This is a genomic window from Streptomyces sp. NPDC127038 (genome assembly GCF_042725875.1).
In the GTDB taxonomy this organism is placed as follows: Bacteria; Actinomycetota; Actinomycetes; order Streptomycetales; family Streptomycetaceae; genus Streptomyces.
The window spans coordinates 54,715-97,024 of the sequence record NZ_JBHXDQ010000029.1 but is presented as its reverse complement, the minus strand read 5'-3'; the positions used below and the strand labels follow the sequence as shown (position 1 = coordinate 97,024).

The 42,310-nt window shown below is 72.0% G+C and carries 36 protein-coding genes (1 of these 36 cut by a window edge); 14 read left to right on the top strand and 22 right to left on the bottom strand.

The features are described from left to right. Window positions 1-32 precede the first annotated feature (32 nt). The 4 genes from ACFWI4_RS21270 to ACFWI4_RS21255 all read right to left on the bottom strand — a co-directional run bounded on the left by ACFWI4_RS21270 (window position 33) and on the right by ACFWI4_RS21255 (window position 3,032). The gene (locus tag ACFWI4_RS21270) at window positions 33-773 is read right to left on the bottom strand and encodes a hypothetical protein (protein WP_387198417.1); all 741 of its coding nucleotides are present in this window, start codon (window positions 771-773) and stop codon (window positions 33-35) included. 78 nt (window positions 774-851) lie between these two features. Beyond that, on the bottom strand, window positions 852-1,262 hold the full coding sequence (locus tag ACFWI4_RS21265; RefSeq protein WP_385407480.1) for a RidA family protein: 411 nt from the start codon (window positions 1,260-1,262) through the stop codon (window positions 852-854). Between the two features lie 7 nt (window positions 1,263-1,269). Then, window positions 1,270-2,037: an IclR family transcriptional regulator gene (locus ACFWI4_RS21260; protein ID WP_387198414.1), complete on the bottom strand. Its 768-nt coding sequence runs from the start codon at window positions 2,035-2,037 to the stop codon at window positions 1,270-1,272. After that, on the bottom strand, window positions 2,034-3,032 hold the full coding sequence (locus ACFWI4_RS21255) for a sugar kinase (RefSeq protein WP_387198423.1): 999 nt from the start codon (window positions 3,030-3,032) through the stop codon (window positions 2,034-2,036). The genes ACFWI4_RS21260 and ACFWI4_RS21255 overlap by 4 nt, the downstream gene beginning before the upstream one ends. A gap of 288 nt (window positions 3,033-3,320) precedes the next feature. Between ACFWI4_RS21255 and ACFWI4_RS21250 the strand changes: the two genes are divergently transcribed. Both ACFWI4_RS21250 and ACFWI4_RS21245 read left to right on the top strand, forming a co-directional pair. Then, the gene (locus ACFWI4_RS21250; protein ID WP_385407484.1) at window positions 3,321-4,598 is read left to right on the top strand and encodes an alanine racemase; all 1,278 of its coding nucleotides are present in this window, start codon (window positions 3,321-3,323) and stop codon (window positions 4,596-4,598) included. Window positions 4,599-4,654: 56 nt separating this feature from the next. After that, window positions 4,655-6,283, top strand: a complete 1,629-nt coding sequence (locus tag ACFWI4_RS21245) for an amidohydrolase family protein (RefSeq protein WP_387198411.1) — start codon at window positions 4,655-4,657, stop codon at window positions 6,281-6,283. Between the two features lie 20 nt (window positions 6,284-6,303). On the opposite strand, the gene ACFWI4_RS21240 is transcribed toward ACFWI4_RS21245, so the two are convergent. Together ACFWI4_RS21240 and ACFWI4_RS21235 are read right to left on the bottom strand one after the other, a co-directional pair. Continuing rightward, window positions 6,304-7,164 carry a serine protease gene (locus ACFWI4_RS21240; protein ID WP_387198408.1) on the bottom strand — a complete coding sequence of 287 codons (861 nt, stop codon included), beginning with the start codon at window positions 7,162-7,164 and terminating at the stop codon, window positions 6,304-6,306. A gap of 756 nt (window positions 7,165-7,920) precedes the next feature. Further along, window positions 7,921-8,622, bottom strand: coding sequence for a hypothetical protein (locus ACFWI4_RS21235; protein WP_387198405.1), 702 nt, complete (start codon window positions 8,620-8,622; stop codon window positions 7,921-7,923). 126 nt (window positions 8,623-8,748) lie between these two features. Between ACFWI4_RS21235 and ACFWI4_RS21230 the strand changes: the two genes are divergently transcribed. From ACFWI4_RS21230 to ACFWI4_RS21205, 6 genes are all read left to right on the top strand, one after another. Beyond that, window positions 8,749-9,960, top strand: a complete 1,212-nt coding sequence (locus tag ACFWI4_RS21230) for a pyridoxal phosphate-dependent aminotransferase (protein WP_385407493.1) — start codon at window positions 8,749-8,751, stop codon at window positions 9,958-9,960. 123 nt (window positions 9,961-10,083) lie between these two features. Further along, window positions 10,084-10,512 carry a hypothetical protein gene (locus ACFWI4_RS21225; RefSeq protein ID WP_387198402.1) on the top strand — a complete coding sequence of 143 codons (429 nt, stop codon included), beginning with the start codon at window positions 10,084-10,086 and terminating at the stop codon, window positions 10,510-10,512. A 288-nt stretch (window positions 10,513-10,800) separates the two neighbouring features. Continuing rightward, the gene (locus tag ACFWI4_RS21220) at window positions 10,801-11,889 is read left to right on the top strand and encodes a hypothetical protein (protein ID WP_385407499.1); all 1,089 of its coding nucleotides are present in this window, start codon (window positions 10,801-10,803) and stop codon (window positions 11,887-11,889) included. After that, a complete protein-coding gene (locus tag ACFWI4_RS21215; RefSeq protein ID WP_387198399.1) occupies window positions 11,886-13,058 on the top strand; it encodes a toxic anion resistance protein in 1,173 nt (390 codons plus the stop codon). The genes ACFWI4_RS21220 and ACFWI4_RS21215 overlap by 4 nt, the downstream gene beginning before the upstream one ends. Further along, window positions 13,055-14,599 (top strand): substrate-binding domain-containing protein, encoded by a 1,545-nt coding sequence (locus ACFWI4_RS21210; protein ID WP_387198396.1) that lies wholly within the window; start codon window positions 13,055-13,057, stop codon window positions 14,597-14,599. Before ACFWI4_RS21215 ends, ACFWI4_RS21210 begins: the two co-directional genes overlap by 4 nt. Then, window positions 14,586-15,194, top strand: coding sequence for a hypothetical protein (locus ACFWI4_RS21205; RefSeq protein ID WP_385407507.1), 609 nt, complete (start codon window positions 14,586-14,588; stop codon window positions 15,192-15,194). Before ACFWI4_RS21210 ends, ACFWI4_RS21205 begins: the two co-directional genes overlap by 14 nt. An 80-nt stretch (window positions 15,195-15,274) precedes the next feature. Here the strand turns inward: ACFWI4_RS21205 and ACFWI4_RS21200 are convergent, their stop codons facing one another. The 7 genes from ACFWI4_RS21200 to ACFWI4_RS21170 all read right to left on the bottom strand — a co-directional run bounded on the left by ACFWI4_RS21200 (window position 15,275) and on the right by ACFWI4_RS21170 (window position 22,896). After that, window positions 15,275-16,444 carry a hypothetical protein gene (locus ACFWI4_RS21200; RefSeq protein WP_387198393.1) on the bottom strand — a complete coding sequence of 390 codons (1,170 nt, stop codon included), beginning with the start codon at window positions 16,442-16,444 and terminating at the stop codon, window positions 15,275-15,277. Beyond that, on the bottom strand, window positions 16,441-17,247 hold the full coding sequence (locus ACFWI4_RS21195) for a PP2C family serine/threonine-protein phosphatase (RefSeq protein WP_385407512.1): 807 nt from the start codon (window positions 17,245-17,247) through the stop codon (window positions 16,441-16,443). Before ACFWI4_RS21195 ends, ACFWI4_RS21200 begins: the two co-directional genes overlap by 4 nt. Window positions 17,248-17,274: 27 nt before the next feature. Continuing rightward, on the bottom strand, window positions 17,275-18,036 hold the full coding sequence (locus tag ACFWI4_RS21190; protein WP_385407515.1) for a hypothetical protein: 762 nt from the start codon (window positions 18,034-18,036) through the stop codon (window positions 17,275-17,277). Window positions 18,037-18,053: 17 nt separating this feature from the next. Continuing rightward, window positions 18,054-19,280 carry a hypothetical protein gene (locus ACFWI4_RS21185; protein WP_387198389.1) on the bottom strand — a complete coding sequence of 409 codons (1,227 nt, stop codon included), beginning with the start codon at window positions 19,278-19,280 and terminating at the stop codon, window positions 18,054-18,056. Between the two features lie 120 nt (window positions 19,281-19,400). Further along, window positions 19,401-19,865 (bottom strand): hypothetical protein, encoded by a 465-nt coding sequence (locus ACFWI4_RS21180; protein WP_387198386.1) that lies wholly within the window; start codon window positions 19,863-19,865, stop codon window positions 19,401-19,403. Further along, window positions 19,852-20,814 (bottom strand): serine/threonine-protein kinase, encoded by a 963-nt coding sequence (locus ACFWI4_RS21175; RefSeq protein WP_387198383.1) that lies wholly within the window; start codon window positions 20,812-20,814, stop codon window positions 19,852-19,854. Before ACFWI4_RS21175 ends, ACFWI4_RS21180 begins: the two co-directional genes overlap by 14 nt. A 243-nt stretch (window positions 20,815-21,057) precedes the next feature. Then, window positions 21,058-22,896, bottom strand: coding sequence for a phosphoenolpyruvate carboxykinase (GTP) (locus ACFWI4_RS21170; protein WP_387198380.1), 1,839 nt, complete (start codon window positions 22,894-22,896; stop codon window positions 21,058-21,060). Between the two features lie 322 nt (window positions 22,897-23,218). Between ACFWI4_RS21170 and ACFWI4_RS21165 the strand changes: the two genes are divergently transcribed. From ACFWI4_RS21165 to ACFWI4_RS21155, 3 genes are all read left to right on the top strand, one after another. Next, window positions 23,219-23,932, top strand: coding sequence for a hemolysin III family protein (locus ACFWI4_RS21165; RefSeq protein WP_387198377.1), 714 nt, complete (start codon window positions 23,219-23,221; stop codon window positions 23,930-23,932). Window positions 23,933-24,120: 188 nt separating this feature from the next. Continuing rightward, the gene (locus ACFWI4_RS21160; protein ID WP_387198374.1) at window positions 24,121-24,759 is read left to right on the top strand and encodes a TetR/AcrR family transcriptional regulator; all 639 of its coding nucleotides are present in this window, start codon (window positions 24,121-24,123) and stop codon (window positions 24,757-24,759) included. Window positions 24,760-24,792: 33 nt separating this feature from the next. Next, a complete protein-coding gene (locus tag ACFWI4_RS21155; RefSeq protein ID WP_385407532.1) occupies window positions 24,793-25,518 on the top strand; it encodes a Mut7-C RNAse domain-containing protein in 726 nt (241 codons plus the stop codon). A gap of 5 nt (window positions 25,519-25,523) precedes the next feature. Here the strand turns inward: ACFWI4_RS21155 and ACFWI4_RS21150 are convergent, their stop codons facing one another. The 6 genes from ACFWI4_RS21150 to ACFWI4_RS21125 form a co-directional block, all read right to left on the bottom strand. After that, window positions 25,524-27,932: a galactose oxidase-like domain-containing protein gene (locus ACFWI4_RS21150; RefSeq protein ID WP_387198371.1), complete on the bottom strand. Its 2,409-nt coding sequence runs from the start codon at window positions 27,930-27,932 to the stop codon at window positions 25,524-25,526. Next, window positions 27,932-29,137: a glycosyltransferase gene (locus ACFWI4_RS21145; protein WP_385402258.1), complete on the bottom strand. Its 1,206-nt coding sequence runs from the start codon at window positions 29,135-29,137 to the stop codon at window positions 27,932-27,934. Before ACFWI4_RS21145 ends, ACFWI4_RS21150 begins: the two co-directional genes overlap by 1 nt. Continuing rightward, entirely contained in the window at window positions 29,134-30,864 is a 1,731-nt protein-coding gene (locus ACFWI4_RS21140) for an ArnT family glycosyltransferase (RefSeq protein ID WP_387198367.1), read from the bottom strand. Before ACFWI4_RS21140 ends, ACFWI4_RS21145 begins: the two co-directional genes overlap by 4 nt. Further along, entirely contained in the window at window positions 30,861-32,123 is a 1,263-nt protein-coding gene (locus ACFWI4_RS21135; RefSeq protein WP_387198364.1) for a glycosyltransferase, read from the bottom strand. Before ACFWI4_RS21135 ends, ACFWI4_RS21140 begins: the two co-directional genes overlap by 4 nt. A gap of 181 nt (window positions 32,124-32,304) precedes the next feature. Continuing rightward, the gene (locus tag ACFWI4_RS21130) at window positions 32,305-34,356 is read right to left on the bottom strand and encodes a thioredoxin domain-containing protein (protein WP_387198361.1); all 2,052 of its coding nucleotides are present in this window, start codon (window positions 34,354-34,356) and stop codon (window positions 32,305-32,307) included. A 63-nt stretch (window positions 34,357-34,419) separates the two neighbouring features. After that, the gene (locus ACFWI4_RS21125; protein ID WP_387198357.1) at window positions 34,420-36,051 is read right to left on the bottom strand and encodes a recombinase family protein; all 1,632 of its coding nucleotides are present in this window, start codon (window positions 36,049-36,051) and stop codon (window positions 34,420-34,422) included. A 201-nt stretch (window positions 36,052-36,252) separates the two neighbouring features. Between ACFWI4_RS21125 and ACFWI4_RS21120 the strand changes: the two genes are divergently transcribed. Next, complete coding sequence (locus tag ACFWI4_RS21120) at window positions 36,253-39,447, top strand: tetratricopeptide repeat protein (RefSeq protein WP_387198354.1); 3,195 nt, start codon at window positions 36,253-36,255, stop codon at window positions 39,445-39,447. A 17-nt stretch (window positions 39,448-39,464) separates the two neighbouring features. Here the strand turns inward: ACFWI4_RS21120 and ACFWI4_RS21115 are convergent, their stop codons facing one another. Then, on the bottom strand, window positions 39,465-39,725 hold the full coding sequence (locus ACFWI4_RS21115; protein ID WP_385402244.1) for a hypothetical protein: 261 nt from the start codon (window positions 39,723-39,725) through the stop codon (window positions 39,465-39,467). After that, window positions 39,718-40,578 (bottom strand): mycothiol conjugate amidase Mca, encoded by an 861-nt coding sequence (gene mca / locus ACFWI4_RS21110; protein WP_385402280.1) that lies wholly within the window; start codon window positions 40,576-40,578, stop codon window positions 39,718-39,720. The genes ACFWI4_RS21115 and mca overlap by 8 nt, the downstream gene beginning before the upstream one ends. 172 nt (window positions 40,579-40,750) lie before the next feature. Here mca and ACFWI4_RS21105 point away from each other — a divergent pair, with 172 nt between their 5' ends. Beyond that, a complete protein-coding gene (locus ACFWI4_RS21105; protein WP_385402241.1) occupies window positions 40,751-41,152 on the top strand; it encodes a DUF4307 domain-containing protein in 402 nt (133 codons plus the stop codon). A 212-nt stretch (window positions 41,153-41,364) separates the two neighbouring features. Then, entirely contained in the window at window positions 41,365-41,862 is a 498-nt protein-coding gene (gene greA, locus ACFWI4_RS21100) for a transcription elongation factor GreA (RefSeq protein ID WP_365877836.1), read from the top strand. A gap of 192 nt (window positions 41,863-42,054) precedes the next feature. On the opposite strand, the gene ACFWI4_RS21095 is transcribed toward greA, so the two are convergent. Further along, a protein-coding gene (locus ACFWI4_RS21095; RefSeq protein WP_385402235.1) for an ABC transporter permease crosses the window boundary here: on the bottom strand, window positions 42,055-42,310 show its final stretch. It continues 602 nt past the right edge of the window; only the last 256 of its 858 coding nucleotides appear in the window; its start codon lies beyond the right edge, outside the window; it ends in the stop codon at window positions 42,055-42,057.

Genomic DNA, 42,310 nt, shown 5'->3' with positions numbered 1-42,310 from the left:
CTCCTGACAGGGCGCGCGGATCCCCGTACCGCTTACGGCTTCTCGGCCGCCTCGACCGCGCCGGCCTCGGAATCCTCGGAGCTCTTGGAGTCCTCGGAATCCTTGGAGTCCTCGGCCTTGGAATCGTCGGCCTTGGAGTCCTCGGGCTCGGCGTCGGAGTCGGGGGTCGCCTCCGGCTCGGCCGTCACCGCGGAGTCCTCCGCGGCACCGGCCTCGTCGCCGTCCTCGAAGTAGGCGTCGAGGACGGCGTCGAGCTGCTCCTCCCACTCCTTGAAGCGTGCCCGGGCGTTCGCCTCGATCTCTATCGGATACCAGCGGCGCTCCGGCGTGTGCACCGTGATGGTGAACCGCTTGCCGAAGCGCGGCGACTCCGTCTCGACCGCGCCGATCTCGTCCCAGCGGAACTCCGCCTCCTGGTCGTCCAGGCGCAGCAGGACACCGCTGTGGTCGGCCCGGATCGAGGCCCGCCGGTCGGAGGCCTCGAAGACGGGCCCGTCGGGGACGGACACGGGCTCCGGGGCGTCCGCCGGGGCGGACTCCTCCTCGGGCACGGCCTTCTCCTCGGGCACGGACTCCTCCGAGGTCCCGGCGGCGGGCGCCTCGCCGGAGACGGTCTCCTCCGCGGTGACCTCCTCCTCGGCGGTGGTCTCCTCGGCGTCCACGACCGCGTCCTCCGGCTCCGCCGGCACGGGTGACGTAAGCCCGGGGATGTACGCCGGGTTCACCGCGGCTGCGTCCAGGGGCTGGCTCTTCGAACCTATGCGCTGCTCCACAGCGCGAAGTATGGTCGAAGATCCTGTGCGGGGCACAGCCAGCCCCGAATTGGCGCCGCCTCTGTTACACGAAAAGACTCATCCGAGGACGGCGAGGACGTCGATCTCGACGAGAAGTCCGGCCGGCAGGCCGACGTAGACCGTCGTGCGGGCGGCGGGGGGCGCGGTGAGGCCCTGCTCCTCGAAGTACCGGTTGTAGATCTCGTTCATCTCGGCGAAGTGCCCGGTGTCCGTGAGGTAGACGCGGATCATCATCGCGTCGTCCCAGCCGGAACCGCCCTCTTCGAGGATGGACTTGACGTTGGCGAGGGTCTGGAGGGTCTGCTCGCGCAGGGTCGGGCCCGCGGGCGTCGGGGGCTTTCCCTCCTCGGCGGGCAGGAAGCCGACCTGTCCGGCGACCTGGAGGATGTTCCCCTTCCGTACCCCGTGCGAGAACCGGGCGGGCGGGGTGGTGTGGGTCGCCGGGGTGAGGGCGGTCTTGTCGGTCATGCGGTGCTCATTCCTTCGGGTCGTGCGGGGTGGGGGCCTTGCCCGAGTACTCCCGGCCGATGGCGTCCGCGGTACGGCGGACCAGCGGCAGCAGGGCCAGGAGTTCCTCGGCGGTGACGACGACATTGGGCGCGGAGACCGACATGGCGGCGGCGACACGCCCGTCGGCGCCCCGGACGGGGGCGGCGACGCAGTTGATGGACTCCTCGTGGCCGCCGAGGTCGGTGGCCCAGCCCTGTTCGCGCACCGCCGCGAGTTCCTTCAGGAAGGCGGGGGCGTCCGGGGTCGAACGGGCCGTGTACATGGGGTAGTCGAGCCGTTCTGCGACGGCGCGGCGCTCGGTCTCGGGCAGGTCGGCGAGGAGCAGTTTGGCGACGGCGGCGACGGTGATGGCGACGGGCTTCCCGATCCGCGAGTACATCCGCACCGGGTAGCGGCTCTCCACCTTGTCGATGTAGAGCACCTCGTTCTCCTCGTACACGGCGAGGTGGACGGTGTGTCCGCACTGTTCGTTGAGGCGGACGAGGTGGGGGTGGGCGATCTCGCGGACGTCCAGGTTCTCGACGGCCTCCTGGGCGAGGGCGAAGAGCCGGGCGCCGAGCCGGTAGCGCTGGTCGGACTGCCGGTACACCAGGCCGTGTTCGTGCAGGGTGCGCAGCAGGCGCAGGGCCGTGGACTTGTGGACGCCGAGGCGGTCGGCGACCTGACCGAGGTCGGCGGGGCCCTCGGCGAGCAGCGGCAGGATGCTCAGCGCTCGGTCGACGGTCTGGCTCATGGCGTACGTACCTCCTCGGCGGCCCGTGCGTCGGCTTCGGTCCAGCCGGGGCCGAGACGAAGTGTCCCCCAGGCGCGGTCGTCGAGAGCGGCGAGCCGGTCGGCGTGCCTCCGGGCGGGCGGTTCGGCGAGGTCGCCCGGGACGGTGAGGGCCGCGGCGGCCGTCAGATGGCCGTGCCGCAGCCGGTCGCGGGCGGGAAGGCCGCGCAGGGTGGCGGAGAGGAATCCGGCGGCGAAGGCGTCCCCGGCGCCGACGGCCGCGACGACGTCGACCCGGGGGGCGGGTACGAAGACGGTGCGGTCCCCGGCGTCCGGGCTCCGCTCGAACACCACGGCTCCGGCCTCGCCGTCCTTGACGACCAGGACGGCCGGTTCGGGCAGCGCCTCGCGGATCGCGCGCGCCCCGCACAGGCCCCAGGCGGCGCGGGCCTCGTCGTCCCCGACGAAGACGAGGTCGGCGCCGCGCGCGAGGCCGAGCAGGACGCGGGGCCCGTCGGGGCGGCCGTGCCAGAGGGCGGGCCGGTGGTTGACGTCGAAGGAGACGAGGGGGCGGCCGGCCCGGGGGGCGGTCAGCTCGCGCATCAGGTCCAGACAGCCGTCGGAGAGGGCGGCGGTGATCCCGGACAGGTGGAGCACCCGGCCCGAGCGGGCGGCGGCCAGGTCCGTGTTCCGCGCCGTCATGGCGGAGGCGGCGGATCCGGCCCGATAGTAGGCGACCTCGTGGGCGTCGGTCGCCCGGTCGCCCGCGGTGCGGAAGTAGACGCCGGTCGGGCGGGCGGGATCCCTGCGCACGGCGGAGGTGTCGACGCCGTACGCGGTGATCGCCTCCACCAGATGGTCGCCGAACCCGTCGGTGCCGACCCTGCCGACCCAGCGGGCCGAGTGACCGGAGCGGGCGAGCACGCAGGCCACGTTCGACTCGGCGCCGCCGATGCCCCGTTCGAAGGACGGCACGTCGGCGAGGCGCCCGGCCCGGGTGGGCAGGAAGGTGACCATGGACTCGCCGAGCGCCACCACGTCGACCGTGCCGGTGCCCGCAGGGGCGTCGGCGCCGGCGTGGCCGCCGGTGCCGGTGTCGGTGTCGGCGAGGGAGCCGGTGTCGGGGGACACGGCGCTCTCGGGTCCGTCGCTGCTCACGGTGGTCGGGGCTCCTCGCTCTGGCGGCCGTCGGCGGCACACGGCACCGTTGACCCTGCGTCGGCTGGGATGTTAGACAGCAGTGAACGACATACGCAATGAGCGTTGCACATGATGCAACGCGATGGAACTGGCCGAGGAGGCCCCATGAGCGCCGAGACCGCCGCCGCACCCCTGGCCGCTCTCGCGGCGGAGCGCGTCGACCACCGCTTCAAGGGCCTGCCGCCGGACGCCGCCGGTCTGAGCGTCGGCGAGCTGGCCGCCCAGCGCCGCAACCTCTTCACGGACGGCTTCACCACCCCCGTCCTCGCCCTCTCCGCCGAGCGGCTGACCCACAACCTCGAACTCATGGAGACGTACGCCACCCGGCACGGACTCGCCTTCGCCCCGCACGGCAAGACGTCCATGGCGCCCCGGCTGTTCTGGCGCCAGATCGAGCACGGCGCCTGGGGCATCACCCTCGCGGTCCCCCACCAGGTGCGCGTGGCACGGGAGTTCGGCATCGACCGGATCTTCCTGGCGAACCAGCTCGTCGACCCCGCGGCCCTCCGCTGGATCGCCGCCGAGCTGGCCGCGGACCCCGGCTTCACGTTCGTCTGCTACGTCGACTCGGTGCGCGGGGTCGAGCTGATGGACGCGGCGCTGCGCGGAAGCGCCCGTCCGGTGGACGTCGTCGTCGAGCTCGCGGCGGGCGCGGGCGCACGCACCGGCGCGCGGACCGAGGAGGAGTGCGCGGCCGTCGCCGACGCGGTGGCGGCGGCCGGGACGCTCCGGCTGGCTGGTGTCGCCGGGTACGAGGGCGAGGTGCCGGACGCCACCCCCGAGCGGGTGCACGCCTGGCTGCGGCGGCTGACCGCGCTCGCGGCGGCCTTCGACGACGCAGGACGGTTCAAGGACGTCGACACGATCGTCGTCAGCGCGGGCGGCAGCGCCTGGTTCGACGCGGTCGCCGACGTCTTCGCGGAGATCCCCGGACTCTCGCTCCCGGTCCTGAAACTGCTGCGCTCGGGCGCGTACGTCTCGCACGACGACGGCCACTACCGCCGGCTCACCCCCTTCACCCGCGTCCCCGGCGAGGGCGCCCTGCACCCGGCGTTCCGCCTGTGGTCCCAGGTCGTCTCACGGCCCTCCCCCGAGCAGGCCTTCACCAACGCCGGCAAGCGGGACGCGGCCCACGACCTCGACCTGCCCTTCGCCCAGGTGGTGCGCCGCGGCGGGACCGAGCGGCCCGCGGACGGCGTCGAGGTGACCAAGCTCTCCGACCAGCACGCCTGGCTGAACACCGCCCCCGAGGCGGACCTGGAGGTCGGCGACTGGGTCGGGATGGGCCTGTCCCACCCGTGCACGTCCTTCGACAAGTGGCAGCTGATCCCGCTGGTCGAGGCGGACGGCACGGTCGTCGACTACATCCGTACGTTCTTCTAGAGATCCGTCACGCCCGTACGTTCCTCCAGAGATCCGTTCCGAGACGGGAGATGCCGATGGACCTCGCCGACCTGGTCATCCAGGACGCGGACGTCGTCGACGGCAGCGGCGCGCCCGCCTACCGCGCGGACGTGGCCGTCAAGGGCGGCCGGATCGTCGCGATCGTGCAGGAGGCCGCGGCGGCCGGCTGCCAACGGCCGCGCGGGACACGGGAACTGGACGCCGAGGGACTGGTCCTGTCCCCCGGCTTCATCGACATGCACGCGCACAGCGACCTGGCGCTGCTGCGGGATCCGGACCACAGCGCCAAGGCCGCCCAGGGCGTGACCCTCGAAGTCCTCGGCCAGGACGGCCTGTCGTACGCGCCGGCCGACGACCGCACGCTGGCCGAGGTCCGCCGCACGATCGCCGGCTGGAACGGCCACGGCGACGACATCGCCTTCGACTGGCGTTCCGTCGGCGAGTATCTGGACCGCCTCGACCACGGCTTCGACGGCCAGGGCATCGCGGTCAACGCCGCCTATCTCGTCCCGCAGGGCACCGTCCGGATGCTCGCCGTCGGCTGGGAGGACCGCGAGGCCACTCCCCAAGAGCTGGACCGGATGCGGCGGTTGGTGGCGGACGGGCTGCGCCAGGGCGCGGTCGGCATGTCCTCGGGGCTGACGTACACCCCGGGGATGTACGCCCGGGACGCCGAACTCACCGCCCTGTGCCGGGTGGTGGCGGAGCACGGCGGCTACTACTGCCCGCACCACCGCTCGTACGGGGCGGGCGCCCTTCAGGCGTACGAGGAGATGGTGGCCCTCACCCGTGAGGCGGGCTGTCCGCTCCATCTCGCCCACGCCACCATGAACTTCGGGGTGAACGAGGGGAAGGCGCCGGAGCTGCTCGCCCTGCTCGACGAGGCGCTGGAACAGGGCGCGGACATCACCCTCGACACCTATCCGTACACCCCCGGGTGCACCACGCTGGCGGCGCTGCTGCCGAGCTGGGCGGGCGAGGGAGGCCCGGAGGCGCTGCTCGCCCGGCTGCGGGACGACGCGACCGCCGGCCGGATCCGGCACCACCTGGAGGTCCTGGGCTCCGACGGCTGCCACGGCGTGCCCGTCGACTGGGAGACCGTCGAGATCTCGGGGGTGAACGACCCCGCCCTCGGCGCGTACGTGGGCCGTACGGTCCTGGAGTCGGCCGGTGCGCTCGGCGAGGCCCCCTGGGCCATCGCCCGGCGGCTGCTGGTCGAGGACCGGCTCGGTCCCACGATCCTCCAGCACGTCGGCCACGAGGAGAACGTGCGGGCGATCATGCGCCACCGCGTCCACACCGGCGGCTCGGACGGCATCCTGCACGGCGCCAAGCCGCACCCGCGCGCGTACGGCACCTTCCCGCGCTATCTCGGCCACTACGTACGGGAGTCGGGCGTGCTGACGCTGGAGGAGTGCGTCGCCCGTCTCACCGGCAGGCCCGCCGCCCGGCTGCGGCTGCCCGACCGCGGCCTCGTCCGCGAGGGGTACCGCGCCGACCTGGTCCTGTTCGACCCGGCGACGGTCGCGGCGGGCTCGACCTTCGCGGCGCCGCGCACCCTGCCGACCGGGATCCCGCACGTCCTGATCGACGGGCGTTTCGTCGTCGAGGACGGGCGCAGGACCGATGTGCTCGCGGGACGGGCGGTCCGCCGCACGGCGTGACCGCCCGCCCTCCCGCGGTGTTACGGCTTGGGCAGGACGCACCCGCTCAGGCTCAGGTCGAGCTTGTTGCCCGTCGTGAAGCAGGCCGGGATCTGGTAGGTCTCCTCGGCGTAGTTGATGCCCTGACGGACGGTCACGGTGCCGTTCGCGTCGACCTCGCACGGGTTGTCCACCGTGCAGCGCTCGCCGTCCTCGTTGCCGGTGTTGTTGACGGCGACGACCTTGCCGGTGGACTGGTCGACGACCGGCGAACCCGAGGTGCCGCCGATGGTCTGGCAGGCGGAGGTGTAACGGACCGAGTCCTTCCAGGTCCAGTCGCCCTCCTTGAGGCGGTACACGAACCCGTCGATGTTGCAGCTGTACAGACGCTTCCAGTAACCGGAGGCCACGGTGATCGCGGTGCCGGCGACCGGGTGCGTGTCCTGCACGGTCAGCGCGCTGATGCCGTAGGTGTTCTTGATGGTCGCGTACGTGCTGGTGAGCTGGTAGATCGTGATGTCCGTGTCGGTCATGGTCGAGTACGCGACCTTGCTCGCGCGCAGCGTCGCCACCTTGGTGCCGGCCGAGTTCAGCAGGCCGAAGGTGCGGCTGGACGACTGGCCGACGATCACCTCGCCGGGGTCCGGGAATCCGGTCTCCAGGCAGTGCCCGTTGGACAGCACGAGCGCCGGGTCGGAGTCCGCCGAGTTGGGGAAGCGGATGACCGAACCGGAGCAGTTGCTGAGCGAGACGGTCCCGGCGAGGCTGACGGCCTTGAGCGTGGGCGCCACCGCGTGGGGAGCGGGTGCCGCCGCGTGGGGTTCGGGTGCCGCGACCGCGGGTGCCGCGCCCGCCCCGGCGAGCACCAGGGCGAACAGCACGGCGACGAGAGGCTTTCTCATGTGGGGGTCCCCTCTTGCGACTTGGGGCCGTCGGAGGTCGTCCGGCGGCCTTCCGCTGACCGGAGGTCTTCCGGTCAGTTGTTGTCATGCGCATTGTGAGGGGAGAGGGAGAAGTGAACAAGGAGCGCTTTCCGGCCGGGGCGCCGGGGATCCTTACACCTCCTCGCGCCGGTCGACGCAGTGCGCCCGGTCGGCGTCGTGTCCCGGTACGGGACCCGCTCAGCCGGGCGGCGTGCGGTGCCGGAACGGACTCCGCCCAGCCGGTCGGCGTCGTGTGCCGGGACGGGTCCGGTCGGCGTCCGTGCCAGGACCGAGTCCACTCAGCCGGTCGGCGCGCGGTGCCCCGAGTCGGCCCAGGCGGGCGGTGTCCGGTGCCGGTACCGAATCCGCCCAGGCAGGCCGTGCCCAATGCCGGGACCGAACCCGCCCGGCTGGGCGGCACCCGGCCTCGGAACAGGCGTCGCCCGGCCGGTCGGCTTGCGTTGCCCCGGGTGGCATCCGGCGCCCAGGCGGGCGTCCGCCGGCCGGACGCGGCCGGGGCGCGGACGCGCCGTGGCCGGTTCGCGGCCTGGTTGCCGACGCACCGCGGCCGGTTCGCGGCCTGGCTGCCGACGCACCGCGGCCGGTTCGCGGCCTGGCTGCCGACACACCGCGGCCGGTTCGCGGCCTGGCTGCCGACACACCGCGGCCGGTTCGCGGCCTGGCTGCCGACACACCGCGGACGGTTCGCGGCCGGGTCCCGCCGGTTCGCCGGTTCTAGCCGGGCCAGCCGCCGTGGCCGTGTCCGTGTCCGTGGCCGTGGCCGCCGGAGTTCGTCGGGGAGGGGGACGGGGTGTCCGAAGGGGGCGCGGTGGTGGCGGAGGCCGTGGGCTCGGCGGACGTGCCGGCGGACCCGGACGCCTCGGGGGACGTGGAGGTCGCCGCCGTCGCGGAGGCGGTCGCGGTCTCGGACCCGGTCGCGGCCGTGCCCGTGGCGGAGCCGGCCGCGCCGGAGGACGGGACCGAGGCGGGCACCGACGCGGTGCCCGGCGGGGCCTGGAGCGGCCGCGCCGAGGCGGTCGCGGCGGAACCGCCTGCCTCCTCCGCGGCGCCCGTCCCGGAGCGGGCGGCCGGCGAGGTCGTGGAGGGGGACGTACCGCCCGTCCCCCCGGTCACCCCGGAGTCGAGCGCCCCCACGGTGACGACACCGAGGACCACGACGACGGCCGCGCCCCCGGCCACGGCGAGCCGCCGGCTGTTCCGGGCACGCCTGCGGTGCCTCATCCGTTCCCGGCGCGCCGCCGGCCCCCCGGACACGACGGACAGCACGGTGGTGTCCTCGCCGTCCGTGTACGCCTTCCGCCAGCCGTGCGCCTCGGCCGGATCGGCGTACGTCTCATAGGCCAGCGGAGTCTCCCCGTCGCTCTGCGGGAGGTACACCGTCGGCCGGGCTTCGGGATCTCCGGACTGCCAGGACATGATCGCGCATTGTAGGGACCACCTGGGCGTTCGGCGCAGCCGAGGGACACGGCCACCGGAACCGACACGTCCCGCGTGGTGAAAAACACGCCCCGGTGCGCGACGGGCGGCCGTAAGCTCACGGACATGCAGGTGATCCAGTCCACGAAGCTCGCCAACGTCTGCTACGAGATCCGGGGTCCGGTTCTTGAGGAGGCGATGCGGCTCGAAGCGGCCGGTCACCGCATCCTCAAGCTCAACACGGGCAACCCGGCCGCCTTCGGGTTCGAGTGCCCGCCGGAGATCCTGGAGGACATCCTCCGCAACGTCTCCTCGGCGCACGGCTACGGCGACGCCAAGGGCCTGCTCGCCGCCCGCCGCGCGGTCGTGATGCACAACCAGACCCTCGGCATCGAGACGGACGTCGACCACGTCTTCATCGGCAACGGCGTCTCCGAGCTGATCGTGATGGCGATGCAGGCGCTGCTGGACGACGGCGACGAGGTGCTCGTACCGGCCCCGGACTACCCGCTGTGGACCGCCGCGGTCTCCCTGTCCGGCGGCACGGCCGTGCACTACCGCTGCGACGAGCAGTCCGACTGGATGCCCGACCTCGCCGACGTGGAGCGGAAGATCACCGACCGCACCAAGGCGATCGTGATCATCAACCCGAACAACCCGACCGGCGCGGTCTACGACGACGCGATGCTCCGGGGGCTGACGGACATCGCCCGGCGGCACAACCTGCTGGTCTGCTCCGACGAGATCTACGACAAGATCCTCTACGACGGCGCCACGCACACCGCGACCGCCAAGATCGCCCCCGATCTGCTCACCCTCACCTTCAACGGCATGTCGAAGGCGTACCGGGTGGCGGGCTACCGCGTCGGCTGGATGTCGGTCTCGGGGCCGCGCGCGCACGCCGCCTCCTACATCGAGGGTCTGACGATCCTCGCGAACATGCGGCTGTGCGCGAACATGCCGGGCCAGCACGGCGTGGTGGCGGCGCTCAGCGGACGCCAGACGATCAACGACCTGGTCCTGCCGGGCGGGCGCCTGAAGGAGCAGCGGGACGTCGCGCACGAACTGCTGACCCAGATCCCGGGCGTGACCTGCGTGAAGCCGAAGGGCGCGCTGTACCTCTTCCCGCGCCTCGACCCGAAGGTCTTCAAGGTCAAGGACGACCGGCAGATGGTGCTCGACCTGCTGCGGGCCGAGAAGATCATGGTCGTCCAGGGGACCGGCTTCAACTGGCCCGAACCCGACCACTTCCGGGTCGTGACCCTGCCGACGGTCGCGGACCTGACGGACGCGGTGACCCGGATCGGCACGTTTCTGGACGGCTACAGCCAGCCGTGACACCCGCGGGGACCCGTTCCGCGCTCACCCTGTGTGCGCACCGGATCCCACTATACGAACCAGCTCAACTTTAGACGAAATCCAAGCTAGGATGGCTTCCTGTCAGGCACAGGAGGCCATCCCATGTACGAACCGATCCGCTCGAAGTCGGTCCACACGATGGCCGGCACCCCCTCCTCCGACTTCCCCCACCGGTCGCGCGAGGAGGAGCTGGACATCCAGCTCGCCGGTCACCTGGCCGCGCTGCTCGCCGTCACGGACGAGATCCGGGCGCTCGCCCCGTCCGCCGACCTGGACGCCGGTGCCGAGCGGCTCACCGAGCAGGTCGCCCGGCTGCGCGGCGGCGCCCCGCTGCGCGCCGAGAAGGCCCCCGCCGCCCCGGAGCCCGAGGATTCCCGCCTCGCGACCCTGCACCGGCGGGCCCACGCGCTGGCCGGCCGCGCCCTGGTCGTCGCCGCCTCCCGCGCCGACACGGCCGCGGCGATCCTCTCCGCCGAGCGGATGGACGCCCACGCGCCGGCGGCCGAGTCCCGCGAGCTCGCCGCCCGCTGATCGACCCGGGCCACCGGCCCGGCCCCCGTACGGCCCCGGTCCGCGCGCCCCAGAGGACGTGCGGACCGGGCGCCACACCCACCGCGCCACCCCGCACAAAGACCCCGCGGCGCCCGGTCCGGAGGCCCCGCGCGGCCCGGCCCCGAAGCCACGGGCCGCGCTCCCCGGGCCCGCCGTGCGCCCCCTCGGCGGCACCCTCCCTTCCGGTTGCGTACCGGGACCCGGTGGTCACCTCGCGTTCACCCCCCGAGGCGGGGAACGTTGGATTCCGAGGTGCACGCTCCAGGCGTGAGACGCATAGCGGGAATCGTCCTGGCGGTCCTGTTGATCGGCGGAGTGGCAGCAGCCGTCGTCGCGGGCCGCACCGGTCAGGACAAGAGCACGGCAACGAAGACCGTGCACGGAGTGATCGGCTCGGAGAAGGCGGAGTTCTTCTCGGATCCGGCCGTGGTGAAGGCCCTCGCCGCCAAGGGCTACACCGTGAAGACGGAGACCTCCGGGTCCTGGGCCATGGACGGCCTCGACCTCAAGGGGTACGACTTCGCCTTCCCTTCCAGCCAGGCACCGGCCGACGAACTCGCGGACAAGTACCACGTCCGCCAGCCGCTGCCCCGGCCCTTCTACTCGCCCCTCGTCGTGGTGGCCCACCGCAGCGCGGCCCAGGTCCTCGCCGCCAACGGACTGGCCACCCTCGACAAGAACACCGGCACGCTGAGGATGGGCGCCTACCTCGACGCGGCCCGGCACGAACGGACCTGGCAGCAGCTCAAGGGCGCCAAGGCCCACGGTGAGCTGACCGGCACGCTGTACATCGCCAGCACCGACCCGGAGACCTCCAACTCCGGCGCCCTCTACCTCGCCGCCGCGTCCTACGTCGCCGACGGCGGGCGCGTGGCCGACGACGACGCCGCCGTCGCCCGGACCGCGCCCCTGATGCGCCGGCTCATCAGCGTCCAGGGCGCCCAGCAGTCCAGCACCGACGCCGCGTTCCGCGACTTCGTCAGCGGCGCCGGCAACCCGCTCGTCCTCGTCTACGAGTCACAGGTCGCCGCGCTGCTCGCCGAGGGCCAGGACGCCGGAGACCTGACGGTGCTCTACCCGGACACCACCGCCAACAGCGACCACACCGTCGTACCGCTCACGCCCGCGGGCCGCGCGCTGGGCGAACTCCTCAGCACCGACCCGACGTTGCGCGGACTCGCCGTCCGGCACGGGTTCCGCCCGCAGGGGGCGACCGGCGAGTTCACGGCGGCCACCGCCGCCCACGCGGACTATCTCAACCAGAAACTGACCGGCGTCCGGCAGGCGCCCGTGCCCGCCTACAAGGTGCTGCACGAGATGGCGCGCAGGGCCGGGAACCAGGGGGGAACAGCATGACCACCGACGACACGTTCAGCCTCACACCGCCCGAGGCCGTGGCCCCGGTGCCCCGCGAGAAGGCCGGCGGGCTCGTCCCCGTCGACCCCGGGGTGCAGGACGAGATGGCGCGCAGGGCCGCGGAGTACATCGGCGGACTCGCCGTCCTGGACGCCCGCTCCCCCGAGTTCGCCGGCAAGGTGGGCGAGATCGCGGGCCTGGGGGCGAGCGAGATGCGCGGCGCCGCCGCCCAGTCCAACCGGATGCTGGAGCGGACGATCCGCAGCCTGCCCTCGGGCGGCGAGGACGCGCAGTCGCACGTCGCAGGCTCGCTCGTCGAACTCCGGCGCGTGGTCGAGGACCTGGACCCGCGCGACCTGTCCGCGAACAAGGGCAGGAAGTTCCTGTCCCGGCTGCCCGGCGGCAACAAGCTGCGCGACCACGTCGCCAAGTACGCCTCCGCGCAAGGCACGTTGAACAGGATCGTGGGCTCGCTGCGCGGCGGGCAGGACGAACTGCGCCGTGACAACGCGGCACTTCAGACCGAACGCGTCCGGCTCTGGGAGACGATGGGCAAGCTCCAGGAGTACGTGGTGCTGACCGAGGCCCTGGACACCGCGGTCGAGTCCCACATCGCCGGCGTCGACGCCGGCGACCCCGCCCAGGCCGACACCCTCCGCTCCGACGTGCTCTTCCCCGTCCGGCAGAAGCACCAGGACCTGCTCACCCAGCTCGCGGTGTGCGCCCAGGGCTATCTGGCCATGGACGTGGTCCGGCGCAACAACGACGAACTCATCAAGGGCGTCGACCGCGCGGCCACCACCACCGTCTCCGCCCTGCGCATCTCCGTGATGCTCGCCTCCGCCCTCGACAACCAGCGCAAGGTCGTCGAGCAGGTCAACGCCCTGCGCGGCACGACGGAGGACCTCATCCGCGGCAACGCCGAGATGCTCTCCACCCAGAGCGGGGAGATCCAGCGCATCGCCGCGGACCCCGCCGTCGGCGCCGAGACCCTGCGCACCGCCTTCCAGGAGATCTACCGCACGCTCGACGCGATCGACACGTACAAGGTCCGGGCGACCGAGACGATGGCCGCGACCGTGGAGTCCCTGACCTCCGAACTCCAGTCCGCCGGCGCCTATCTGGAGCGCAGCCGGACCCGGGGCGCTCTGGACGGCGGAAACGGATGAGAGCCCTGCGACGGGCGGCCGGCGCCGCCCTGGCCCTGCTCGCCGTCACGGCCTGCACCGCCCACGGGGGCACGACGTCCGGGGACGACGGCGCGCCGCGGCCCGGCACCCTCCGCGTCCTCGCCTCCAGCGAACTCGGCGACATGAAACCGGTGCTGGACCGGATCAGGCGGGACACCGGCATCACGGTCAGACCCACCTACATGGGCACCCTCGCCGCCGTCGACCTGATCGCGCGGGGCACCGCCGACGGCAGGTACGACGCCCTGTGGCTCTCCTCGAACGCCTATCTGCACCTGCGTCCCGAGGCCGCGAGGAAGGTCGTCTCCGAGACGCCGGTCATGTCGAGCCCGGTGGCGATCGGCGTCAAAGAGGCCACCGTGCGGGCCCTCGGCTGGCGCCCGGACGACGTCACCTGGTCGCAGGTGGACAAGGCCGTGACCGACGGCAGGCTCACGTACGGCATGACCGATCCGGCACGCTCCAACTCCGGTTTCTCCACGCTGATCTCGGTGGCCTCGGCGCTGTCCGGCGCCCAGTCGGCGCTCACCGACGCCGACGTGGCCAGGGCGACGCCCCGGCTGCGGGAGTTCTTCAAGGGGCAGAAGCTGACCTCGGGTTCCTCGGGCTGGCTGGCCACCGCCTACGAGCGCCGCGGCACCGTGGACGCCCTGCTCAACTACGAGTCCGTCCTCAAGGGCGTGAAGGGCCTGACGGTCATCCGCCCGCGCGACGGCGTGGTGACGGCCGACTATCCGCTCTCCTCCCTGGCCGCGTCCTCCAAGGACACCCGCGACGACGTCCGGCGCCTGGCCGAGGCCCTGCGCGCGCCCGCCGCCCAGAAGCTGATCACCGAGCGGACGCACCGCCGCCCGGTCGTGCCCTCCGTCCCCCCGGCGGCCGGACTCGACACCTCGCGACGGCGTGAACTCCCCTTCCCCGGAAGCCGGTCCGTCGCGGACCATCTCCTCGACTCCTACGAGAACACCCTGCGCCGGCCGTCCAGGACGGTGTACGTCCTCGACACCTCGGGCTCCATGGACGGCGACCGCCTCGCCCGGCTCAAGAAGTCCCTCGGCGATCTGACCGGCGACTTCCGCGACCGCGAGGAGGTGACGCTGATGCCGTTCGGCTCCCGGGTCAAGACCGTGCGCACCCACGTGGTCCGCCCCGAGGACCCGAAGGCCGGGCTCGACGCCATCCGCCGGGACACCCGCGCGCTGAGCGCCGACGGCGACACCGCGATCTACACCTCGCTGGAGAAGGCCTACGAGCATCTGGGCGCCGACGACGACACGTTCACCTCGATCGTGCTGATGACGGACGGGGAGAACACCAGGGGCGCGAGCCCCGCCGACTTCGACGCCTTCTACCGCCGGCTGCCCGGCGGACAGCGGGAGATCCCCGTCTTCCCCATCCTGTTCGGCGACTCCGACCGGGGCGAGCTCCAGCACATCGCCGATCTGACCGGCGGCCGTCTCTTCGACGCCCAAAAGGGCTCGCTCGACGGCGCCTTCGAGGAGATCCGTGGCTACCAGTAGATTCCTGGGCTTCCTGGAGTCGCGCAAGAACCTCACCGGCAGCGCCTGCGGGATCGCCGGACTCGCGCTGACCTTCACCGGTCTGGCGGGCCCGTACTGGCCGGTCGTCGTCGCGGGCCTGTACGGCGCGGGCGCGCTGATCGCGCCGCCGGAACGGCCGGCCCCGCCCGACTTCCCCGACCCCTCGGCCCAACTGGCCGAACTGCGCGTCGACTTCGGCAAGCTGCGGGAGTACCTGGACGGCGTCGAACTGCCCCCGGCGGCGGCCGGGCGGCTCACCGAGCTGACCGAGGTCCTCGCCGCCCTGCTCGACCCGGGCTGGGTCGCCGAGATCCTCGCCCAGGACCCCGAGGGCGTTCACGCCCTGTCGCGCGCGGTGCGCCAGGACATCCCGGAGGCGGTCGACACCTTCGTCCGCACCCGGTGGTGGACGCGGCTGGCCCCCGGCACCGAACCGCCGGAGCGCCATCTGGAGCGCCAGCTCACCGTGCTCCAGGAGGAGTCGGACCGGCTCGCGGCGGCCCTGCGCGAGACGGAGGCCAGGCGCCAGGAGTCCCACACGCGCTATCTGGAGGACCGCGGCCGCTCACAGTGACCGGCGGCCCGGTCACGCGTCCGCGACGGCCAGGCATTCGCGACGGTCACGCGTCCGCGACGGTCACGCGTTCGCGACGGTCACGCGTTCGCGACGATCACCACCAGGATCACGAGCGCAATGATCAGCAGCGCCACCTTCAGCCCCGTGGGCCACGGCTCCGCGGGCGGCGGCACGGGCGGCCGCGGCAGGGGCGCACCGGGCCCCGGGGCCGCCACCGGGACGTTGAACACGTCGTGCCCGGTGAGCGCCGCCCGGGCGCACCAGGGGCAGGCCGGCAGATGCGAGCCGAACGCGTGCAGCGGGCGGGACGGGCAGACCCGTACCAGCGCGCGCTCCTTGTCCAGGGCGCGCAGCCACGCCTCCGCGGGGGGCCGGGTGGAGGGGTCGTGGACGCCGGAGCCGAAGGCGGTACGGGCCAGCGCGAGGAGTTCGGGCGGGAGCACGGAGGGGTCGATGGTGCCGCGCGGCATGATGACCCGCTCGGGCCGCACGACGTAGGAGATGCTGGCGGCGATGTTGTCCTTGACGGTCGACTCGGACGCGCTGTCGTGCGGGACACCGCCGAAGGGGTGGTTCCCGGCGGTCAGCAGCTGGTAGACGAGGACCGCGAGGGCGAACTCGTCGGTGGCGCGGGTGGCGGGGCCGCCTGCCTGGCGCTCGGGCGAGGAGTAGTCGGTGGTGTGCATCAGACAGGGGAAGAGCTCCCCGGTCACCGGGTCGTTGAAGGCGATCGAGTCGCAGTCGAGGAAGGTGACGAAGCCGTTGGCGTCGACGACGACGTTGCTGCTGGAGAAGTCGCCGATGACGAGGTCGTCGTAGTGCATGCGGGCGGTCATGAAGGCGAGGTTCCAGGCGACGCCGAGCAGGAAGCGCCAGTCGGCCCGGTCGCCGAACAGCTTGAGGCGCTGGGCCCGGGTGAACAGGCCGATCAGCTGCACGTGCTGGGGCTCGCCGAACCGGCGCATCGCGTAGCCGAGGAACTCGCCCTTGGGGCCGCGGGCGAGCGCGGTCGGCCAGGCCAGCTCGGGCGGCTGGGAGGCGTCGGTGGGGCGGGTCACGAGCGGTGACATGGTCAGCATCCGCTTCAGCCGCTGCTCCTCCTTGGGGCCCGGCGGTTCGCGGTAGAGCTTGACGACGATGCCGTCGTCGCCGACGACCGGGAAGACGGCCGCCTGGCCGCCGCCCTTGAGGGGCAGTTCGGCGAGCGTGACCGGCTTGCCGTCGAGGAACACGGTGCGGCCGCTCATGGCCGCGCCTTGAGCACGGCCCGCAGCAGGGTCTTGTCGTCGGCGTTGAGCGCGGTGAGCCGGTCGGACCTGAGCAGGCTGCCGAGGCCCTCGTGGGCGCTCGCGGTCACCGGACCCGGCACGTCGAGGGAGCGGAACACGGCCTCGGCGAACGACGTGTTCGGGGACAGCGCGCCGCCCGTGGACCGGTTGAGGGCGGCCTGCGCCAGTCCGTCGGTGGACAGCAGCACCCCGTCGATCCCGTCGTCTGACACACAGTCGGTGTGCACCCAGCGGGCCGCGTCGGGCGAGGTGAGGAAGACGGTCTCGTTGCTGTACTCGCTGGCCGCGGCGGGCTGCGGCAGCAGATGGAACTGCCGCTCACCGTCCTCCGTACCGGCCCGCAGGACGACGAACCCGTCCCCCACGGACAGATGGCCGAGCCAGCCCCGCGTGAGCACGACCACGGTGAGCGTGGTCGCGAAGTCCGCCGCGTCGGGGCCGGTCCGGTCCAGGAACACCTTGCAGACGTCGTGGAAGGCGTCGCGCAGCAGTTCCTGCACGGCCCGGCCGGGAGGGCGGTCCGCCGCGGCGGCGGCCCGGTGCGCGAAGTGCTCGGTGGCCAGCTCCACCGCGAGCCGGGCGCCCTCCTCGGAGCGCGGCCGGCTGCCCGCGCCGTCGGCGACGGCGAGGACCGTCACGGACGGTGTCACGAGGTGCGCGCAGGCGTCCTGGCAGGGCTGTCCCTGACGGCGGTGCCGGTATCCCTCGACGCTCATCCCGTGGATCCGCCACGGCGTCTCCCGCTCGTCGACTGCGGTCATCAGTCAGGCATCCCATCGGGTCATCGGTCACGATTCCCAGGCCGGGCGCTGTGTCTTGAACTGGCTGAAGATCTTCTCGAAGACCTCGTCGCCCGCGCCCTTCTGCTCGGCGTTGGCGCTCGCGGACATCATCTGGAGCAGTTCACGGAACGGGAATCCCTGGAGCCGGGCGTTGAACTTCGGCGCGAACGACCGGAGCACCTGCTCGCCCCGGTCCGTGATGCCGCCGACGCCGATCGCGTACAGCCGGAACCGGCGGGCCTGCTGCTCGTCGGCGAGCACGGGGATCAACCGCTGCCAGGAGTCGGTGAGATGGCCGGTGGCGTCGGTGGGCAGTCCGTCGGTGACGAGGCAGATCTGCGGCCGGTAGTACTGGAGTCCGGAGGCGCGCAGTTCCGCCTTGCGGGCGGCGATGATGTTCATGGACAGTTCGAGGGCCTCGGTCATCAGGGTGACCCCGGCGGCGGCGAGCTGCGGCGGGTGGAACATGTGCGCCGGAACGAAGGGGCTCACGGGGGCTCCGACGGCGAGGAGCTGGGGCCCGCGCCAGGCGGCGACGCCCTGGCCGCCGAAGGTGACGACGGCGACCTCGACGCTGTAGCTGAGGCTGACGTCGTCGTGCAGTTCCCTGGTCCACTCCGCGAGGGCGTTGTTGAGCGTCTGGATGGGCTGGCCCGCCATGGAGCTGGAGATGTCGAGGCACAGGACGAGCGGGAGGCGCTGCGCGTTGTTCTCGAACTCGATGTCGGCGTATTCCGCCGGCAGGGTGGGCGGGTAGTCGCTGTGCATGGGGTTCTCTCCTGGTCTCAGGGCCGTGCGGCTTTGGCGTGCCGTCGGGGCGCGGGCGGGAACGCGTAGAGGACGTCGGAGTCCCGCTCCCCCGCCTCGGTGACGTCGACGAGTCCGCCGGGCGCGGGCGGCGGGCGGCCGGGCTCGGCCCACACCGCGCGGTGGAGCACGTGGTCCACCTCGACGTAGCCCTGCGGGTGCAGTTCGGTGCGGACGACGGCGGGCCGGGCGGGGCCGGGTACGCCGCCGACCCGCCGTCCGTGGCTCCGCGCCGCCGGAGCGGTCCGCAGGCGGGTGGTGGCCTCGTCGGGCACATGGGTACGGGGCCGGGCGGCGGTCTCGTCGGACACACGGGTCCTGGTCGTGGCCTCGTCGGACACACGGGTACGGGTGGTGGCCTCGTCGGGCGCGTGCGTACGGGGGCGGGCGCGCGGCCGGGGTGTCGAGGCGGCCGGTACGGCGCCGACGCCCGGGACGGCGAGCGAGCGCCGGGGGAGGCCGCCGACGGCGACGGACCGGGCGGAGCGGCGGATCAGCAGGAGCAGCAGGCCGAGCAGGAGGACGAGCACGGCGCACAGGACGGTGAGCACCAGGGTGGCGGTGTCCCAGCCGGAGTCGCCGCCCTGGCCGGTCGATCTCGCGGGGTCCTGACCGGTGCCGCCGGAGTTCCCGTTCACCTGGTCCTGCTGCTTGCCCGCCGTGGTCGCGCTGGTGGGGGACGGTTCCCCCAGGGTGCCTTCGACGCCGTACGCGTGCCGGGAGAGGTCGACGGCGAGGCCGAGGTCCAGGAACCTGGCGCCGCTCAGCGGGCCCTGGCCGAGCAGGGCGCACGGGTCGTTCTGCCGCTCGGGGTCGCAGGCCCGGCGGGCGGCCAGCTCGTCCACGGCCGCCTTCGGCAGCCGGTCGATCGTGGCGTCCCGCGCCACGAGCCTGGCCTTCGGATCCGCCAGAACGAGGAGGACCGTGCCGCCCGTTCCGGTGCGGGCGCGCGGCGGGACCTCGACCACGAGCCGGTCGCGCTGGCCCACCAGAACCGACTCGGAGCCCTTGTGGCTCTCGGCGCCGCCGTCGAACGGGAGCGGCTCGTCGAGGGTGACGTGGACCGTTCCCGAGGCGATCGACCGGGACCAGCACCCGAGGTGTTGCCCGAACGCCGGCCCGCACGGCTCACCGGCCGCGGCGGGCACCGCGGGAGCGAGGGCGACCAGGAGTCCGGAAAGCATCAGGAAGGAAAACCGACGCATGAAAAAGACCCCCCGCGGCCCTAAGAAATAACACCCCCGTGGCCCTGAAAGGCACGCCCCCATAGTGGCGGAAACCAGCGGTCGCACGTAAGGGTTTGGAGAATGCGGCGGACTTCCCTTCTACAACTCGAACACCTGATGGCATCGGGTGAACATCTGTCTCGCCCGTTCCACCCAATCACTGGCCAGAGCATCGAAATCCGTCTGCGTCATACGGCAGGTCAGGGGGAGGTCGCACACGCCCGCGAGACAGGGGCGCGGCCCCCGTACGTCCCACACGGACAGCATGGGATGGAGCTGTTCGGTGTTCCAGGCGTTCGACGCGGCGGCGGCGAGGGCCAGTTGGTCCTTGCGCAGGAAATGCCCGTCGGTGGCGAAGGCGACCAGCAGTCTCTTGGTCGTCATGAACCGGACGGTAATCATCCGGCCCGTTTCCTCCAGGTCGAATCGCATGGAGACGGAAACCGTGTCGGTCACCGTGTGGAAATTCCGTCCGGCCACCCAGTTCTGCACCAGCTGCCGCCAGTGCGTTCCGATTTCGAGGATCTCCCGGCCCCGGACCGGAAAAGAGTCAGGCGTCGCCACGGCCCACCGCCTCGGCGACCATCTCGTCGGTCAGTCCCGCGTCGAGCAGCGCCCGGGCGTGCGACAGCAGACAGGAGGGTACGGACACGCTGGTGCTCTCCTTGCGGCGCTTGATCAGGTCCTGGGTGCGCACCTTGATGCCGTGGGCGACCGTGGGCGGCGGCCAGTCGGCCTGCCGGGGTTCCCGCTCCAGCAGTCCGGCGAGGAGCTGGTCGAGCCGGGGCCGGTCCTCGGGGCGCTTGGCCAGACAGCGCGCGACCAGGTCCCGCATCGGCCCCGCGATGCCGTCGAGTCCGGGCTCCTCGAAGGCGACCCGGTGGCGGACGGCCTCTCCGCTGCCGTGCGGCGGCCGTCCGGTGAGCGCGTAGACCAGGACCCCGCCGAGGGAGAAGACGTCGCTGGCCGGGCCCACCGCGGCACCCCTGATCTGCTCGGGCGACATGTAGGGCGGGGTGCCGACGACGACGCCGACCTGGGTGAGGCCGGGGGCGCCGTCCACCCGGGAGATCCCGAAGTCGATGACGCGCGGCCCGTCCGCGGCGAGGAGCACGTTGGCCGGCTTGAGGTCCCGGTGCACCACGCGGGCCGCGTGGATGGCCTGGAGCGCCTCGACCAGGCCGGCGCCGAGCCGGCGCACCTGCGGTTCGGGCAGGGGGCCGCCGCTGTGGACCGCCTCGGCGAGCGAGGGACCGGGCACGTACAGGGTCGCCAGCCACGGCAGTTCGGCCTGGGTGTCGGCGTCGACCACGGCCGCGGTGTAGGCGCCGCTGACCACGCGGGCCGCCGCGACCTCGCGGGCGAACCGTTCCCGGAACTCGCTCTCCGCGGCCAGTTCGGGCCGCACCACCTTGACCGCGACCTCGCGCCCGGCGGGCGAGCGGCCGAGGTACACCCATCCCATGCCACCGGAGCCGAGACGGCCCACGATGCGGTACGGACCGATCTTCATGGGGTCACTGACAGGCGTACGCACCCCGCCCACCTCATTTCGGGGTCGACTGCCGGATGTCAGGAGTGTCCCTCGAAATCCGCGCTTTTTCAGCCGTTCCGGCACGGGCGGGGCACCGGGCACGAAAAAGCCGGGGTCCCGCGCGGATGCGCGCGGAACCCCGGCGGGTGCGGTCACCGCGGCCGACGCCGCATCGGTCGCAGGTCAGGGCAACTCGGGTCGGCCGCGGAGTGGTTGAGGGCCTCAGCCCAGGCGCTGCACCAGGGCGCGGTACTCGTCCCACAGCTCCTTGGGCGTGTGGTCGCCGAAGGTGTTGAGGTGGTCGGGGACCAGGGCGGCCTCCTCGCGCCAGACGTCCTTGTCGACCGTGAGCAGGAAGTCGAGGTCGGACTCGGCCAGTTCGAGACCGTCGGTGTCGAGGGACTCCCGGGTCGGCAGGACGCCGATCGGGGTCTCGACGCCCTCGGCGCTGCCGTCGAGGCGCTCGACGATCCACTTCAGGACACGGCTGTTCTCGCCGAAGCCGGGCCACACGAACTTGCCCGCGTCGTTCTTGCGGAACCAGTTCACGTAGTAGATCTTCGGGAGCTTCGCCTGGTCCTTGTCCTTGGCGACGTCGACCCAGTGGCCCATGTAGTCGCCCATGTTGTAGCCGCAGAACGGCAGCATGGCGAAGGGGTCGCGGCGCAGCTCGCCGACCTTGCCCTCGGCGGCGGCGGTCTTCTCGGAGGCGACGTTCGCGCCGAGGAAGACGCCGTGGTTCCAGTCGAAGGACTCCGTCACCAGCGGGACGGCGGTGGCGCGGCGCCCGCCGAAGAGGATCGCCGAGATCGGCACGCCCTTGGGGTCCTCCCACTCGGGCGCGATGATCGGGCACTGCGAAGCGGGCACCGTGAAGCGGGCGTTGGGGTGCGCGGCGGGCGTGCCGGACTCCGGGGTCCAGTCGTTGCCCTTCCAGTCGGTCAGGTGGGCCGGAGTCTCCTCCGTCATGCCCTCCCACCAGATGTCGTTGTCGTCGGTGAGCGCGACGTTGGTGAAGACGGAGTTGCCCCACAGCGTCTTCATCGCGTTGGCGTTGGTGTGCTCACCGGTGCCGGGCGCGACACCGAAGAAGCCGGCCTCCGGGTTGATCGCGTAGAGGCGGCCGTCCTCGCCGAACCGCATCCAGGCGATGTCGTCGCCGATGGTCTCGACCGTCCAGCCGGAGATCGTGGGCTCCAGCATGGCGAGGTTCGTCTTGCCGCAGGCGCTCGGGAAGGCGGCGGCGACGTACTTCGACTCGCCCTGCGGCGGCGTCAGCTTGAGGATCAGCATGTGCTCGGCGAGCCAGCCCTCGTCGCGCGCCATCACGGAGGCTATGCGCAGGGCATAGCACTTCTTGCCGAGCAGGGCGTTGCCGCCGTAGCCGGAGCCGTACGACCAGATCTCACGGGTCTCGGGGAAGTGCGAGATGTACTTCGTGGAGTTGCACGGCCACGGCACGTCCGCCTCGCCCTCGGCCAGCGGCGCTCCGAGCGTGTGCACGGCACGCACGAAGAAGCCGTCGGTGCCGAGCTCGTCCAGGACGGGCTGTCCCATGCGGGTCATGGTGCGCATGGACACGGCGACGTAGGCGGAGTCGGTGATCTCGACGCCGATCGCGGACAGGTCCGAGCCGAGCGGGCCCATGCAGAACGGGACGACGTACATCGTCCGGCCGCGCATCGAGCCGCGGAAGATGCCCTGCTCGCCCGAGAAACTGTTTCCTTCTCCGGTAAAGATGGCCCGCATCTCGGCGGGGGCCTTCCAGTGGTTGGTGGGGCCCGCGTCCTGCTCCCGCTCGGAGCAGATGTACGTCCGGTCCTCGACCCGCGCGACATCGGTCGGGTCGGAGGCGGCGTAGTAGGAGTTCGGGCGCTTGATCGGGTCGAGCTTCTTGAAGGTGCCCTTGCGGACGAGCTCCTCGCTCAGTCGCTCGTACTCGGCCTCGGATCCGTCGCACCAGACCACACTGTCCGGCTCGGTCAGTTCGGCGATCTCGTTGACCCACGAGATCAGTTCCTTGTGGTTGGTCGGGACGGGAGCCGCGATGTCGCGCGCCACGATTGCTCCTAAATGAGGGGTTTGTTGTTGTGCCCCGTGGGGGCTGCGACCCGGATGCTTCTCGGTGGTTGGACCTCTGGCGCTCATCCGGTGCCGACCGCACTCATTTGATGATCCGACCGGGCCGCGCATATGTCCAGAGGGCCTCACACCTGAGCGGAGTGAGCATCGCCACTTCCCGGAAGGTTTCCGCCCGCTCACTCCGGGTTCATCCGGGGTACCCCGGCGGCTCCCCCCGGCGGGGTGAGATCATGACCACTATTGCGGTTCGCTTACGCGGGACTGACACGTAACTTACGGTTCCGTAGGTACGATTCGGCCCATGACTGCGTCCGTCCCCGACGCGCCCACGGACTCGCCGGCCGCCGGCCGGACGTCCGTCGCGCACTCCATGTCGGAAGAGATCAAGCCCAAGCTCCGCGGCTGGCTGCACCTCGGCATGTTCCCGGCCGCCCTCGTCTCCGGACTGGTCCTGACGGCACTGGCGGACTCGACCCGCGGCCGGATCGCCTGCGGGATCTTCGCCCTCACGGCCTGCCTCCTGTTCGGGGTGAGCGCCCTCTACCACCGCGGCAACTGGAGCCCGCGGATGGACGGCGTCCTGCGCAGACTCGACCACGCGAACATCTTCCTGATCATCGCGGGCACCTACACGCCGCTGACCCTGCTCCTGCTGCCCGACACCAAGGGCCGGTGGCTCCTGTGGAGCATCTGGGCCGCGGCGGCCGCGGGCATCGTCTTCCGGGTGTTCTGGGTCGGCGCCCCTCGCTGGCTGTACACGCCCTGCTACATCGCGATGGGCTGGGCCGCCGTCTTCTTCCTGCCCGACTTCATGCGCACGGGCGGCATCGCCGTCCTCGTCCTGGTGATCGTCGGCGGGCTGCTCTACAGCGCGGGCGGCGTGATCTACGGGATCAAGAGGCCCAACCCGTCACCGCGCTGGTTCGGCTTCCACGAGGTCTTCCACTCGCTGACCCTCGCGGCCTTCATCGTCCACTACGTGGGCATCTCCCTGGTGGCCTACCAGCACGGCTGACCGCCCCTCCCCCACAACCCGCCCTTCCCGGTGGCCGCGGCTCCCCAGCCGCGGCCACCGCGCGTTTCCCGGCCGTCCGGCCTGTTCGGCCCGCCCGGCCCGCCCGGCCCGTCAGGACCGTCAGGACCGCTCGGACCGGTCACCGGCGGCCGGCCGCTCCCGGGCCCGAGGAGGGCGGATACCCGACAATGAGATCCATGACGGCCGCCCGCTCCAGCTCCCCCGCCGACCGCCCGCAGCCCGGTCTGCGCGAGCGCAAGAAGACCAGGACGCGCGAGGCGATCCGCACCGCGACCTACGGCCTGATCAAGGAGCAGGGGTACGACACCACGACGATCGACCAGATCGCCGAGCGCGCCGAGGTGTCGCCGTCGACCGTCCTGCGGTACTTCCCGGCCAAGGAGGACATCGTGCTCACCGACGAGCACGACCCGGCCCTCCTGGAGGAACTGCGCGCCCGCCCGGCCGACGAGCCGTGGCCGCAGACCGTCCGGTACGTGCTGCGGGAGGCCGTGCGCACCGGTGTCGAGGAGGACCCCGAGACCGCCCGGATCCGCACCCGCCTCCTGGCCGAGGTCCCGGCGGTCCGCTCGCGGATGATGGAGAGCATGTCGGTCACCGGCCGGATGTTCGCCACCGCCGTCTCCGAGCGCAGCGGCCTCGCCCCCGACAGCCTGGAGGTCCGGGTGTACACGATGTCGCTCGTCGGCGGCCTGATGGAGACCGCGATGTACTGGGCCGAGCGGGACCACCAGGGGGACCTCCCGGCCCTCCTCGACCGCGCCCTGGACGTTCTCCAGCACGGTCCGCCCCCGCAAAACCACTGAGGCCCGAACCCCTCCCCGTGCCATCCTGGCAGGGTGAACGCACCTCAGATCCACGTCGAAGTCGCCCCCGAGCTGGCCCTGTTCGTTCCGCACGCCCGCCGGACCGGCGTCCACCCGCTCGCCGTGGACGGTGTCTCCACCCTCGGCCATGTCGTCGAGTCGCTCGGCGTCCCGCTGACGGAGGTCGGCGCCCTGGTCGTGGACGGGCGCGAGGTGCCCTTCTCGCACATCCCCGCGGCGGACGAGTCCGTGCGGGTCCGCGCCGTCGACCGCCCGCAACGGGTGCCCGGCGCACCGCTGCGCTTCCTCCTGGACGTCCATCTCGGGACCCTCGCCCGCCGCATGCGGCTGCTCGGCGTCGACGCGGCGTACGAGTCGACCGACATCGGCGACCCGGCGCTCGCCGCCCGTTCCGCGGCCGAGCGGCGGGTCCTGCTCAGCCGTGACCGCGGACTGCTGCGGCGCCGCGAGCTGTGGGCGGGAGGCTTCGTCTACAGCACCCGGCCCGACGACCAGCTCCGGGACGTGCTCGGCCGGTTCGCGCCCGAGCTGAGGCCCTGGACGCGCTGCACCGCGTGCAACGGCCTGCTCGCGAAGGCCACCAAGGAGCAGGTCGCCGACCAGCTGGAGAGCGGCACCGAGCGGTCGTACGACGTCTTCGCGCAGTGCGCCGACTGCGGGCGCGCCTACTGGAAGGGCGCGCACCACGACCGGCTGGAGACCGTCGTGGAGCGCGCCCTGGCGGAGTTCGGCGCCTGACCCGGCTATCGCCGAGCCAGGTCCCTGGCTCCGCAGGCCAGTCCGTCCCCGCTGGGGTCGAGGCCGAGCGGGTCGTCCTTTCCGTTGATCCGCAGCCGCCCGTAGTCGTTCTTCCGCAGCCAGGCGCAGCGGGAGGCCGTCGTCCCCTTCACCCCGGGCGGGAAGACCGTCGGCACGCAGACGTTGATGGTGCCGTAGTGCCGGTCGCAGCCGGAGACGGTCGTGGAGACCTTCTGCGAGGTCCGCTTCTTCCCCGGTCCCTGGACGGCGCCCGTGAGGTCGTCGGCGAAGGAGTGGACGTGGGCCGAGGCGGTGTCCGTGGCGAGCGCGGCCGGACCCTGGAGATGCACCCACCGGGCCACCGAGGGAACGCCGTTGGCGTCGACGGCGAAGAGCATGTACCAGCCGGGCGGCGCCAGGTCCGGGTTGCTCGTCACGTTCAGGTCGACGTTGTTCCCGTCCACGCTCAGCGGCAGGTCCACGAACCGCTGGTTGGGGTCGGAGGAGTGCGTCACGGCGGCGGGCCGGATCAACTCGGCCTTCACGACCGGCCGGTCGACCGTGATGCGCTGCGTGTCCCCGTACACCCACTCGCTGTCGATCACCGAGGTGATCGAGGGGCGGGTGCCCTTGAGGAGGTACGGCGGGGTGTAGATCGACACGTCGTGGTTCCAGGTGCCGTTGCCCGGGTTGTCGCCGGTCGCCATCACCCGGCCGTCCGGCAGCAGGAACGCCGAGGAGTGGTAGCCGCGTGCCTCCGGGTCCGGGGCCACCGGGTCGAAGGTCGTGGTCGCGGGATCGAAGATCGACGCCTCGTAGACCGGATCGGCGCGGTTGTGCAGCGCGCCGCCGGTCTCCAGGACCTTGCCGTCGGGCAGCAGGACCGCGGAGACGTACATCTTGCCCTGGGCCCCGGTCTCGGCGACCTGGCCGGTGCCGGGGTCCACCGTCCCCTGCGGGAGCGGCGGGCCCATGGTGTAGGCCGGGTTCGCCGCCTTGAGGTCGATGATGTCGGTGAGCCGGCCGGCGTCCGGGTTCGAGTCGATGTTGCCGCCGCCGATGGTGAGGACCTTCTGGTCCTGCGCCGGGGGCAGCAGCACGCTCGCGGACTGGTCGCGCTGGTCCTTGTTCCGGAGTCCGGGGACCGCGGTCGTGGTGTTGGCGTCGTAGTCGTAGATCGCCGAGCCGGTGCCCGGTGTGCCGTTGCCGAAGACGTGGCTGCCCGAGTAGAAGAGCCGCCCGTCCTGCATCAGGATCATCGACGGGTACAGGCCCCAGAACGACCAGGTCTGGTTGACCTGCCACAGCGGCAGCCACTGCTGCTGCGCGTCCGACCAGCGCTCGGCGGTCACCGAACCGGAGGAGTCCTCGCGCAGACCGCCGAACGAGATGATGTCGCCGTTGCCCAGTTCGGTGGCCGACGGGTACCAGTGGCCGTCGTTGAGGTCGTTCGTCCTGCTGTACGTCTCGGTGACCGGGTCGAAGACGTACGACTCCCTGTACCCCTCGTAGCCGTGCCCGCCCGCGACCGGGAAGGCCTTGTTGCCGCTGAGCACGAGCACCCGCCCGTCGGCGAGCTGGACGTGGCCGGAGCAGAACATGTCCTTGGGCGTGGGGATCACCTTGTACGAGCCGGTCGCCGGGTCGTACACGGCGGAGGTGAAGGTGCCGGCGTCGAAGTTCTCCTCGCTGTTCCCGGAGCCCGCGATCAGCAGCACCTTGCCGTTGTTGAGCACCACGGAGTGCATGGAGCGGACCGGGTTCTGCGTGGGCAGGACCGTCCACCTCCCGTTCGCGCACTCGTCGGCGGTGCCGGTGCAGGTGGCCGGCGGGACCGGCTCCGAGACCTGCTCCATCGTGTAGTCGTCGGTGGTCGCCGAACCCGTGCCGTACACGGAGACGCCCCAGGTGATGCGGTCGGTGCCCGCCGGGACCGCCGGGGTCCGCACCGTCGCCGGCGCCCAGGCGGCCGACATGTCCAGGGTCTTCAGGTCGGTCCAGTACTGCCAGCCCGCCGTGGTGTCGTGCCGGAACAGCGTGATCGCCGCGTCCGGGGTCGTCGTCTTGTAGGAGAGCCCCAGGTCGTACTGCTTGCCCGGCGTGACGACGGGCGCGCACGCGGTGGACTCGGTGATCAGGGCCTTGCGGTCGCCGTCGACCCGCCGGGTCAGCGTGACCTTCATGGCCTTGGCGCCCGAGTGGGCGTCGGACACGGTCGCGAAGGCGAAGTCGTTGTCGCCCCAGCCGGACTTCTCCCAGCAGGACGGCATGCCGTCGGTGCCGTCGGTCTCGAAGCCCGGATTGGTGACGAGGTTGGCGGCCGACGCCGGCTGCGGTGACACCAGCAGCAGTCCGGCGGCCAGCGCCGTCACGGCCAGGAGCGCGGTTCTCCGTCGTGGTCCCGTCCGCCGCATCACACGGCCCTCCCCGTCGTCCGGCTCCCGTGCCGGCCGCCACCGCCCCGGCGCGGCAGGTACACCAGCGCCTCGGTCCCGGCGAAGCGCAGGACGAAGGTCGTCACCAGGGCGAGCGCGGTCGCGGACAGCACGCCCATGCCGAACCGGTCGACGAAGAGCGCGATCAGCGGGAGGCGCAGCACCAGATCCGCGTTGGCGAGCAGCGCGAACCGGCCCGCCCGGTCCCACCCCTTGCGGTGCCTTCGCCGTTCCCGGAACAGCAGTTGCTCGATGAGCAGGAAGTTCCAGGCCACGCCGAGCTGGTTGGCGAGGATCTCCGCCGGTACGTAGTGCAGTCCGGCGGCGGTGAGCGCGTACAGGCCGAGCAGGTTCGGCCCGAAGCCGGTGGCGCCGATCAGCCCGAAGACCACCATGCGGGCCACCGGCGAGGCGGTGCGCAGACCGACGAGATGGCGCAGGAACCGCAGGCCCTCAGCCGCCGTCGACTTGGACTCGCCCGCGAAGCGGTCCTGGAAGACGAACGGCACCTCGGCGACCTGGCGGGGACGGCTGCGCACGGCCACTTCGAGCAGGATCTTGTAGCCGAGCGGCCGCAGGACCTCGGCCGTGACGGCGCTGCGCCGGATCGCGAAGAACCCGCTCATCGGGTCGCTGACGCCCCGCAGCCGGCGCGGGAACAGGGCCTTGGTCAGCCAGGTCGCCGCGCGGGACACGGCGATCCGGTAGCCGCCCGCGAGCCCTTCCCTGCTGCCGCCCTCGACGTACCGGCTGGCGACCACGAGTTCGGCGTGGGTCCGCTCGCCGCGGGCGATCAACTCCGGTATCAGGGACGGCGGATGCTGGCAGTCGCCGTCCATGACGACGATCCACTGCGAGGTGGCCGCCCTGAGTCCCTCGACCACCGCGCCGCCGAGCCCGCCCGCGGGCACCTCGCGGTGCAGCACGGTCACCGGGAACGGGCAGTGCCGCGCGGCCTCCCTGATCACCTCGGGGGTGTCGTCCGTGGAGTCGTCCACGAAGACGACCTCGCAGGGCAGCCGGGCCGGCACCGAGGCGGTGATCCGGCGCAGCAACTCCCCTATGTTGGCCGACTCGTTGAAGGTCGGCACGACGACGGTGACGGCACCGGGCTCGGGTATCCCGGCGGTCCGCAGTGCCGGCTCGCCCCGTTCGCCCCGGGCCGTGCTCTCGAAGCTGCTCATCGACCGCCTCCGGATCGGGTCGCTGTGGTGGTGTCCTTGATGTCGCCGGTGCCGCCTGTACCGCCGGTGCCGCTGGTACCGCCTCCTTCTTCGCCGTCGCCGCTGTCGTCGATCCGCCGGATCTCGATGCGGTCCTCGCCCGTGCCGAAGGTGGCGACGGCCGTGGAGTGCGCGATCGCGGCCCTCACGTTCGGCAGGTCGGGCGCGTCGCGCCGTACCGTCGGGGAGGCGACCACGTAGTCGAGGTCCCTCCAGCCCCGCGGCAGCGTCCTGGTGACCGCGGGGTCGAGGTCGGCCTTGTAGAACCAGATGGCGCCTAGGCCGGGCCGGTAGCCGTCGTGCACGAGGTCGAGCCAGAGCGCGTCGTCGACCAGCACCCGGGTGTCCGCGGGGTCCTTCACCTCGGTCCTGAGCCACGAGGAGGCGGCCCGGTAGGGGGCGTTGGCGTCGGCGGTCACGGCGGTGCGGTCGCCCTCGTACCAGCGGGGCACGACGAGGGCGCAGGCGGCCACCGCCAGCGCGGCGGCCAGTCCCCGCCGCCCCCACGTCACGTACGCCCGTTCCGCGTCCGTCCGCCGTCTGCGCAGCACGGCGTGCGCGACGCTCGCGGTGCCTCCGGCGAGGACGAGGGCGAGGAAGGGCAGTGCCTGGATGACGTACATCGCGGGCAGGTAGCCGTTCGGGCGCAGGGCCACCAGGGCGAGGATCGCCACGGTGAGCGCGGGTCCCGCCAGGGCGCGCGCGGTCACCGACCAGCGGACGGTGACCAGGAGCAGCAGGGCTCCGGCCAGCCCGCCGAGCGGCAGGACCCGGTCGTAGTACAGCCAGGAGTGCAGCACCCCGTACGAGCCGGTGCCGTGCTCCAGGACGAAGCCGGAGCCGGGGCGGCTCATCTGGTAGGTGATGCCCTCCCACAGCGAGACATGTCCGCCGCCGGGGAGCAACTCGCCCTTGAGCAGGGCGAAGAGCGGGTAGGCGGCGCCGATCAGGACGCAGGCGGTGACCGCGCCGGTGAGCGCGAACTTGCGGGTGTCGCGATGGCTGTGCCGCCACATCGTGACGAACAGCGCGGGCAGGACCACCAGCATCGTCTCCTTGGTCAGCACGGCGGCGGCGGCCGCGAGGCCCGCGCCGAAGTGGTGCCAGAGGTGACGGCTCGGCGACGCGGCCAGGCAGAACGCGAGCAGCGTCCACATCACCGCGATGTTGTCGAGGAAGATCTCCCGCTGGAGCACGACCGAGAGCGGGGAGAGCCCGAAGAGGACCATCGCGAGCCCGGCCGCCCACCGCGGCAGCGACAGCCGCCGCGCCAGGACGTACAGCAGGACCGCGCTCACCGCGCCGACCAGCAGCATGACCGGGCGCATCGGGCCGACCGTCATCTGCGACGGGCCGAGGTGCGCGGGGATCCAGGTCACCAGGGCGATCTGGATCCAGCCGAGCGGCGGGTGGTCGTACCAGTACGTGTAGTGGGCCAGGCCCCTGCCCTGCTGGACGGCCCAGGCCTGGGCGAGATAGGTGCCCTCGTCGTCGCTCAGGGCCGGATAGGCGGCGATGTTCCAGCCCTGCACGACGAGGATCACGGCGAGCAGCACCGCGCACAGGATCAGATCGGGGCGCGAGCCGCGGAAGAGCGGTCCTGGAGGCGCCGCGGGGGCGTTTCCGGGCGCGGGAGGCCGCTGCGCGGGGGCCTCGGACGCGGCCGCCGCGGGAAGGGTGGAGGTCACGCGGGGACGTCCTCTCGGATCGCGTCGGTGAGATGCGCGCCGACATGACGGGTCAGCTCCCAGTCGTTGCGCCCCCGTTGCTCACGCCACACGGCGCGCACGGCGGCTCCCGCGAGCAGCACCTGGTAGAAGGGACCGCCGGCGACGAGCTTCAGGTAGTGCACGGGGCGGACGCGCAGCCCGTACTGCCTGCCGAAGTCGTGCAGTCCGACGATCTCGAAGACGAAGGTCACCAGGGCGGTCACGGCCGGCAGGAAGGTGACGAAGGCGATCCCGACGGGCACGTCGAGGAAGAGCGCCACCGCCACGTTCAGCGGGATGATCACCCCGGAGAGCGCCTGGAGGTACGGCGTCATCAGCGTGTAGCGGGCGAGCAGCCGCTGTCCGAAGCCGGGCAGCTGCTTCCAGTCGCGCTTGCGGTAGACCTGGAGGAAGCCCTGGTTCCACCGGGTGCGCTGTCTGAGCAGCGACATCAGGGAGCCGGGTGTCTCCTCCCTGGTCACCATGGCGGAGTCGTAGGCGACGACGACCTTCTTGCCGACGCTGGACAGCCGCACCCCGAGGTCGCAGTCCTCGGCGAGGCAGTCGGGGTCCCAGCCGCCGGCCTCCCGCAGGACCGCCGTCCGTACGAAGACGGTGTTGCCGCCTAGCGGGATGAACCCCTTCTGCGCGTGCAGGTGGAGGCGGGAGCGGAACCAGAAGAAGTACTCCAGGCAGTTGCGCAGGCTGTACCAGCTGGAGTGGAAGTCGATGAGCTGGACCCCGCCCTGGACGACGTCCGCCCCCGTGGTGCGGAACGCGTGGTCGACGTGGGCGAGCAGCTCCGGGTGGACCTGGTCCTCGGCGTCGAAGACCCCGACCACCTCGCCGCGGCAGTGCGGCAGGGCCGTGTTCATGGCCTTCGGCTTGTTCTTCTTCTCGTGGTGGTCGACGACGACGCGGACGCGTGGATCGCGTTCCTCGGCGCTCCGGGCGACCTCGGTGGTCTCCGGGTCGTCGTGCCCCACGATGACGATGATCTCGAAGTCGGTGTGGCCGGATTCCAGCAGCCGCCGGACGGTGTGGTCGAGCACGGCCTGCTCGTGCCGCGCGGGCAGCAGCAGCGAGAAGGACAGGCCCTCACCCCCGTCCGGGCGGGTGAACCGGGTGGAGGCGAGCACCTCGGGCGTACGCCACGCGTGCATCTGCCACCACAGGGTGAAGGCGGCCATCCAGAACAGCGTCAGCGAAACGGCAGCGATGAAGGCAGACGTGAGCAACAGATCCCCCCAGATCCCCGAACCCCCGTCGTGACAGCGCGTCATGGCTGTCACGACCCCACGCAGAAGCTATGGGCGATCTGTGAAGGACACCGGCTGCCCCGGTGAAGAGCGTGTTTCGTCACGCACGGTCAAATTGCCGAACAAACCGCTCTCTGGGGGCGTTTGGACCGGTTGGTGGCTACGTGTTTCGGCCGTTCAGGGCCGTGCGCAGCCGGTCGGGATCGGTCGTCGGGACGTCGCACGCGAAGTTACGGCAGACGTACGCGGCCGGCCTGCCGTCCACCGGCGTGCGGCCGGAGAGCAGCGGCAGCTCGTCACTGTCCGGCACCCCGACCGCCACCACGGCACCCGGCGCGGTGCCCAGGAGCGCCGCCCGCCGCAGGGCGGCCGTGGCCGGATCACCCGCCTCTCCGACCACCGCGACCTCACGGGGACCGTCGAGCAGCGCCTCGGCCACCGCGAGCCCCCACCCGATGAACCGGGGCGCCCGGGGTCCGAGCGCCTTCACCACGCCCAGCGCCCGCTCGGCGGCGGTGCGATGGGGTTCGGCGCCGGTCTGCGCGCTGTACGAGAGCAGCGCCCCTGCCGCCGCGCTCCAGCCCGAGGGCGTGGCGTTGTCGGTGGGGTCCTGCGGCCTGCGGATCAGCCGCTCCGCGTCGGCCGCCGTGTCGTACAGGGCACCCGACCCGGCGTCCGTGAACTGCGCCAGGACATGGTCGAGCAGGAACCCGGCGAACTCCAGCCAGACGCCCTCCCCCGTCACGGAGGTCAGCGCGAGGAAGCCCTCGGCGACGTCCGCGTAGTCCTCCAGCACCCCGGCGTGCGCCCCGGCCCTGCCGTCCTTGCTGGTACGGGCCAGCCGCGCCCGGTCGTCCATGTGCAGCCGTACGAGGAGGTCGGCGGCGCCGATCGCGGCCTCCACCAGGTCGGGGCGGTCGAAGTAGGCGCCGGTCTCCGCGAGGGCGGCCACCGCGAGCCCGTTCCAGGCGGCGACCACCTTGTCGTCCCGCCCGGGAGCCGGCCGCCCGGCCCGGGCCGCGAGCAGCCGCTCCCGTACGGAGGCGATCCTCTCCGCGTCGAAGACGCCTTCCTGCTGCGGAAGCTGGAGCACGGAGGCGCCCTCCTCGAAGGTGCCCTCCTCGGTGACCCCGAAGTACTGCGCGGCGAGCGCGGCGTCCGCGTCCCCGAGCACCTCGCGCAGCTGCGCGGGCGTCCACACGTAGTAGGCGCCCTCGACGTGCCGGCCGCTGCCGTCGTCGCTGTCGGCGTCGAGCGCGGAGGCGAACCCGCCCTCGGTGGTGCGCAGTTCGCGCACCATGAAGTCCGCGGTCTCCAACGCCACCCGCCGCGCGAGCCCGGACCCGGTGGCCCGCCAGAGGTGCGCGTAGGCCCGGCACAGCAGGGCGTTGTCATAGAGCATCTTCTCGAAGTGGGGCACCAAGGATCCATTCGGCCGCGCCCGCAGGACGTAGCGGTGGAAGCCTCCGCCCAACTGGTCGAAGAGACTGGAGCGCGCCATCGCGTCACAGATTCCCTCGGCCATCTCCAGGGCCCCCTCGGACTGCGTCCGGGCGTGGTGCCGCAGCAGGAATTCGATCACCATGCTCGGCGGGAACCTGGTGTCCCCAGTGCCCAGCCAGCCGCTGGCCGGGTCGTACTCCCGGGTGATCCCCAACAGTGCCTGCGAGAGCTCGCCCTCCCCGGGCGCACCGCCCGCTCCGTGATCCAGGTCCCGCCCTGCCAGGTCACGGGTGATCTTCTTGGCGACCTCTCCGACCTCGTCGCGCCGGTCTGCCCAGGCACCGTGAACGCCTTCGAGCACCTGGCGGAAGGACGGCGATCCGTGGCGGGGCTCGGGCGGGAAGTACGTACCGAAGTAGAAGGGCTCCCCCTGCGCCGTCATGAACACGGACATGGGCCAGCCGCCCTGCCCCGTCGCCGCCTGCACCGCCTCCATGTAGACGGCGTCGACGTCGGGCCGCTCCTCGCGGTCCACCTTGATGTTGACGAAGTGCTCGTTCATGTAGGCCGCGGTCGCCTCGTCCTCGAAACTCTCGTGAGCGAGGACGTGGCACCAGTGGCAGGCGCTGTAGCCCACGCTCAGGAAGACAGGCACATCGCGCCGTCGCGCCTCCTCGAAGGCGGCGGGCTCCCACTGCCACCAGTCGACCGGATTGTCCGCGTGCTGAAGCAGGTACGGAGATGTCGCATGCGCGAGTCGGTTGGCCATGCTCCATCCTTACGCACACGGCAGAACCCTGTGCACGTGCCACGAGGGCAGGCCGATGACCTGCTACGAGAGCCAGTCGAACACGAGCCGGTCCAGGATGGGTGTGTGATCCCCCCGCCGTGCCGCCGGCATGACAGTCACCCCCTTGTCGCCGAGAGCGCACCTCAGGAGCATCCGCTTCTCCGGCAGGTCCGCCGTCTCCCACGCCTCGCGCAGACTCCGGGCCGTCACTGGCGACTTGGCGGCTTCCGCGTCCAGAGCCTCCAGGGTCGCGGCCATGCTCTCCATGACGGCGCGCTGCGCCTCGCCGAGTTCCTCGAAGCGCTCCTCGTCCATTTTCCCGTACACGTAGAAGTCGTCCTCGAGCTTCCTCACCCGTTGATACGCAGCGTCGAGGGCCTTCTGAGCCTCACTCCTGCGTACCTGCGTCTCAGGAGTCGTGAACGCCATCCATCGCCGGGCGAGTTCGACGACCACGGGGTCATCGGGGGCAAGGGCTGCGACGTGGTCGACCCATGCCTGCCCGACGGCCCGGTCGATGCGTTCCGCGAGGGTCACCACACCGCGGCAGACGGAGGCGCCGCGTGTCTGCCGCGCCTGGCACCGATAGCGCCCGCCGCGATGGCTCATCGGTGCGCCGCACGGCCCGCCCTTCCCGGCCCCGTCGCCTTCGCGGATCCGCCCGCACCGGTAGCTCCCCGTCCCCAGGTACTTCGCTTCGGGCTTGCCCTTCGCCCATCGCGGATCCGTGCGCCCGGCGATGAGCGCCTTGATCCTGAACCACTCCTCCGGGGTCACCACCCCCGTGCCGCACAGGATGATCTCGCCCGTCTCGTTGCGCAGCGGATCGCCGTACCCCTCCCAGACGTCGAGAAGGTTGCCGTGTGCGTCCGTCCTGCGTCGCCGGACCGGGACCATGCCCGCGAAGAGCGGGGACTGGGCGAGCTTGCTGACCGCCGTGGGCGACCAGGTGGCCCCGCTGCGGGTCCGGTGACCCTCCTCGTTGAGCTTGTGGGCCGTGTCCTTCGTCGTCCTGTTGGCGAGCAGCATGTCCGCCAGCCTGCGGGCCGTGCCGTACTCGTCGGGATGGCGTTCGACCTTGCCGCTCCCCGGTGCGCTCCGGAGCCCGAACGGAGGCCTGCCGGTGCCGCGGCGCCCTTCCGCCTTGTGCGCGTCGTGGCCCGTTTTGACACGCTGGGCGATGTCCTTGGCCTCCTCGCGGGCACGCTCGCTCAGGATGGCGAAGACCACGCGCCCTCCCTGTGCCGAATCCAGCCCTTCGGAGACGGACACAAGTCGAGCCCCACGCCGGTCGAACTCATCGAGCATCCTGCCGACCGCGCCCATCCCGCGACGGTCGAAGCGATCCGTCTTCCACACCCCGAGCGTCCTGGACCTGCCGTCCATGATCGCTTGTGTGGCCCTCTCGAATTCCCTTCGCCGCACATGGGTCTTGGACGCCGAGAGCTGTTCGAACCAGACGTGCCGGATCTGGAGGCCGTTGGCCCGCGCCCAGCGCACCATGTCGCGCAGTTGCACCCGCAGCGTGGCCAGGGACTCCTTCTTGCTGCTGCGCCGCAGATAGGCGTCCATCAGCGCGGACGGTTCCGCCGTCGCGGGCTTGTTCAGCCCCAGTGCCGCCAGATCGTCCTGGTCGAGCCCCAGCCCGTCCAAAGTCGCATGGTCCTCGCGCATGTCCGTCCCTCTCGCTCACGAGAAGGCTATGGACAGCAATGGACCCTTGATTCCCTTTTTGCCGAAATGAAGATCCATACAGCGTGAATCATGGATAATCCGGATCTTGCTCCGATCCGAATGATCGACGCCCCCTCGCGTTCGCGTCTTCGCCGAAGGACACTCGTAGGCCAGACAGTTGCTGCCGGAGGGGGACGTGACATGCGGGACGGCCATCGGGTGGAGGCCGAGCGGCTGTTGGTCCGGGCGGTCGAGGAGGAGGTGCGCCGCTCAGGGGGGCGCGCGGACGGGGGTGCCCTGCTGTCGCGGGCGCGGGCCTCGCTCGACGCGATGGCGGAGACGGCCGCCGAGGAGTACACGGCGTACACCAGGGCGCTGGACGAGTCGGAGGCGGGACGGCAGACCTTCGGGCAGCGGTTCGCGCGCGAGGGATCCGGAACTCCCTTACTGGTGGCCGTGGTCGGCGCGGTCACGGCCGTCGTCGCCGACCTCGCCCTCGGCACCGGCGCGGGCACGGCCGTGGGCACCGGAGCGACCGTGGCCGTGGCGGGCGCGACGGCCACCGTCCTCAAGGTGACGGCCTCGCACGTGCCCGCCGCCAACCGCCGCGCGGGGGCGATCGGCCGGCCCGGCGGCCCCGAGCAGCTGCGCCTGCAGTGGCTGACGGCCCTGGAAGTACGGGGGCTACGCCCGTTCCTCGACCAGCAGCGGGTGCTCACCGCCACCACCGGTGCCAAGAAGGGCGCGCCCCAGCTGCGCCGCACCGACAAGAGCGCCGCGGCCCGCCGGCGCAGTGTGCTGGAGCACTCCTTCGGTCAACTTCCCGAGCGGGAAGGCCCGTTCACCGGGCGCCGGACGGAGCTGTCGCGGATCGCCCAGTGGGTGCACGCGGCCCGGGCGAGCACGGAGACGAAACCGACGGTCGTGGTGCTGCACGGCGCCCCCGGCTCCGGCCGCAGCACCCTCGCGGTCCGCGCGGCGCACGCCCTCAGGGACCAGTTCCGCGGGGCCTGCGTGGTCGACCTGCGGGGCGACAGCCCGGACGATCCGCCGCTGCCCACCCGCGACGCGCTGCTGCATCTGCTCAACCGGCTCGGCGCCCCGCGCGAACAGCTCCTCTTCCGTGAGCGTTCCTCGCAGGACCAGCAGGTCAAGCGGCTCAGCGAGCTGTACCACCAGCATCTGACGGGCCTGCCCGTGACGATCGTGCTGGACGACGCCAGCGACGCCGAGCAGGTGCGCACCCTGGTCCCCGAGCGTTCCGAGAGCCTGGTCCTGGTCACCGCTCGGGGGCCCCTCGACCTTCCGGCCGACCTGGCCGCCTGGGTGCACCAGCTCCCCGTGGAGGCGCTGGACGCGGCGGGCTCCGAGGAACTGCTGTCCGCGGCGGCCCAGGACGCGTCGGGCCCGTACGACGCCGAATCCGCCGACCGGATACGGGAGTTGTGCGGGGGCCTGCCGCTGGCCCTGCGGGTCGCCGGCTCCTCCCTCGGCCCCCGCACCCCGCGCGCGCTGGCCGGCGACCTCGCGGCGTACGGCCCGGTGGAACCCGTCGAGCGGGTGCTGTGGCTGCGCTACACGGACCAGTCGGACACGGCACGGCGGCTGCTGCGCCGGCTGGCACTGGCCGGCCGGGCCTCGCTGGGCGCGGCGGCGGCGGCCTCCCTGCTCGCGACGGACGAGCCCGAGGCCGTCCGTCATCTGACCGCCCTGTCCCGCGCGGGCCTGATCGACCACGTCCGCGGCAGCCGCTACCGCCTGCACGATCTCGTGCGGACCTTCGCCGCGGCCCGTCTCCTCGACGAGGAGGAGGCCTCGGAGCGCACGGCGGCGCAGGAACGCCTGATCGTGAACTACGCGGAGCTCGCGGACTCGGTGATCCGTCTGGTGGACGGCAAGACCTCGACCCGCGCCGACCAGTTCGGTCCGCAGGGCTTCACCTCGCTGGACGCCGCCCTGCGCTGGCTGGACGACGAGTCGAGCTTCATCACGGCGACCCTGCGGCACGCGGAGGGGGTGGACCAGGCGGCGGTGCTGCATCTCCTGGGCGCCCTGTGCGACTACTGCCTGCTGCGCGGCGACCTGTACCGGCTCGGCGAGATCAGCGAGCTGACGCAGGCCGTCGACCAGGGGCTCCTGGTGCGTTCGGTGCAGTGGCGCACCGGTATCGCGGCCCGCCAGCTCGGCGAGCTGGACAAGGCGCGGACGACCCTGGCCGCGGTCGTCGACCTGTACTTCGAGGCGCATCACGACGCGGGTGCCGCCCGGGCGCTGTGCTCCCTCGGCATCACGCTGCACCACCAGGGCGGGCTCGTCGAGGCGGCGGCCAAGCTCCAGGAGGCCATGGATCTCCAGGCCTCGCCGGAGCTGGCGGCCGACCGCGCCTGGACGATGCACGCGCTGGCGGCGGTGGAACGGGACCGGTCCCGGCTCGGCCAGGCCCTTCGCCTGCTCACCGAGTCGCTGGTGCTGCACCGTGAGAGCGGCTCGGTGCACGGCGAGGCCTGGGCCCACTTCCAGCTCGGCCAGCTGGGGCTGCGGATGGGCGACGTACCGCGTGCCGAGCGTGAGCTGCGCGCGGCACTCGATCTGTACGGGCGGACGCGCGACGCCCGTGGCGAGGCCTGGGCGCTCACGCAGCTGGCCCGTGCCCGGCTCGTGGAGGGTGACGCGTCCGCGGCGGCGGACGGGCTGCGCCAGGCTGCGGCCAGGCACCGTGAGAACGAGGACGCGCGCGGCGAGGCCTGGACGGTCTACTACCTGGGCCAGGCCCTGGAGGAGACCGGTGATCTGGACCGGGCGGTGCGGGAGCTGGAGCGCTCCCGGACGATGTTCTCGCGCATGCGGGACGTGTACGGGCTGGCGTGCGCCCGCCACCACTCGGCCCGGGTGACGCGCGACCAGCGCGCCGCGCAGACGGGCTCCCTGCGGAACTCGGGCTTCGCCCGCCAGCTCCTCGTGGACGCGCGGGCGGACTTCCAGCGCATCGGCGTGGCGCACGGCGAGGCGTGGACGTGCCTGGAGCTGGCCGTCGTCGAGGCGGGGAACGCCCGTACGCAGCAGGCGCTGGACCTGTGCGACGAGGCCGTGGGCCTGTTCGCCTCGTACGGCGACCGTCGCGGCGAGGACTGGGCCAGGTTCCTGCGCTGCACGCTGCTGCCCTACGCGGCACCGGGCGGCCACGAGGTGGGCGCCGCGGTGGCCGCGGAGGAGCTGGCGCAGCTCTCACGGGCGGGCCACGCCACCCGTGACGGTGGCCTGGACGGCTTCATCGAGGCGTACCGGCTGCTGCTGGAGCGCGGGGTGGACCTGGACGCCGGCTGGCAGGCCTGGCGTCTGGGCATGGTTCCGGGCCGGCACGCCCGTGACGTGATGGGCGTACCGGTACCGACGTGAGGCCTGACGGGGGGTGCTCAGCCCTTTGCCGGGCTGGGCTTCCCGCCGGAGGGGGAGCGGTCCGCGTCGGCGGGGCCCTCCGCCCCGGCCTCGGGGTCCTGCTCGAAGGTGACCTTGCCCATGTGGCGGTTCATGGACTTCATCAGGCCCCAGACGGCCAGGGCCATCACCGCGAAGACGATGAAGCCGAGGACGCCGGGGGTGACCTTGTTCTCGTCGACCTCCTTGGCCAGGGGGACGAGGTGCGTCAGTGCCAGGCTTGCGCTCATGTCAGGCATTGTCGCGGATGCCCGCAAAGAGGTCGTCCTCGGGGAGGGATGTGTCCACGAGGGACTTCGCGAGCTCGTACTCCTCGGTCGGCCAGACCTCCCGCTGGATGTCCATCGGGACCTTGAACCAGCCGCCGTCGGGGTCGATCTGCGTGGCGTGCGCGATCAGCGCCTTGTCGCGGATCTCGAAGAAGTCCGCGCACGGGACGTGCGTGGTCAGGGTGCGCTCGGCGCGCTCGAACTCGCTCCAGCGCTTCAGCCAGTCCCCGTAGGGCGACTCCATCCCGCGGTCCAGGAGCGCGTGGTGCAGCGCCTCGGTGCGCGGGCGGTTGAAGCCCTGGTTGTAGTAGAGCTTCTGCGGCCCGAACGCCGGGCCGAACTCGGACTCCGGGTACTTCTCGGTGTCCGTCGCGCCCTCGAAGGCCACCATCGTGATCTTGTGGGTCATGATGTGGTCGGGGTGCGGGTAGCCACCGTTCTCGTCGTACGTGGTGATCACCTGCGGGCGGAACGAGCGGATCTGCTTGACCAGCTCGCCGGCCGCCTTGTCGATGTCCTCCAGGGCGAAGCAGCCCTCGGGCAGCGGGGGCAGCGGGTCGCCCTCGGGCAGGCCGGAGTCGACGAAGCCGAGCCACTCCTGCTTGACCCCGAGGATCTCGCGGGCCTCGTCCATCTCCTTCTTGCGCACCTCGTGGATGTTCTCCTCGATGTACGTGTCGCCCTGAAGCTTGGGGTTGAGGATGGACCCGCGCTCCCCGCCCGTGCAGGTCACGACCAGCACGTCCACCCCCTCGGACACGTACTTCGCCATGGTGGCCGCGCCCTTGCTCGACTCGTCGTCGGGGTGGGCGTGGACGGCCATCAGTCGCAGCTGGTCAGTCAAGACTCAATCCTCGGTCAGTCGGCTGTCGCCTGGGTGGGTCGGCTGTCGGCGCCCGGCGTGAATCCGCGCTGCGGGCGGCTTCTATAGTGACGGAATCGGGGGGCGAATAATTCCGGGGCCCGCCCCGGGAACCCCGGCCGAGAGGACGATCATGAGTACGGCGAGCGCGCAGCTGCCCGAGGGCCGGTACGGCCGCTCCGCCGACGAGCGGGCCGACCGCAAGCTCAGGATCGTCGGCGGCGTCCTGGGCGTCGCCCTGATCGGCGTGGTCGGCTGGTTCGGCTACGACTACATCGCCGGCGCCAAGATCAGCGCCCAGGTGATCACCTTCGCCGCGGTCTCGGACAGCGCGGTCGAGGCGCACCTGGAAGTGCACAAGGACGCCGGCACGAAGGGCTACTGCACGCTGCGGTCGCAGAGCGCGGACGGCATCGAGGTGGGTCGCGCGGACTTCCGCTTCGACGAGCACGCGTCCCGTCTCGACAAGGTGGTCACCCTGCGGACGACGGCGCGGGGCTCCACGGCGGAGCTCCTCGGCTGTCACTCGGACTGAGCGGCACCGCCGCCACCTGGCCCGATGCCGTCGGCCGGGGCCGGAGTCACTCTAGGCGACCAGGGGCTGACCTGCGTCGATGAAATTCTGATGCCTTATGTCCTCCCCTTGGAGCCGCTGAATTGTTAGGCTCGTGGTTTCGCCCACCCGTGAGAGAACATGCTTCTGGGTAGGGCGATGCTTTGTATTCCCAGTACCTACGAGGAGCACCTGTGACCCAGACCAGCGAGAACGTCACCTGGCTGACCCAGGAGGCGTACAACCAGCTCAGGGCCGAGCTGGAGTACCTGTCTGGTCCTGCGCGCACGGAGATCGCCGCCAAGATCGCGGCAGCGCGTGAGGAGGGCGACCTGCGCGAGAACGGCGGGTACCACGCGGCCAAGGAAGAGCAGGGCAAGCAGGAGCTCCGTGTGCGCCAGCTGACCCAGCTCCTGGAGAACGCCAAGGTCGGCGAGGCTCCCGCGGCGGACGGCGTGGTCGCACCGGGCATGATCGTGACGATCGCCTTCGACGGCGACGAGGACGACACCCTGGACTTCCTGCTCGGTTCCCGCGAGTACGCGAGCTCCGACATCGAGACGTACTCCCCGCAGTCGCCGCTCGGCTCCGGAGTGAACGGCAAGAAGGTCGGCGAGGACGCCCAGTACGAGCTGCCGAACGGCAAGCTCGCGTCGGTGAAGATCCTCAAGGCCGTACCGCACCAGGGCTGAGCCCCGAACCGACGACGATGCCCCCGGCCGGGTGCCGGGGGCATCGTCATGTCCGCGCTGAGCCGTGGGCCGCGCAGTGGGTCCGGGGCCGTGGGCGCCCGGGCCGGGCGGGTCGGGCCGTGGCCGGGCGGGCTAGGCCGTGGCCGGGCGGGTCGGGCCGTGGCCGGGCGGGCTAGGCCGTGGCCGGGCGGGTTAGGCCGTGGCCGAGCGGTACTTGCGGACGGCGAGCGTCCGGAAGATCACCACGATCAGGACCGAGTAGATCACCGAGGCCCAGACCGGGTGCTGCATGGGCCAGGCGTCGGACGTGGACACCCCCGGGTTGGCGAACAGCACCCGACAGGCCTGCACGGTGGCGCTGAACGGGTTCCAGTCCGCGACATGGCGCAGCCAGGGGGTCATGTTGCTGGTGTCCACGAACGCGTTCGAGATGAACGTGACCGGGAAG

What these genes read in the sequence shown, in the direction of transcription:
- ACFWI4_RS21265 (WP_385407480.1), bottom strand. Translation starts at nt 1,262, where the DNA reads ATGACCGACAAGACCGCCCTCACCCCGGCGACCCACACCACCCCGCCC.
- ACFWI4_RS21260 (WP_387198414.1), bottom strand. Translation starts at nt 2,037, where the DNA reads ATGAGCCAGACCGTCGACCGAGCGCTGAGCATCCTGCCGCTGCTCGCC.
- ACFWI4_RS21255 (WP_387198423.1), bottom strand. Translation starts at nt 3,032, where the DNA reads ATGGTCACCTTCCTGCCCACCCGGGCCGGGCGCCTCGCCGACGTGCCG.
- ACFWI4_RS21250 (WP_385407484.1), top strand. Translation starts at nt 3,321, where the DNA reads ATGAGCGCCGAGACCGCCGCCGCACCCCTGGCCGCTCTCGCGGCGGAG.
- ACFWI4_RS21245 (WP_387198411.1), top strand. Translation starts at nt 4,655, where the DNA reads ATGGACCTCGCCGACCTGGTCATCCAGGACGCGGACGTCGTCGACGGC.
- ACFWI4_RS21240 (WP_387198408.1), bottom strand. Translation starts at nt 7,164, where the DNA reads ATGAGAAAGCCTCTCGTCGCCGTGCTGTTCGCCCTGGTGCTCGCCGGG.
- ACFWI4_RS21235 (WP_387198405.1), bottom strand. Translation starts at nt 8,622, where the DNA reads ATGTCCTGGCAGTCCGGAGATCCCGAAGCCCGGCCGACGGTGTACCTC.
- ACFWI4_RS21230 (WP_385407493.1), top strand. Translation starts at nt 8,749, where the DNA reads ATGCAGGTGATCCAGTCCACGAAGCTCGCCAACGTCTGCTACGAGATC.
- ACFWI4_RS21225 (WP_387198402.1), top strand. Translation starts at nt 10,084, where the DNA reads ATGTACGAACCGATCCGCTCGAAGTCGGTCCACACGATGGCCGGCACC.
- ACFWI4_RS21215 (WP_387198399.1), top strand. Translation starts at nt 11,886, where the DNA reads ATGACCACCGACGACACGTTCAGCCTCACACCGCCCGAGGCCGTGGCC.
- ACFWI4_RS21210 (WP_387198396.1), top strand. Translation starts at nt 13,055, where the DNA reads ATGAGAGCCCTGCGACGGGCGGCCGGCGCCGCCCTGGCCCTGCTCGCC.
- ACFWI4_RS21200 (WP_387198393.1), bottom strand. Translation starts at nt 16,444, where the DNA reads ATGAGCGGCCGCACCGTGTTCCTCGACGGCAAGCCGGTCACGCTCGCC.
- ACFWI4_RS21195 (WP_385407512.1), bottom strand. Translation starts at nt 17,247, where the DNA reads ATGACCGCAGTCGACGAGCGGGAGACGCCGTGGCGGATCCACGGGATG.
- ACFWI4_RS21190 (WP_385407515.1), bottom strand. Translation starts at nt 18,036, where the DNA reads ATGCACAGCGACTACCCGCCCACCCTGCCGGCGGAATACGCCGACATC.
- ACFWI4_RS21185 (WP_387198389.1), bottom strand. Translation starts at nt 19,280, where the DNA reads ATGCGTCGGTTTTCCTTCCTGATGCTTTCCGGACTCCTGGTCGCCCTC.
- ACFWI4_RS21175 (WP_387198383.1), bottom strand. Translation starts at nt 20,814, where the DNA reads ATGAAGATCGGTCCGTACCGCATCGTGGGCCGTCTCGGCTCCGGTGGC.
- ACFWI4_RS21165 (WP_387198377.1), top strand. Translation starts at nt 23,219, where the DNA reads ATGACTGCGTCCGTCCCCGACGCGCCCACGGACTCGCCGGCCGCCGGC.
- ACFWI4_RS21160 (WP_387198374.1), top strand. Translation starts at nt 24,121, where the DNA reads ATGAGATCCATGACGGCCGCCCGCTCCAGCTCCCCCGCCGACCGCCCG.
- ACFWI4_RS21150 (WP_387198371.1), bottom strand. Translation starts at nt 27,932, where the DNA reads ATGCGGCGGACGGGACCACGACGGAGAACCGCGCTCCTGGCCGTGACG.
- ACFWI4_RS21145 (WP_385402258.1), bottom strand. Translation starts at nt 29,137, where the DNA reads ATGAGCAGCTTCGAGAGCACGGCCCGGGGCGAACGGGGCGAGCCGGCA.
- ACFWI4_RS21130 (WP_387198361.1), bottom strand. Translation starts at nt 34,356, where the DNA reads ATGGCCAACCGACTCGCGCATGCGACATCTCCGTACCTGCTTCAGCAC.
- ACFWI4_RS21125 (WP_387198357.1), bottom strand. Translation starts at nt 36,051, where the DNA reads ATGCGCGAGGACCATGCGACTTTGGACGGGCTGGGGCTCGACCAGGAC.
- ACFWI4_RS21120 (WP_387198354.1), top strand. Translation starts at nt 36,253, where the DNA reads ATGCGGGACGGCCATCGGGTGGAGGCCGAGCGGCTGTTGGTCCGGGCG.
- ACFWI4_RS21115 (WP_385402244.1), bottom strand. Translation starts at nt 39,725, where the DNA reads ATGCCTGACATGAGCGCAAGCCTGGCACTGACGCACCTCGTCCCCCTG.
- mca (WP_385402280.1), bottom strand. Translation starts at nt 40,578, where the DNA reads ATGGCCGTCCACGCCCACCCCGACGACGAGTCGAGCAAGGGCGCGGCC.
- ACFWI4_RS21105 (WP_385402241.1), top strand. Translation starts at nt 40,751, where the DNA reads ATGAGTACGGCGAGCGCGCAGCTGCCCGAGGGCCGGTACGGCCGCTCC.